This window comes from Pseudonocardia sp. GCM10023141 (assembly GCF_042653605.1).
Window position 1 is genome coordinate 535,617 of sequence record NZ_JBHSIR010000055.1, and the last position, 48,690, is coordinate 584,306.

A 48,690-nucleotide genomic window follows, 5' to 3' on the forward strand; every position below is an offset into this window, starting at 1 on the left:
GTGCGCCCCGGCGACCCGGACCGCACCCCGCTGCTGCTCCTCAACGGGATCGGCGCCAGCTTCGAGGCCTTCGACCCGCTCGTCGACGCGCTCGACCCCGCGCTCGGCGTGATCCGCTTCGACGCACCCGGCGTCGGCGGCTCCCCGCTGCCGGCGCTGCCCTACCGGTTCCCCGGGCTGGCGCGCCGCATCGCGGCGCTGCTCGACGAGCTCGGGTACGACCGGGTCGACGTGCTGGGCATCTCGTGGGGCGGCGGGCTCGCCCAGCAGTTCGCGTTCACGCAGCGCTCCCGGTGCCGTCGGCTGGTGCTGGTGGCCACGGGCACCGGCTCGATCATGGTGCCGGCCGGGCCCCGGGTGCTCGCCCGGATGATCACGCCGCGGCGCTACCTCGATGCCGGCTACCTGCGCAGCGTCGCGGCCGAGCTCTACGGCGGCAGCGCCCGCACCGACGCCGACCTGGTGCGCCGCGTGCTGCACGCCCACACTCGCGTCGGCCCCCCGCTGGGCTACCTCTACCAGCTCCTCGCGGGAGCCGGCTGGACGAGCGTGGCGTTCCTGCCGTTCCTGCACCAGGAGGTGCTCGTGCTCGCCGGTGACGACGACCCGATCATCCCGCCCGTCAACGGGCGGATCCTCGCCGCGCTGATCCCGCATGCCACGCTGCACCGCTATCCCGGTGGCCACCTCGAGCTCGCCGCCGACCCGCAGCTGCTCGTCCCCGCCATCCAGCAGTTCCTCACGAAGGAGCCCCAGCCATGACCGACCCCGGTGACTTCTACGACATCGAGGAGCTCCTCGACGCCCGCGAGCGCGCCGTCCTGCACGAGGTGCGCGCCACGCTCCGCAGGGAGGTGACGCCGGTGATCAACCACTACTGGACACGCGCCGAGTTCCCGCACGAGATCATCCCGATCCTGCGCGGGCTGGGCATCGCCGGCCTGCCCTACCCCGGCACCGGCCGCGCCACCGGCCGGCCGCTGCTCGACGGGCTGGTGTTCGCCGAGATCGCCGCCGTCGACCCGTCGATCGCGACCTTCCACGGCGTCCACTCCGGACTCGCCATGGGCTCCATCCACCTGTGCGGCTCAGCCGAGCAGCAGGAACGCTGGCTCCCGGCGATGGCGAACCTCGATCTGATCGGCGCGTTCGGGCTGACCGAGCCCGAGGTCGGCTCCGGCGTGGCGGGCGGGCTCACCACGTCGGCGCGACGCGACGGCGACACGTGGATCCTCAACGGGCGCAAGACCTGGATCGGCAACGCCACCTTCGCCGACCTCGTCATCATCTGGGCCCGTGACGAGGCCGACGGTCAGGTCAAGGGCTTCGTCGTCGAGAAGGACATGCCCGGCTTCAGCACCCGCAAGCTGGAGGACAAGATCGCGCTGCGGGTGGTGCAGAACGCCGAGATCACCCTCACCGACGTCGCGGTCCCCGAGGCCAATCGCCTCACACGCGCCAACTCGTTCAAGGACACCGCCGCCGTCCTGCGCCTGACCCGCGCCGGGGTGGCGTGGATGGCGGTCGGGTGCGCCCGCGGCGCGTTCGAGCACGCGCTGGCCTACGCCAAGGAACGCGAGCAGTTCGGACGTCCGATCGCCGGCTTCCAGCTCGTGCAGGACCTGCTCGTCCGCATGATCGGCAACATCACCGCGTCCGCGGCGCTGTGCTCCCAGCTGGCCCGGATGCAGGAGAGCGGCACGTCCGCCGACGAGCACTCCGCGCTGGCCAAGGCGTTCTGCACGGTGCGCATGCGCGAGACCGTCGGCTACGCCCGGGAGCTGATGGGTGGCAACGGCATCCTCCTCGAACACCACGTCGGCCGGTTCGTCGCCGACGCCGAGGCCATCTACTCCTACGAGGGGACGCGCGAGATGAACACCCTCATCGTGGGACGGGCGATCACGGGGCACAGCGCGTTCGTGTAGGCAGGGCGCGGGTGGGGGCAGGTCGCTGCAGGTCAGCGCGCGAGTCGCGGTGAATGGGCCCGCGAGTTGCGACGGATGGGCCCGCGAGTTGCGACGGATGGGTATGGCATGGGAGACCATCCCCAACGCGCACATCGGTGATGTCGTCGCGGCGCGGGCTCGGCAGCGCGCCCATGACGACGCTGAGCTGTTGGTCGGGATGGTGCACCTCGCCCGATCCACACCGCTCGACGAGCTCGACGGAGCCGAGATCGGGCCGCCACGTCGTATGCGTGGGCGTCCTCGGAGATCGCCGCCCTACTGACGCTGACCCCGACCTTCCCGATCCGCAACCCGCCGCCCCACCACAGCGGCCACCACCGGCCCAGCCATTGACCGACACCGACACCGAGCCCCGCCCCTGTGAACGGGCAAGGGGTCGGCCGGTCAGCGCTGGGTCGTCCGATTTGCGACGATCGGGCCCGTCCCGCACTGTGTGCCATGGCCGATCGTGACACCGCTGATCCGGACGTCCCGCAGGAGGACGAGGAGCGCACCTTCGACCGGCTCGTCGAGGAGGGTGAGCAGCGGCTGGGCCGCTCCTGGCCGGGGCTGCTGTCCACCGGGTTACTCGGCGGCCTCGACGTCGGGGCCGGGGTGCTCGCGCTGCTGCTGGTGGAGCAGGCCACCGGCAGCAAGCTGCTCGGCGGGATCGCGTTCGCCATCGGGCTGATCGCCGTGACGCTGGCTCGCAGCGAGCTGTTCACCGAGGACTTCCTCGTGCCGGTCGCCGCGGTGGTCGCCCGGCGCGGCACCGTGCTGGGGCTCGCGCGGCTGTGGATCTCGACGCTCGTCACCAACCTCGCGGGCGGGTGGATCATCGTCGCGATCCTGATGATCGGCTTCCCCGGGCTGCACGAGATGGCGATCGAGGCGGGCACGTTCTACGCCGACCTCGGGTTCACGTGGAAGGCGTTCGCGCTGGCCGTGGTCGGCGGCATGCTGATCACGCTGATGACCCACATGCAGCACTCGACCGAGTCCGACGGGGTGCGGCTCGTGCCCGCGGTGGTGATCGGGTTCCTGCTCGGCGCCGGCCAGGTCAACCACGCCATCGTGGCCTCACTCGTCAGCTTCGCCGCCATCCTTGCGGGCGCGCCGTTCGGCTACCTCAACTGGCTCGGCGCGTTCGCGCTGGCCGTGGCCGGCAACATGGTGGGAGGGCTCGGGCTGGTGACGGTGCTGCGGTTGCTGCAGGTGCCCAACAAGGTGCTCGACGAGCGCGATGCCGAACTCTCCGAGGATCCTCCGAGCGAGCGGGCGTGAACGCGCAGAGCCGTTACCGTCGACCCATGACCGAGCCGGGTACGAACGCGACCGTCGAGGGCCGCGACATCGGGTCCAGCATCTCGATCATCCACGAGAGCACCGACGTCGTCGGGTCCGGCCCCCGGCTGCACCGCCACCCCTACACCGAGACGTTCGTGATCGTCCGCGGCCGTGCGCTGTTCACCATCGGTGACCAGCAGCGCGAGGGTGGCGCGGGCGACGTGCTGGTGGTGGCGGCCGACACGCCGCACCGGTTCGCCGTGCTCGGCCCCGGCGCCTACGAGGCCGTGCACATCCACGAGAACGACCACTTCATCACGGAGTGGCTCGACTAGAACTCGTCGGGATCGGGCACCTGGCCCAGGTGCGAGCGGATCAGGACGCTGGGCCACGACGACTTCGGGGCCTTGCCCGGCTGCCTCAGCGCCTGGGCGACGACGGCGGCCTTGAGCTCGCGCTCGATCTCCAGCCTGGGGTAGCGCCGCTCGAACTCCCGCCGCTGGTCGTGCTCGTCGAGACCGGGGTCGCCGAAGTCGCGCAGGACGCCCAGCCGCGTCAGCATCGTGATCGGGCCGCGGCGCTCGGCGATCTGCGGCGAGGTGTGCAGGGCGATCGCCTCCCACACCTGGTCGATGCCGGCCGCGCCGATCCCCGCCGCGCTCAGCAGCGCCGCGGCGGCGTCGGCGCCCTCCACCTCGAAGCGCGACGGTCCGTCGAACGCCTCGGCGGTGCCGAGGTCGTGCAGTGCGCAGGCGTAGAACAGCAGGGCCGGGTCGTAGTCGGCGCCGGGCGCGAGTCCGCGCCGCTCGCCGATGATGCGAGCGTGCAGGTAGGTGCGCAGGCTGTGGTGCTGCATCGCGGGGTGTTCGTGCCGGCGGAGGGTCTGCAGCACCGTGTCGGCCACGGGTCCGTCGGGAAGGTCCATGGCCGACACGCTAGATGCTGCGGTCGCTGCTACCGGCTCGGATCCGGACTATCCGGCCACAGGTGCGGCCACGCCCGCTCGCAGGTACGCGAGGTTGCCGGCCGTGCGCTCCGCCAGCGGCAGCGTGGTCGAGAAGTCCTCCGAGGTCACCCAGCCGTCGTAGCCCAGCTCCTGCAGCAGGCGCAGGTAGCCGTGCACGTCGGCCTGCCCGGAGGCGAAGGGCTCCCACCGGTGCGACCAGGTGACGGTGCCGTCGGCCGCGGGCTCGCCCGGTCGCCACGCGCAGTTCTTGACGTGGACGTGCGCCAGGTAGTCGCCCAGCATCTCCAGCCCGGCCCGGTGCTCCTCACCGCCCTCGATGACGAGGTTGCCGAGGTCGTGGATGACGCCGACGGCAGCCGGGTCCAGCCCGTCGAGCAGGCGCAGGGCCGCCGACGGGCTCGAGACGATCGACTGGTGGTGCAGCTCCACCAGTGCCTTGACGCCGTGGTGCGCGGCGCGTGCGGCGACGTGCGCGTAGTCGCGCCGGGCCCGGTCGAACAACTGCGGGTAGGGCGCCCCGCCGAGGTTGGGCACCCGCACCCGCACCCGCTCGGCGCCGAGCGCGGCCGTCGCAGCCAGCAGCGTCTCGACGTCGTCATGCTGGTCGCAGGTGGCGTACCCGCCGATGCCCGAGATCTCCAGCCCGGCGGCCGCGGTCAGCTCGCGGATCCGCGGCACCGACTCGGTGAGGGTGCTCAGGGCCACCGTGGCCCGGTTGCCGGCCCAGAAGCCGGGCTCGGGCGCGTCCTGCTGGTCCAGGACGCGCCATTCGACGCCGTCCCAGCCCTGCTCGGCCAGCTGCGCCACCGCCTCTTCCGGCGTCCAGTCGGGTGTGGAAGCGGTGAAGACCGAGAACTTCATGCGGTCACTCCGTCGGTGTCTGCTTCGATCTTGTCGGCCAGCACGTCGTCGATCAGCACGGGTACGCCCCGTTGCGCGGACAGGTAGACCGCCCGGATGGTGGCCAGCGCGAGCGTCGCCTGCTCGACGTCCACCAGCGGTGACGTACCGGCCGCGAACGACCTCAGGATGTCGACGTACTGGCGCGACTGGCCCGAGAACAGGTCCCCACCACCCGCAGCGGCGCCGCCCAGCTCCGCCTCGACCTGGTTGCCCGAACCGGTGACGCCGTGCGCGGCCAGCACGTCGCCCTCGGCCGCGGCGTGGAAGTAGGTCAGCTCGTCGTTGTCGATGATCGCCGAGCCGCGGCTGCCGTGCACCTGCACCCGCGCCGACACGCCCGGGTACGCGGCGGTGGTGGCGTGGACGGTGGCCAGCGCACCGTTGGCGAACCGGACGGTCGCGACCGCGGTGTCCTCCACCTCGACGCGCTCGTGGGCCAGCAGCGCCGTGTGGGCGTACACCTCGACGGGCCTGCCGAGGAACCACAGCAACAGGTCGACGGTGTGCACGCCCTGGTTCATCAGCGCGCCACCGCCGTCGAGCGCCCAGGTGCCCCGCCAGTCGCCGGAGTCGTAGTACGCCTGGCCGCGCCACCACGACAAGGACGCGACGGCGGAGGTGATGCGGCCCAGCCGACCGTCCTCGATGGCGCGGTGCACGATCTGGCTGGCCAGGTCGTAGCGGTGCTGGCTGATCACCGCGGCCAGCGCGCCGTTGGGGGCGGACGCGGCCGCGTCGGCCACCCGCCGCGCCGCCGCCACCGTCACATCCACCGGCTTCTCGATGATCGTGTACCGGCCCGCCTCGAGCGCCGCGACCGCGAGGTCGGCGTGCAGCCCGCTGGGTACGCAGATCGCCACCGCGTCCACATCGGAGCGCGCCAGTGCCTCGTCGACGGAGCGCAGCACCGCGGGCCGCGGGCCGCCGTGCCTGGCCACCACGGCGTCGGCGAGCGCCTCGGCCCTGTCGAGCACCACGTCGGCGACGGCACTGAGCGTCATACCGGTGCCCGCGCTGATGACATCGGCGTGCTGGCTGCCGATCACGCCGCAGCCGATCACGGCGAAGCGCAGATCCCCGGTCGGGTTGTCACCGGTCATCGATAGTTCACTCCCAGTCGGTCGAGCAGTGTGGTGAAGGCGCGGGTGGCGATCCCGAACGCGCCGGGGCCGGAGAACCCGCCCGTCGCGTGGGCCCGGGCCAGGTGCGGTTCCATCGAGGCGAAGCCGGTGTAGCCGTCGTCGCGCAGTGCCGTGAGTGTCTGCTCCCACTGGCCCTCGCCCGCGCCGGCCGGGACGACGCGGCCGCCGTCGCTCACCGCGTCCTTGACCTGCACGTACTCCAGGTACGGGCGCAGCATCGCGAAGCCCTCGTCGAACGGGCGGGTGACGCCGACCTGCACGAAGTTGGCGGCGTCCCACGCCGCGCGCAGCGCGGGCGAGCCGACGGACTCGAACAGGTCGACGCAGCGCTGCGGGGTGTCGCCGTAGATGTCCTTCTCGTTCTCGTGCAGCAGGATCACGTTCTCCTGCTCCGCCACCTTCGCCAGCGCCGCCATCCGGTGCAGCACGTCATCGCGCACGGCGTCGGCACCGCTGCCGGCAGGCGGGTAGAAGGAGAAGATCCGTACGTAACGGGCCTCGAACGCGTGCGCGGCCGCGATCACCCGGCGCAGCCGGGCGACCTCGGAGTCGGGATCGACGTCCGAGGCGACCTTGCCGATGGGGGACGCGACAGCCGAGACGCCGACGCCGCGCGCGCGGAACAGCTCCGCCAGGGTGGCCACCTGCTCCGGGGCCAGCTCCACGACGTTGACGTCCCAGGCGCTGCGGACCTCGATGTGCGCAATCCCCAGCGCCTCGAGCACGGCCAGCTGCACCAGCGGATCGGGGTCGATCTCGTCGGCGAATCCCGACAGTAGCCAGCTCACTACTTGACTCCTCCTGCGGTCAGTCCACCGATGAGATAGCGCTGGAAGACGAGGTAGAGCAGCACCACCGGCAGCGCGCACACCAGCGACGATGCCATCAGCTGCCCGTAGAGCGGCAGCGCGCCGCCCTCCTGCGCCGACCCGAACACCTGCAGCACCACGGCCGCCGTCGCCGTGTCGGGACGGGTCATCACCGAGGCGAACAGCACGTCGTTCCAGCCGAGCAGGAACGCGAACACCCCGGCCACGATGATGCCGGGCCAGCTCAGCGGGATCACGATCCGGCGCAGCACGCCGACGGCTGAGCAGCCGTCGAGCATGGCCGCCTCCTCCAGCTCGCGCGGCAACCCGCGCAGGTAGGTGACCATCACCCACGTGGAGAACGGCAGCGCGAACGTCAGGTACGTGATGATCAACCCGGTGCTCGTGCCCACCACCGTGATGTTGAGGTAGGTGCGCGCCGAGGAGAACAGCACGAACAGCGGCAGCAGCAGCAGGGTGCCCGGCACGCTCTGCAGGGCAACGAGGCCGCGCAGGATCGTCAGCCTGCCCTTGAAGGCGAAGCGCACCAGGCAGTACGCCGTGATCACGGCCAGCAGCGCCGAGACCACCGCGACGACGCCGGAGACCAGCAGGCTGTTGCCCAGGCCCTTGGCGAGATCGACCGTGCTCCACATGCGGATGTAGTTCTCGACCGTGACGGTGTCGGGAACCAGCTTCCCCGCGGCGACATCGAGGTCGGGCATGAAGGATGCGACCACGATGTAGGCGACCGGCACGAGCACCATCGCGAGGATCACGACCAGCACCACGACGCGCAGCCAGCGCGGCAGCACATCGGCGACGTCGCCGCGGGAGCGCCGGGCCGGGAGCGGCGGCGCGGCCGCGGCGGCGCGGACCCGCTCCGGCGCGCTCACGACGGTCATCGCTCACCCGCCGTGGTGCCCGTGTCGAGCCGCACCGCGCGCAGGTAGACGAACAGCGGTATCGCGATGAGGACCACCGACAGGATCGCCATCGCCGAGCCCAGCCCGAAGCGGAACGTCTCGAACGACGTGGTGTACGTCAGCATCGGCAGCACCTCCACCGGTCGCGGCGCCGGGCTGCCGAACAGGACGTACGGCAGCGTGAAGTTGTTGATGTGGCTCAGCGTCGCGATGATCACCGCGAGCGACAGCGGTCCCCGCAGCGCGGGCAGGACGATGAACCGCAGCTTCTGGCGCCAGCTCGCACCGTCGAGCGCGGCAGCCTCGTGGGTCTCGCGGTCGATCACCTGCAGCCCCGCCAGCGCCAGCAGGTAGACGAACGGCCACGCCGTCCAGGTGTCCACCAGCACCAGCGTCCAGAAGCTGCGGTCCCCGACCAGCCACTGCCCGCCGTCGATGCCGAGCCGGTCGAGCAGCCCGTTGACCGCGCCGCTGGGCTGCAGCAGCGTGCGCCAGATCGTGGCCGTCACGAACGAGGGCAGCACGTACGGGATGAGGAAGGCCGAGCGCACCAGGCCGCGGCCGCGGAAGCGGGTGTGGACGGCCAGCGCGGCCGCGACCCCGATCGGGATCGTGAGCGCGGTGGTGAGCACGCCGAACGCGACGCTGACCCACACGCCGTGCAGCAGCCGGCTGCTGACGAACGTCTCGACGTAGTTCGCGATCCCGATGAAGGGAGCCGAGAGCCACTGCCGCAGGCTGTACTGGTCGAGCGCCAGCAACGACATCCACAGCGCCAGCACGGCCGGGATGATGATGACCAGCGCGATGAGCACGCCGCCGGGCAGCAGCAACCACAGTGGCCGTCCCCGGTTGTCCGTGCGGCCCGGCCGACGGGTGCCCGGCCGGTCGGTCACGGCCTGCTCCACCACCGCTACTGCCCGCCGGCCCGGTCGACGGCCGTCTGCGCCGCCTTCTGCGCCTCCGCCAGCCGCCCGGCCAGCGCCGCCTCCGACACCCCGCCCGCGCTGAGGTCGGGCCGGGACTGCACGGCGATGTTCGTCAGCGCGAGCTGGACCTCCGACCAGGCACCGGTGAACGGCGTCGGGATGGCGGCCTTGCCGGCCTCGATGATGGGTGCGAGCTGCTTGGTCGTGTCGGTGATCTGCTTGGCCGCCGCGACGTTGGTGGGCAGGTCGCCGAACGTCTTCGTGTAGTTGACCTGCTCGGCCTCGCTCGTGATCAGCTCCACGAACTTCAGCGCGAGGTCCTTGTTCTTGGTGTAGCTCGCCACCGCGATGTTGTCACCGGAGACGATCGTGGTGGCCGGTCGGCCACCGGCCGGCAGCGCCGTGGCGCCCGGCGGCACCTCGGGCATCTTCGCGAAGGCGTAGTCGCTCTTCACCGCGGACGTGTCCAGTGTCGGGATCGCACCCGGCCCCGACATGAGGATCATGGCCGACTTGCCGGTGGCGAACGAGGCCAGCGACTGCGCCGCGTTCCACCCGGCCGCCTCGGGGTTGACGATGTGGTCCTTGGTCAGGAACCCGAAGTAGGCGTCGTAGGCCTTCTGCAGCGTCGGGTCGTCCAGCCGCGCCTTCTTGCCGTCCACCAGCGGGTTGCCGTACTGGTTGGCGAACATCCAGACGAACTTCCACGGGTCGAAGTTGTCGGCGTAGGCCGCGGCCATGCCGAACTGGTCGCCCTTGGTGAGCTTCTTGCCGTCCGCCACGAGCTCGTCCCACGTGGTGGGCGGGCCGGCGATGCCCGCCTCGGCGAACAGCTTCGTGTTGTAGGCCATCACGAACGGCCTGCTCAGGAACGGGATGCCGACCTGGTGGGCGTCATCGGGACCGGAGATGGCCAGCGTCGCCGGGATGAACCGGTCCTTCCCGCCGACCGCCTTCCAGTCCGCGTCGCCCATCTGCAGGAACGCGCCCGTCGCGAACGCGACCGGGGTGAACGTGGTGCCCAGCGAGTAGATGTCGGGGCCCTCACCGGACACGACCGAGGTCTGGATCCGCTTCTGCTCATCGGCCGCCGACGCGAAGGTCTCGAAGTGCACCTCGGCACCGGTGCTCTTGCGGAACGTGTCGGAGATCTGGGTGAACCAGGCCTTCTGCTTGTCGGGGTACTGCCCGTTCGCGGCCACCAGCACGCTCAGCGTGCCGCCGCCCCCGCCGCCGCTCGCACCGGGGCCGGACCCGCAGGCCTGCAGCGCCAGCGCGGCCACTGCCGCGATCACCGTCATGGCGGCTCGTCGTCGGTTCCTGACCATCACAGGCGATCTCCTCCTCGACGTCCGCACCGCTGCGGACGGGTGGCCCAGTCAGGACGCGGCCCGACTTGGGCTGGAACGGTAGACCGGCTGCCAGCAGGCGACAACCCTTTGCCAAAGTTGCCAGATATGCCATCCTGGCGTCGGTCCTCCGGGTTGCGAGGGGCCACCGGAAGCGGAGGAACCCATGGCGGCCGAAGGCAGCACCGAGCGGGAGGAGACGGTCGCTCGCCGGTCGCGCGGAGCCACGATCAGCGACGTCGCCGCCCACTGCGGCGTCGCGATCTCCACCGTCTCCCGCGCGTTGACCCGCCCCGGCCGCGTCAACGAGATCACCCGGCTGCGGATCGTCGCGGCCGCTGACGAGCTCGGCTACCACCCCAACCCGCGGGCCCGGTCGCTGCTGTCGGGCCGCACCGACACCCTCGCGCTGCTGATCCCCGACATCACCAACCCGTTCTTCTTCGACGTCATCCGCGGCACCCAGGGCCAGAGCGCCGCGGCGGGGTACTCGCTGCTGCTCGTGGACACCGAGGAGTCCAGCGAGGTGGAGGCACGCCACATCGCGCGCCTGCAGAAGTCGGTGGACGGGCTGATCCTCGCGGCCGCGCGGCTCTCCGACAGCGAGCTCGCCCGGGCCGCGGAGGTGCCGATGGTGGCGCTCAACCGCAACACCCCCGGGGTGCCCACGGTCGTGATCGACAGCGCCGAGGGCACGGTGCAGGCGGTGGAGCACCTGGCCTCGCTCGGGCATCGGACGCTGGCCTACGCCGCCGGCCCGACGGGGTCCTGGTCCAACGTCCAGCGCTGGCGGGCCGTGCGCGCCGCCGCGCAGCGCCTCGGCGTCACCGCGCGGCGGGTCGGACCGTTCACCCCCACCGTCCACGCCGGCGCCGCCGCCGCGGACGCGGCGTTCAACGTGGGTGCCACCGGCGTGCTGGCCTTCAACGACCTCATGGCCATCGGCATCCTGCAGCGGCTCAAGGAGCGCGGGATCCGGGTGCCGGCCGACATGAGCGTGGTCGGCTGCGACGACATCTTCGGCGCCGACTTCTGCCATCCGGCGCTCACGACGCTCACCGCGCCCATCGAGCGCGCCGGGCGGGTGGCCACCGACATGCTGCTCGACCAGCTGGGCCGCGGCACCGGACGTTCGGCACCCCGCAAGCGCGAGCGGCTGCCCACCAACCTGACGGTCCGGGAGTCGACGGGGCCGGCGCCGGTTCGCTGAGCAGGCGACCCCGAGCAGGTGTGCTGAGCAGGCGCCACCCGGCGGGTGCTCCCCGCCGCTTGGCGGCACCGCGCACGGCTCGACCGCTCCTACGCTGCGACCACGGCGCGCCGGTCGAAGCAAGTCGGTCGAAATCGGGAAGCGGTGAACGATGCGGTACAGCGTTTCTGTCGACGTGCCCGTGCCCATGCGGGACGGCACGAAGCTCGCCACCAACATCTGGCGTCCGGACGCGGACGGCCCGGTGCCCACGCTGCTGGTCCGCAATCCCTACAGCAAGCAGCAGGTCACCACGTACGGCTACACCTCCCCCAACATCTTCGTGCTGGTCGAGGCGGGCTATGCGGTGGCGGTGCAGGACACCCGTGGCACGTTCTGCTCGGAGGGCACGTTCGTGCCCCACGTCGACGACGCCGGCGACGGCGCCGACACGGTGGCGTGGCTGACCGAGCAGGACTGGTGCGACGGCAACGTCGGTTCCTGGGGCGCGTCCTACCTCGGGTTCGTGCAGTGGCAGACCGCCGCCACCGGGGTCGCGGGGCTGCGGGCCATGGCGCCCGCGGTCACGTCGGCCGACCTGTACCGGGCCCCCTGGCACTCCCCCGGCGGCGCGCTGTCGCTGGACTGCCTGCTCGCCTGGACCACGTTGATGAGCGCCAACGAGCTGCAGCGCCGCCTCGCGACCGGCGAGGGCGACCCGTCCGACATGGTCGGGCTGGGTGCCGCGATGGCCGACCTCACCGTGTTGAGCGACCGCACGCCGGTGGCCGAGCAGCCGCTGCTGGGCACCTACCTGCCGTGGGTGGTGGATCAGGTGATCGGGCACCCGGACCGCGACGCGACGTGGGAGGCGCTGTCCTCGATCGACCGGGTCGGCTTGCTGCTGCCGCTGGGCACCCACCTGCTCGTCGGGCTGGGGGACACCCCGGACCGCGCCGCCGGATCGGTCGCGGCAGCGCTGGCCGCCCACCTGCAGGACGAACAGCGCTCGGCCGGCCCCCGGACGCCACCCCCGCCCACGGCGCCAACCCCGTAGCCACCGCGCCAACGCCCCGACATCGGCGCCGAGGCCAACCGGTTGGCGCCCTCAGATCGGGAGCGTCAGGCGGAAGGCGGCCCCGGTCGGCACGGGGAGGCAGGTGAGGTCGCCGCCGTGCGCTCGCGCGAGGCCCCGGGCGATCGCGAGTCCCAGTCCCGCTCCCCCGGTGTCGCGGCTGCGGGCGTCCTGCAGCCGGACGAGCCGGTCGAAGATCCGCTCGCGGTCGGCGGCGGCGATCGGGGGGCCGTCGTTGGTGATCGTGACGACGGCGCGGCCGGGCATGCTCGCGACGTCGATGCCGAGGTGCCCCGCGGGTGGGGTGTGGCGGCGGGCGTTGTCGAGCAGGTTCGCGAGGATCTGGGACACCCGCCCGGGATCCGCGACGGCGGGCAGGACGCGCGGCCCCGTCACCGTGACGTGCAGGGCTGGCGCGAACGTCCGCACGCGGTCGGCCTCGGCCGCGACGAGTTCCGCGAGGTCGGTGCGGGTGCGCTGCAGCGCGACCCCGTCGTCGATGCGGGCCAGGTCGAGCATGTCGGTGACGAGCCGGGTCGCCTGGCCGGTCTCGTGCAGCAGCAGGCGTGCGCGCCGTTGCCGGCGCTGCCCGGCCTCCCCGGATGCGACGTCCGCGGCGAGGTCCGAGCGGGTGATCGTCTCGGCGAGCGCCTGGATGCCTGCGAGTGGGGTGCGCAGCTCGTGGGCGGCGTCGGACAGGAACCGGTGGGTGCGATCCGCCGCGCCGCGCGCCCGGCTCTCGGCGCGCTCGAGCGCGTCGAGCATGTCGTCGAACGCGGCGGCGGCCAGGCCGAGGTCGGTGCCCGGACGGTCGGGGACCAGCCGCGAGCCGCGGTCGCCCGCGGTGATCCGGCGGGCCAGCGCGGTCATCCGGTCCAGCGGGCGCAGCGCCGTTCCGACCGTCACCGCCAGTGCGACGCCCGCCAGCAGCAGCGCGACGAGTGCCGACACACCCAGCACGGCCCGCAGCTGCTCGCGCACCTGCGTGATGGCGGTCGTGTCACCGACGAGCAGCAGCTGCGTGCCGTCGGGCAGCGCCCGCTCGACGGTCGTGCTCGTGGCCGCCGGACGCATCGCCGGGCTCGCCACCGCCGTGGTGGACCCGCTCGACCCCAGCTGCGCGACGACGTCCGGCGGGCCGCCCGGGATCGCAGCGCCCGCAGCCGGACCCAGCCCGGGGTCGCCGTAGCCCTGCCCGTCAGTGGTGACGACCCGGACGCGGATGTCCTGTCCCTGCAACTGGGCCACGAGATCCGACGGCGTCGCGCCCTGCTCGATGAGCCGCTGGGCCTGCGCGACGCGGTCGGCGAGGCGGGTGTCGAGGTCGCGGCGCAGCTGCCCACCCAGCGCGAGGTCGACGAGCACCACCACGAGCACCAGCAGCACCGCGAACAGGACCAGGACGGTGGCCGTCACCCGCCGCCGCAGCGAGGGGGTCGCCGTGCTCATGCGGAGACCCGCAGGGTGTAGCCCAGCCCCCGTGACGTGTGCAGCATCCGCGGCCCGTGCGCCTCGAGCTTGCGCCGCAGCGAGGAGATGTAGACCTCGACGAGGTTGTGGTCGTAGGAGTCGTAGCCCCACACGGCGTCGAGGATCTGGGTCTTGCTGACGATCCGGTTGCGCTGGGCCACGAGGTAGGCGAGCAGCCGCAGCTCGGTGGCCGAGAGGTCCAGCACCGTCCCGGCCCTGCTGACCCGGCCCGCGTCCACGTCGAGGACGAGGTCACCGACCTGCACGGCCGAGGGCAGCCGGCCACGGCGACGCAGGACCGCCCCGACCCGCGCCACGAGCTCGGCGAGCAGGAACGGCTTGATGACGTAGTCGTCGGCACCGCCGTCGAGCCCGCGCAGCCGGTCGGGCAGGCCGTCGCGGGCGGTGAGCATCACGATCCCGGCGTCGCCGTGCGCGCGCACGACCGGGATCAGCTCGAACCCGTCCCGCCCGCCGGGCAGCATGACGTCGAGCAGCACCAGGTCGGGACGGAACCCGGCGAGCACGTCCTCGAACGCCGATCCGTCACCGCGCCCGCCCGCGACGTAACCGGCGTCGACCAGCGCGTCGAGCACCGATTCGCGGATGGCGTCGGAGTCCTCCACGACCAGGATCCGCGGTGCTGCGTCCGTGCTGGGGTGACCGGCCATGGCACCGACGATCCGCGACGTTCCTGAGCCGAAGCTGAGCGATCCCCGCCCGGCGGCCGTCGTTCAGGCCCGGCTCAGCATCGATGCGGATCCTCGGGGGCGTGACAGTCCTCGACGTGATCATCGTGCTGATCGTCCTGGCCGCCGCGGTGGCCGGGTTCCGCAGCCTCGGCGGCTCCGCCCGCGCAGGAACGCTGCTGGGGCTGCTGGTCGGCGCCGGCCTGTGTGCGGCGTTCGGCGCCCGGCTCGCGGCGCTCGGCCAGTCCCCGACGGCGCAGTACGCGCTCGGGCTGGTCGGGATCATCGGCGGGCTGCTCCTGGGTGCCGCGATCGGCGGCTGGCTGGGCCGGCTGCTGAGCCGGGTGCTGATCAGCGGGCGGCTCGCCGTGCTCGACCGCGCGGTCGGCGCGGTGGCCGGGGCGGCGTCCGCCGTGCTGGTGATGTGGCTGGTGGCGTGGGTCGTACCGGCCGTCGTCGGTGCTGCGGCGCTCGAACCCGTCGCCGCGGTCCTCGCCCCGTTGGGCGGCCACAGCAGCCTGCTGGCGTCCGTCGGCCGGGTACTGCCGGACACGACCAGCACCGTCACGCAGATCCTCGACGGGCTGCACCCGCCGGGCCTCGCCGCGGGCTGAGACATACGCTCCGGGCAGACCACCACGGAGGGGACGCCCGATGCGCTTCGCGATCAAGACCCGGCCCGAGCACACGACGTGGGAGCGCATCCGCGACGTCTGGGTCGCCGCCGACGAGTTCGAGACCTTCGAGTCGGCCTGGAACTGGGATCACTTCTACCCGCTCAGCGGCGACATGGCCGGTCCCAACCTCGAGGGCTGGACGATGCTCGCCGCGCTGGCGCAGGCAACCCGCCGGATCCGGCTGGGCTGCCAGGTCAGCGGCATGATCTACCGCCACCCGGCGGTGCTGGCCAACATGGCCGCCACGGTCGACGTCATCTCCGGTGGCCGCCTGGAGCTGGGTGTCGGAGCGGGCTGGAACCAGATGGAGTGCGACGCGTACGGCATCGCGCTGCCGCCGTTGAAGGAGCGCTTCGACCGGTTCGACGAGGGCGTCGAGGCCATGGTCGCGCTGCTCACCGAACCGGTGGCCACGTTCGACGGACGGTACGTCCAGCTCGTCGACGCGTACTGCGAGCCCAAGGCCGTGCAGCGTCCGCACCCGCCCATCACGATCGGTGGCAAGGGCCCGAAGCGCACCCTGCGCGCGGTCGCGCGGTGGGCCCAGCAGTGGAACGTGATCGTCGCGAGCCCGCAGGAGTGGCTCCCGCTCAAGGAGGTGCTCGACGGGCACTGCGCCGAGCTGGGCCGCGACCCGGGCGAGATCACCTGCTCGGTCAACGTCCGGATCTCCCCGGACGAACCGCTCGAGCAGGCCGTCGAGGTGGCGGTCGGGCAGGCCGCCGCGTTCGGTGCGGTCGGGGTCGACCTGGTCGTCATCAACCTGCCGCTCGACGCCGAGCCGAGCGTCCTCGACCCGATAGCGACAGCGTTCCGGTCACTCACCTGAGGTGATATGACGCGGAGTAGTCGATCTGATCACGCCTGTCACCCTTCTGACGGCAGCACTGGGATCATCCATTGGGGATGATCAGATATGGCCTCTTTGGATGAACTCCGCATCCCCGGCCTCGACGCGCTCCGGGCCGCCATCCCCCTGCCCCGCGATCCGGTGGAACACCGGCGCATCGCTGCCGACGACGATCTGATCGAGTCGCTGCGCCGCGGCGACGAACCCGGCGACGACGACGATCCGCTGATGCGCATGCTGGCCGCCTGGCGCACCGACACCCTCGACGGCACCTGAGCCCGCAGCTCTGACGCCCAGCACCGACCCACGGCACCACCCTGCGTCACCACGGACGGTTACGTGGAGGCGCGCACCACGAGCTCGGCCCGGATCCGGGTCTCCTCGGTGCTCGCGGGGCCGGTGAGCATGTCGACGGCCCGGGCGGCGATGGCGTCGAGCCGGTGGTGCAGGGCGGTGATCGGCGGGTCCACCAGCTCCAGCAGGTCGGTGCCGTCGAAGGCGGTGACGGCGACGTCGCGCGGCACCCGCACGCCCCTGCGCTGCAGCGTGCTCAGCAGCCCCACGGCCAGCACGTCCGCCGCGCACAGCACGGCATCGGGCAGCTCCGGTGCCGCCAGCAGCACATGGGCGGCGTCGCGCCCGGCCGTGGTGGAGAAGTGCGGCAGCAGCATCTCGGCGTCACCCGGCCCGGCCAGCTCCCGGAAGGCCGCGAGCCGCTCCGCGCTGGCCGAGGCCTCCTGCTCGGCGCCGACGTAGCGGATCCGGGTGCGTCCGGCGGCGCGCAGGTGCGCGACGAGCGCCGCCACCCCCGCAGCGTTGTCGACGCCCACGAAACCGCAGCCCGCGCCGGTGGCCCAGCGGTCGACCTGCACCACCCGCGTGCGCTCGGCGGCCTGCCGGATCGCCGGGCCGCTGCGCGTCATCGACGTCGGCACGACCACGATGCCGTCGACGAACGAGTCACGCAGCATCTCCAGCCGCTCGGCCTCGACATCCGGGTCGTCGAGGGAGTCGGCCAGGATCACGCCCATCCCGGACCGGCTCGCCACCTGCGAGAACGCGTCGACGAGGTGCACGAAGTAGGGGTTGCGGATCGAGGGCACCAGCACGCCGAAGGAGCCGGTGGTCTGGCGTCGCAGCGCGCGTGCCACGGCATTGACCCGGTAGCCCAGCCGCTCCCCGGCCTGCAGCACCCGCTCGGCCAGCTCGGCGTCGACGTTGCGGTCGACGCCGCTGAGCACGCGGGACGCCGTGGACTTCGACACGCCCGCCGCCCTGGCCACGTCGAGCAGCGTCGTGCGCGTCGCCATCCCGCTCCCAAAAATAATCAGCCTTCGGACAAGTTTTCCCTTGACGTGATCCTACGCCGGGGACCACCATTCGGAAACCGATTTCCCACCCTGCTCTTCCCAACGTCGGGGACACCGCGGAGGCCGCTGGCATGACCACACACGACACGGATCTGAGCACGCCTGCATCGACGCCCACCGCGCCGGCTCCCCCGCCCTCGGGAATCGAGCGCAACGGCATCAACCCCGTACCCGACGCCGAGCGGCGCGGGACACCGCGGGAGCTGTTCGCCATCTGGTTCTCCTGGAACGTCTCCATCCTCGGCATCAGCTACGGGATCTACGTCTTCGGCCTCGGGCTCAGCGTCTGGCAGGCGATCGTCGCGGGCGTGCTCGGCTACGCCGTCTCCGCCGCGCTCGTCGGCGTGCTGGCCGTCGGCGGACCCCGCACCGGGCTGCCGACGCTGACCCAGACCCGCTTCGCCTTCGGCTTCCAGGCCAACAAGTTCCCGACCCTGTTCGCCTACATCTCCAACGTGGGCTGGAAGATCACCATCATCACGCTGGCCTCCACCACCGGCGCGTCGCTGTTCGCGCGGCTGTGGCCCGGCGCGTTCGCCGAGGCCGACGGCGGCCCGACCACCACGGGCATCGTCGTGTGGTTCGTGGCCGTGCTCGCCGTGACGCTGACGGTGGCCGTGTTCGGCCACCAGCTGATCCTCAAGGTCGAGAAGTGGATCGCCTGGGTGACCGCCGCGATGACGCTGGTCTTCCTCATCATGATCCTTCCGCACATCCACTGGTCGGCGCTGGGCACCGCGCCCGACGGCACGCTCCTGCAGTTCGTCGGCGGCATGATCATGGCGATGACGATGGTCGGGCTGGGCTTCCTCAACTACGGCGGCGACTTCGCGCGCTACCTCCCCCGCTCCACCCGCGCCCGCGGCGTGATCGGCTGGACCGCGGGGGGCATCACGCTGCCCGTCGCCGTGCTGCTGGTGGTGGGCGTGCTGCTGGTGGGCAGCAACCCCGAGCTCGGTGCCGCCGCCGCGAAGTACCCGATCGCCGCGCTCACCACGCTGCTGCCGCTGTGGTTCTTCCTCCCGTTCTCACTGGTCATCGTCGTCTCGCTGGTCGCAGCGGCGATCACCGGCATCTACTCGTCCGGGCTCGCCCTCCTCGCGCTCGGTGCCCCGTTCTCCCGCGCCGGCACCACCGCCATCAACACCGTGGTCATCTCGGCGGGCGCCTTCTACCTGCTGTTCGTCTCGGACTCGTTCCTGGCGACGTTCCAGGCCTTCCTCGCGCTCGTCGCGGTGCTGATGGGCACGATGGGTGGCATCCAGCTGCTCGACTTCATCCGCCAGCGCCGCCTGGGGTGGAACGTCACGATGGCGCTGCCGCCCTCGGGTGGCGGGCGCAACGTGCGCTGGACCGCGCTGGTGTCGCTCGTGGCCGCGTCGATCGTCGGGCTGGGTACCGTGACCTCGGGTGACCCGAACATCGCCAGGGTCGTGGGCTTCCTGCTCACCGACGAGGCCGCGAAGGGCGTCATCGGGCAGGCCAACCTCGGGGTCGTCATCGCGATGGTCACCGGCGCCGCGATCTACGCCGTCCTCACGTTCGTCCTGAAGATCGACGATGGCCGCCGGGTCGCGGCATGACGGCTGTCGAAGGCGTGCTGGCCGTCAACGAGCCCGACGCCTGGCACGCCCCGGCCACCTACTGGTTCTGGCACCGGCTCCCGACCGACACCGAGATCAAGGACCAGGTGGCCCAGATGTCCGCCGCGGGCTACCGCGCGTTCCAGATCCAGGCCCGGCTCTCGTTCCCGCGCACGGAGTACCTCGGCCCGGCCTACCTCGCCGCCTGCCGCACCGCGGCCGACGCCGCGGCCGCCCACGAGATGCTCATCGGGATCTACGACGAGTACAACTGGCTCTCCGGCCACGCCGGCGGCCGGACGGTCGAGGGCCGCGACGAGCTGCGCGAGCGGCACCTGTTCTGGGCGACGACCACCGGTACCGGTGGAGTCTGCGACATCGACGAGATCCGCCCGACCGACGTCGAGTACCTCCTCGACCCGGGGATGAACTGGGTGTTCGAGGACGCCCGCGTCGAGTGGGCGGACTGGGAGATCGTGGCCGCGCTGGCCCACCCGGCCCAGGTCGGCGACGAGGCGGGCATCGTCGACGTCACCGCGAGCGCCCGGTTCACCGCCACGTCGGCCACCGGGTGTGCCGTGACGGCCGACCTGCCGCCCGGCACAGGCACGTTGACGGTCTTCGTCGCCGCCCGCTGCGCCACCAGCCGAATGATCAACTACTTGATGCCGGAGGCGGCGCAGCGCTTCCTCGAGGTCTGCTACGAGCCCTACCGCGCGGCGTTCGGCGAGCACTTCGGCACCACCGTCGCGTACGCGTTCTTCGACCAGCCGCACGGCTGCTTCTTCCGCTGGCGCCAGCACGAGGGACACCTGGGCAGCTCGCTCATGTACGACGCGGCGCTGGTGGGCGACGATCCGGAGGCGTTCCGGCGCTCGCTGCTGGCGCTGGTGCGCGACGTCGGCCCGGCCACCGCCGCCCGGCGCTGCGACTTCTTCGAGCGCTAAGCGGCGCTCGGGATCGATGCCTTCTTCGGGACGCTGTCGCGGTGGTGTCGCGAGCACGGCATCGGCCTGTCCGGGCACGAGGTGCTGGGCCACGTCTCGTCGTGGGACTTCACCAGCACGATCATCACCGACGACCCGCGCACCAACTTCGGCACCGACTACTTCGCGCTCGACCGCTGGCGCGACCACACCGCGGTCGACGCCCGCAACTCCGATCCCCAGCTGTCGGCGAAGCTCGGCGACTCGGTGGCGCGCTCGCACGGGCGCAGCGGCTGCCTCGTGGAGCAGTACTTCGGGCGCGTCGTCACCGGTTCGCACTTCGCGGGCGGTCGGTGGGAGGTGACGCTGCGGGAGCTGCGGTCCCAGACCATCCGCCACCACCTGCTGGGCGCGCGGCAGCTGCTCATGCACGCGTTCTGGCAGACCGACGGCGACGAGCGCGAGCAGATGTTCGTCAACCCGCGGTTCGACTTCGCGCCCGGGCTGAACTTCGAGCCGTGGTTCGACCACCACCGCGCGTTCGCCGCGGAGTCCGGCAGGCTCTCGGCGTTCCTCGACGGTGTCGCGCCGGACTGCGCGATCGCCGTGCTCTACCCGTTGCGCACGAGCTGGGCCTGCGGGCCGTCGCACCCCTACGGCGCGCATGCGGCGCGCTGGACCGAGCACCTCTCGCGCACCGGGCACGGCTACCACCTCATCGACGAGCGCGACCTGCGGGCCGCGGGCGTCGGCGTCGACGGATCGCTCGTGGTCGGTGACCGCTCCTACTCCGCCGTGGTGCTGCCCGGTGTCGAGGTGGTGCGTGACAGCGTGACGATCGGCGTGCTGGAGCGCTTCGCCGCAGCGGGCGGCACGGTGCTCGCGTCGGGCCCGCTGCCCGCGGCCAGCCAGCAGCGCGGCGCGGACCCGGAGCTGACCGCCCGGACCGCCGCGCTCGCGACGGCGCACTGGACGCACGTGCCCGACGTCGCCGAGCTGGACCCGGTGCTGGCGCCCCTGCGCCGCGGGCACGTCGTCGTCGCCGGTGACGACGCGACCGCCACCGTCTGGAGCAGCGCCGGGGCGGATGCCACCGGCACCCGGCTGGCCCTGTTCCACGACGCCGCCGGCACGCAGACGGTCACCGTGACACCCCCGTCGCTGCCCACCCGGATGCAGCGCTTCGATGCGGCCACCGGCGCCGTCACCGATCTCGGTGTCGTCGACGGGGCGCTGCGCCTGCGGTGCGGACCCGACGAGCTGGTCTGCCTGCACCTGGGCACCGGCGAGCGCACGGTGCCCGGCCCCACCGTCCTCACGGCGGGCTGGAGCCTCACCATCGACGGCACCACCCGGCCGGTACGGGTCGACCGCGGCTGGGAGCAGCAGGGGTGGGAGCGCTTCTCCGGCGTCGGCGAGTACAGGACCGCGTTCGACCTCCCCGCAGGCGATCCGGGCTGGCCGGACTGGGAGCTCGAACTGCCGATCGTGCACACCACGGCCGAGGTCGAGCTCAACGGCACGGTGATCGGGAGCCTCGGCTGGGCACCGTACGTCTGCGCGGTGCCGGCGGGCCTGCTGCGCGGGGAGGGCAACGACCTGCGCGTCCGCGTGGCCTCGACGGCGGCCAACCACTACTACGCCGGCACCGCGCTGCAGGGCGACGGCCTGGACCCGAGCGGCCTGGGTGCCGCACCGGTGCTGCGGCCCCGGCTGGGCGGATAGGAAGCTCGCACACACCCCCGCGTGCCCGCACACACCGTGCACGGTGTGCGCGGCGCCCCGCCGTTGTGTGCGAGCTAGTCGAGCAGCACGGTGCGGAGGTCGAGCCGGTTGAGGACGCGGTCGACGGCCTCCGGGTCGATGCCGGGTTCCTTGCGGGCCGCCAGCACCTCGGCGCGGGCGGCGGCCAGCGCCTCGGACTGGATGCGGTTCATGATCACGCGGCCCTTGAGGAACTTCTCCAGGCGCGCGCGGTCCTCCTCGCTCGGGGACTCGCCGCGCAGCACCGCGTCGAGGCGCCCGAACTTGTCGTCGAGCACCGCCAGCAGCTCGGGCGGCAGGTCGTCGCGGTGCTCGGCGACCGCGGCCGTGGCCGCAGCCCGGGCCCGGCGGGCGACCTCGCGCTCGGCGGTCTGCTCCGACTCGGCGCTGCCGGCCATGCCGAACATCCGGACCAGCGCCGGCAGCGTGAACCCGGGCAGCAGCAACGTCACGACGAGCACCGAGCAGGCGATGACCACGATCTCGGAGCGGGCCGGGAACGCGCCGCCCGACGCCGAGAGCGGTAGCGACAGCGCGAGGGCGAGCGTGGCCAGGCCGCGCATCCCGCACCAGGCGAGCACCACCCCCTCGCGCACGTTGCGCGGTGCCGCCGACGCGTCGTCGGACCGCATCCGCACGGAGACGACGGCGCCGGCCATCCACACCACCCGCACGCCCAGCACGACCGCGCACACCACGGCGGCGTGCAGCAGCATCGTCGCGAGCTCGGCCCCCGCGTCCAACACGACGGCCCGCAGTTCCAACCCGATCAGCCCGAACGCGATGCCCGTGACCAGCAGCTCCACCACGCCCCAGAACGAGCGCTGCACCAGCCGCTCCGCCGACTCGTCGGCGGCCCCCTCCGACCGCAGCTCCAGTGCCACGACCACCACCGCGACGACGCCGGACGCGTGCACCTGCTCCGCGGCGAGGTAGACGGCGAACGGGAGCACGAGCGTCAGCGCGCTGCGGCCGGTGGTGTCGGTGACCCGGTTCATGAGCAGGCGGGCGGCGCGGGCGACGACGATCCCGATCACCACGGCACCCGCGGCGCCCAGCACGAACCCGAGCACCAGCCCGCCCGCGGTGAGGTCCCCACCCTCGACGGTGGCCAGCACCGCGGCCTGGAAGATCACCAGCGCCGTCGCGTCGTTGAACAGACCCTCGCTCTGCAGCACCGAGAGCAGCCTGCGCGGCATCCCGACCGACCCGGCGACCGCCTCGACGGCCACCGGGTCGGGCGGCGCGACCATCGCGCCCAGCCCGACCGCGGCCGTCAGCCCGATGCCCGGTACGAGCGCCGCCGCCGTGCCCGCGACCACGGCGACCGTGGCCACCACGAGCCCGATCGCGAGCAGCGCGATGCTGCGCCAGCGCGCCCGGAACACCGACCACGACATCCGCTGTGCCGTGGCGAACAGCAACGGCGGCAGGAACAACGGCAGGATGAGATCGGGTTCGATCTCGATCGCGTCCGGCAGCCCCGGGGTGAACGCCACCCCAGCGCCCAGTATGACCATGAGCGCCGGCCACGGCAGTCGCAGCCGGTTGCCGACGCCGACGAGGAGCACAGCGCCGAGCATGAGCCCGACGACGAGGAGCAGGCTCTGCATGGGCACACGTTCCCACACCGATGAGCACCGGCCGGAGGAGCATGCGTACGGACCGCGACACCGTACTGATCAAGGCCGCCCAGACTTCATGATGCACCTCGAGCGCGGACCCGACCCCAAGCGGGATCGGGTCCGCGTGTCGATGAGCGGCAAGTTCCTGCCCTACAAGGAGTACTGAGGCCGGTGCTAGAACACGATCATGCCGCGCATGATCGTGCCGTTGAGCAGGTCGTCGTAGCCCTCGTTGACCTGTTCCAACGAGTAGGTCTTCGTGACGAGCTCGGCGAGCTTCAGCTCACCCGACTTGTAGAGCGACAGCAGCCGCGGCAGGTCGGCATGCGGGTTGCAGCCGCCGAACACGTTGCCGACGATCTCCTTCTGGCTCAGGATCAGGTCCACGAGCACGACGTCGGCGCTGGTGATGTTCGGGTTCGCCACCGACGTCAGGCAGGCGCGGCCGCCCTTGCGGGTCAGCGCCATCAACGGCATCAGCATGTCGCCGGTCATCAGGCTGGCAGTCATGATCGTCTTATCGGCCATGACCCCCCTGGTCAGCTCCGTGACCAGCGGCATCGCCTCCGCCATCGACGCCACGGAGTGCGTGGCGCCGAGCATCTCGGCCTGCTCGCGCCGGAACGCGATGGGGTCGACGGCGATGATGTTCTCGGCGCCCGCGATCCGGGAGCCCTGCACGGCGCTGGAACCCAGCCCGCCGGTACCGACGACAACGACGGTGTCACCCGGCCCGACCTGTGCCCGGTTGACCGCCGCGCCGAACCCGGTGGTCACGCCGCAACCGACGAGCGAGGCCAGCTCCAGCGGGATGTCGTCGTCGATCTGCACGCACGAGTCCTGGTGCACCACGGTGTACGGGCTGAACGTGCCCAGCAGCGACATCCGCTTGAGGCCCTCGCCACGCGCGTGCGTGCGCGGCTTGCCGTCGCTGATCGGCAGCCCGCTCATGATCACGGCGCCGTAGTCGCAGAGGACCGAGTTGCCACTGGCGCACCAGCGGCAGTGCCCGCACGCCGGGATGAACGCCATCACGACGTGGTCACCGGGCCGGAGCCGCGTGACGCCTGCCCCCACCTCCTCCACGATGCCGGCGCCCTCGTGCCCGCCGATGATCGGCATCGCGGTGGGCAGGTCGCCCTTCACCGCGTGGTCGTCGGAGTGGCACAGCCCGCTGGAGGCCAGCTTGACCCGCACCTCACCCGGCTGCGGATCGTCGAGCTCGACCTCCTCGACGCTCCACTGCTTCTCGCCTTCCCAGAGGATCGCGGCTTCGGTCTTCATGCCTGGAGCGCTCCTTCGCGAGCGGGGCTGGTTGCGGGGGTGGTCACGCGGTCGAACTGCAGGTGCAGCTCCTCGGGCGCGCGGTTGGAGATCCCCACGGCCTCGCGCACGACCGTGCCGGGCTTGACCCGGAAGTTCGTGACGCGGGCGAGCAGCCGGTCGAACGCGATCTCGAGCTGCAACCGGGCGAAGTGCTGGCCGAGGCAGCGATGGATCCCGAAGCCGAAGGCGGCGTGCGGGTTCTTCTCCCGGTCGAACACCAGCTCGTCGGGCCGCTCGAACTTCGACTCGTCACGGCTGCCGGAGCGCCAGTGCACCGCCAGGCGCTCCCCCGCCTTCATCGGGCAGCCCAGCAGCTCGGTGTCCTCGGTCAGGACCCGGCCCATCACCGAGACGGTGGAGGTGAAGCGCAGGAACTCGTCGATGTCCTTGCGCTTCCACTCCGGGCGGCGCATCCGCTCCTCGACCCCGTCGACCTCGGCGAGGAACCGTCCGATGTAGGCGATGGCACCGCGGGTGGTGTCGAGCCCGCCCAGCATCAGGACCGTGACGACGCCGAGCATCTCGGCCTGGGTCAGCGACCGGCCACCCTCGACGGTGGCGCTCACGATGCCCTGCAGGAAGTCGTCGCGCTCGTCGCCGCCCTCGGCCCGCTCGGCCAGCAGCTCCATGGCGATCGCCGCGACGCCGCCGTAGGACTCCGGGTTCTGCGTCACCGCGACGGCCGTGACGGCGTCGATGGCGCGCGCCATCCGCTCCTCGTTCTTGTCGTCCAGCACGATCCGCGCCAGCGATCCGGCGGAGAACGGGATGGCGAACTCGGAGACGAACTCGAACTCACCGCGGTCGACGAACCCGTCGACCAGCTCGTCGACGAGGTTCTCCATGACAGCGGTGTACTTGCTGAGGAACGCGCGGGAGAAGTACTTGTTGAGGAACGCCCGGAAGTCGCGGTGCAGCGGCGGGTCCAGGTCGAGCGGCGGCAGTGCGACGGGCACCGGGACGACGCCGGGCATGGCGGAGCTGAACACCTCCGGGTGCTCGGCCACGGTGCGCAGGTCGTCGTAGCGGGTGATCACGTACATCCCGCCGTCGAACTCGGTGTGCACGATCGGGCACTCCTGGCGGGCCCAGGCGAGCTCGGCGTCGAGCTGCTCGCAGTCCTTCTCGTCGAACCAGTTGAGCGTGTCGAAGAACGACTGGTGGGGGTCGACCATGACCTCGTAGCTCCTTCAGCGTCGGTTGTTCAGGCTCGGGCGGTGTGCACTACCTGGGGTTCGGTGAAGGCCAGCAGCCCGTCCACGCCGTTCTCGACGCCGACGCCGCTCCACTTTGAGCCACCGAACGGCACCGTGGGCAGCAGCGCCGCGTGGGTGTTGACGAACGTGGTGCCGCATTCGAGGCGCTCGGCCACGGCGCCCGCGGCCCCGATGTCGGTGCCCCACACCGATCCGCACAGCCCGAACATCGTCGAGTTGGCACGCTCGACGGCGTCGTCGATCGCGGAGTAGCGCAGGATCGGGAGCACCGGGCCGAACTGCTCCTCGGCAACGACCCGAGCGGTGTCGGGCACGTCGGCGAGGATCGTGGGACGGAAGAAGAAGCCCTCCCCGTCGACCGGGCCGCCCCCGGCCGCCACCCGCGCGCCGCCTGCGATGGCCTCGGCGGCCAGCGCCGTGACGCGCTCGAACTGCGGGCGGGTCGAGAGCGGGCCCATCTGCGTCGTGGCGTTCTCGGGCGGTCCGACCTCGATCGCCGAGGCGCCCGCGGCGAACGCGTCGACGGCCTCGTCGTACAGCGCGTCCGGCACGAAGATCCGTTTGGGCAGCGCGCAGGCCTGGCCGGTGTTGAAGAACGCGGTGCCGAGGATCTTCGGGACGGCGGCCGCGAGGTCGGCGTCGGCCATGAGGATCACCGCGTCGTTGCCGCCCAGCTCCAGCGTGACGCGCTTGAGGTCGGCGCCCGCGGCCGCGGCCACGCTCTTGCCCCCCGCGACAGAGCCGGTGAACGTGATCTTGCGCGGCGTCGGGTGCGCGGAGAGGGCGCGTCCCAGGTCGTCGCCGCCGGTGACGACGTTGACCACCCCCGGCGGCAGCACCTCTCCCATGATCTGGCCCATCCGCAGCGTGGCCAGCGGGGTGAACGGCGACGGCTTGAGGACGATCGTGTTGCCGGCCAGCAGTGCCGGGGCGATCTTCCACATGGCCAGGCCGATCGGGAAGTTCCAGGGCGTGATGGCCGCGACCACACCCAACGGCCGGTACGCGACCTCGATCAGCGCGCTCGCGTCGTCCTGCAGGACCCGGCGCGGGATCTCCATGTCGGCGAAGACCTGCAGCCACATGCCGCAGATCGGCACCTCGCTCGCCGCGACCGGGGCCGGCTTGCCCGTCTCGAGGATCAGGTCGGCCGTGATCGCGTCGCCCGCCGCCGTGAGGGCCTCGGCGAGGCGCAGCATGGCTTTGCGGCGCTCGTCGACGTCGCTGCGCCACGCAGGTCCGGCCGCCGCGGCCGCGGCGAGCGCGGCATCGAGCTGCTCGGGCGAGCAGTCCGGGGCCTGCGCCGCCACCCGGCCGGTGGCCGGGTTCACCACGTCGAACGTCGTCGCGCCCCCGACCGCCGCACCGTTGATCGTCATCGTGAGCATGTCTTCGCCGTCCTTCTCGTTCGGTCGACTGTGACCGGCGCCACCGGAGTCGCAATAAACTAACACTGTTTGGCTCAGGTGACTATCGTCTCCTGGGGTCGCATCCGCGGTAACGTCGTGACCTGCGGCGACGGCCGGACGGGCGGGGTCGTCGCGGGCCGAGCGGGGTCACTGCGCCAAACAACGATTGGTGGTCGGGGCATGCTGGACGTCGCAGTGCAGGCGTGGGTGGAGGACGTCACGGGTGGCCGCGTCGTCGGCGCCCGACAGCTGGATCGCTGGCGTCCCAACTTCTTCGTCGACGTCGACGGCCCGACAGGCGAGCTGTCGCTGTTCCTGAAGGGGCCGCGCGTGCCGCCGCACGTCGAGGTGCGGTCCCGGATGCTCTCGGGCTACGGGACCCGCCGCGAGTCCGTCGCGCTCGCCGCGCTGCAGGACACCGCGGTGCCGGTGCCCCGGCTGCACGGGTTCCTGCCCGCGGCCGGTGCGCTGCTGATCGGCCGGATCCCGGGCTCGGGCGTGCTGCAACCGGCACCCCCCGAGGTCCGCGCCACCCTGATGCGTGAGTACGGCGAGCAGCTCGCGGCCACCCACCGACTCGACCCGCAGCGACTCGGCGTGCGGCCGGGCCTCGACGTGGCCGCCGACCCGGCGGGCCCCGACCGCCCCGGCCCGCTCGCCGCCGTCATGGCCGACTACGACGTGCTGCGCCCGAAGCTGGAGCGCCCGGACCCCCTGATCGAGCTGGCACTGTGGTGGCTGGCCCACCACGCGCCCGCCACCGTCGAGGCCTGCCTGCTGCACGGCGACGCCGGTCCGAACCAGTTCATGCACGACGGCGGGCACATCACGGCGCTGCTGGACTGGGAGCTCGCCCACCTGGGCCACCCCATGTCGGACCTCGGGTACAGCCGGTTCCGGGAGTCGCTCTACCCGAGCGGTGGCTTCGCCGGCTTCGTCGAGGCCTACGCGGCGGCGTCGGACCGGCCGGTCGAGCGCGCGGCGGTCGACTACTTCACGGTGGCGGCCGGGCTCGTCATGCTCGCCGGGATCAGCAGCGACGTGCAGCGGCCGAAGGCGCACAATCCCGAGGCGCTGCAACGGTTCTGGTGGGACGCGCTGGCCCGGGTGGCCATCTGCCAGGTGCTGGCCGAGTCGCGCGGCCACCCGCCGCTCGTGCCGCAGCCGGGTGAGCAGCGCACCGGGGAGCTGACGGCGTTGGCCGGACTGCTGACCGACATGCAGGAGGGCCCGGCACACCTGCTGGCGAGCACCCTGCTGCGGGCGAGCCGGCTGCAGCTCGACGTGACCGACACGTCCGCGCTGCTGGGCCGCCACGTCGACGACCCCCACGCGGAGGTCACCGCGCTGGTCCGCGACCACGCGGCCGAACGCCTCGACGACCTGGTGCGCTACTTCGGCGAGCAGTCACTGCGCCGCCTGGACGCGATGGCTCCGCTGGCACAGACGGACACGTGGGACGGCGCACCGACCCCACCGCAGCGAACCGGGCCACTCCTGCCCGACTTCTAGCTGACGCATACCGCGAGGGGCTCGCGCACACCGTCGACGGTGTGCGCGAGCCCCTCAGGGTGTGCGTCAGCTAGATCGCGGCGGCCGCGTCCGCCAGCTTCTCCGCGTCCCGCCGCGCCTTCGCGTGCGGGGACCTGTGCTGCACGCCCTCGTACTCCGGCACCTGGGCGGGGCTGTCGTCGGCGAGCAGTTCGAGCGCTTCGCGCTCGTCCTCCTCGGTCAGCGGCTGGGTGTCGAAGGTGAACTCGACGAGCGTGCCGTCGGGGTCGCGGGTGTAGATGGAGTGGATGAACTCGTGCTTGACCTCGACGGCGTTGTAGCCCCTGTCGAGCCAGCGCTGCTTGTGCTCCTCGAGCCCGCCGATGTCGTGGCAGTCGAACGCGATGTGGTTGATCCAGTACGGCAGGCCGTTGGCCATGCCGCCCTGCCACGCGTCGGCGTCGACGACGACCCCTTCGATGCCGCGCAGGTCCCAGATCGCGAAGAGCTGACCGTCGCCGGTGTCGTAGAAGATGTGCTTGGTCCAGCCGCCCTCCGGCGTCTGGCGCTTCACCACCTTCTTCAGGGTGAAGCCCATGACCTCCGTGTAGAACGCGTGCGACTTCGCGACGTTCTTCGACGCGATGGCCACGTGGTGAAACGCCATGCCTATCTCCCTCTCGATCCGTTGTGCGAGCTGCCGACCGGCCGGGTGACCGCGCCCGGAGCCGCCACCGGCAGCAGCGCGGTCTCCTGTGACACGGACGCGACGAGCCGTCCCATCGACGAGTAGAACTGCCCCGTCGAGTACGCGCGGTAGCCCGCGATCGACGGCGAGCGGTGCTCGTGCAGCACCCAGTCGTCGGCCCGGAAGCCGCGATGGAACCGCACCGACAGGTCGAGCGCGACGGCGTGCAGGCCGCGTCCGGTGTCGAGGTCGGTCCACTCCCCCGTCAGGGGCGGGGCCACCGGCTCCACCAGCAGCAGGTCCGCCACGAACACGATCGCCGCCGCGTGCAGCAGCACCTGGTCGGGGATCTCCTCGGTGACGCGCACCCACATGCGGTTGGCGGCCTCCGGACCCGGCGCGGGCTCCCACGGGGCACGGTCGAGGTAGCGGACGTCGATCGGCACCCCGACCGCGACGTCGCGCGCCGGGAGCGAGTGCGGATCGGGCGGCTCGCCCATGCCGTCGAGCTGGTGGGTCGGGCCGACCCCGCGCCGGGGCGCCTGGAAGGCGACGGTGACCGTGGCCAGCGCGCGGTCGCCCTGCACGGCGCGGACCAGCCGCGTTGCCGTGTGGTCGGTGTCCTGGAGGCGATCCACCCGGTACTCGACGGGCGCCGGCGCCGGGTCACCGTCGGTGAGGTACGTGGCGTGGACCGCATGCACCCACCGCCAGTCGGTGTCGACCGTGCGACCCGCGGCGACCACCGCCTGGGCGACGAGCAGCCCGTGCGGGATGCGGTCGCCCGCATCGTCGCCCAGCGGACCGCGCCAGCTGGCCGGGCCGGCCTCGTCGAGCTGCATGAGCGGCAGGAAACCCCTGGTCAACCTCGGCCTCCCTCGTCGGTGAATTTAACCTAACAACATTTGGCTGGACCGGCAACCGGCGGGTCACAATCTCGCCAATCGATGTTAGGTTCTGGCGCGGGATCCGACGAAGGGGCGTGTCGTGGGCGATGTGGCCGTGGGCGATGTGGCCAAGGACTGGGTGCGGACGAACGCGGGCCGGTTCGGCGCCGCGATCGCGCTGGAGAACGCCGAGACCGGCGAGCGGCACACCTGGCGCGAGCTGGACGCGCGGGTCGGGGCGCTGGCCGGGGTGCTGCGCGACCGGTACGGCGTCGGCGTCGGGGACCGCGTGCTGCTGCTCGCCGAGGGCGACACCCGCACGTTCGAGGTCCAGTTCGCCTGCATCCGCCTCGGCGCGATCATGGTGCCGCTCAACTGGCGACTCGCCCCGCTGGAGCTCCTCGAACTGGCCCGCGACGTCGAGCCGAAGGTGCTGATCAGCGACGGCGTCTGGCAGCCGACCGTGCGGGAGATCGCGGCGAAGCTGGGCACCGACGCGCGCCTGGGCTGGCGCTGCGATCCCGGCAGCGCCACCGCCGACTACGACGAGGCACTGGCCGCGGCGACGCCCGCCGAGCCGCGCACCGACCTGTCGATGGACCTGCCGACCCACATCCTGCACACCTCGGGCACGACGGGGGCACCCAAGGGCGCCATCACCACCGTCAAGACGCTGTCCTGGCAGACGCTCAACATCGCCGCCGAGTGCCTGCTCACCGGGCCGGGGGTCAAGCAGCTCAACCCGATGCCGCTGTTCCACGCCGGCGGGCTGACCACGATCGGCACCCCGATGCTGATCACCGGTGGCGCCGTCACCACCATGCGCCGCTTCGATCCCGCCGCCATCGTCGCGCTGCTCGGAGACCCGGCGCACGCGATCACGCACTTCACCGCGCCGCCGGTGATGTGGGCGTCGCTCACCGAGCAGCCCGGGTTCGCCGCAGCCGACTTCACCGCGCTGCGCTTCGCCCAGGTAGCGGGCGGGGTGCCGAGCCTGACGCTGCTGCAGACCTGGCGCTCCCGCGGCGTGGTGCTGCAGCAGGCCTACGGCGGCACCGAGCTCGGGCCGGCCGTCACCGGGATGCCGCGCGACGCCGTGGCCGGACGTCCGGCGTCGTGCGGGCGCGCCGTGCCGTACACCCACGTCCGGCTGGCCGGGCCCGACGGCACGGAGGTCCCGACCGGCGAGGTGGGCGAGGTGTGGCTGAAGGGCCCGAGCGTCTCCCCCGGGTACTGGCGCAAGGACGGCACCGTCGACGTCGCCCGCACCGAGGAGGGCTGGTTCCGCACGGGCGACGCCGCCTGGCGCGACGAGGACGGCTTCCACCACCTCGTCGACCGGGTGAAGGACATGTACAAGTCGGGCGGTGAGAACGTGGCACCGGCGGAGGTCGAGCGAGTCCTCGTCACCCACCCCGACGTCCTCGACGTGGCGGTGATCGGCATCCCGGACGAGAAGTGGGGCGAGATCGGCCGCGCGTTCGTCGTCGTGCGCCCCGGCGCGACACTGACGCTGGACGCGCTGCGCGAGCACTGCGCCGAGCGGATCGCGCGGTACAAGGCGCCGCGGAGCCTGGTGGTGGTGGCGGAGCTGCCGCGCAACACGACGGGGAAGATCTCGAAGGCGGCGTTGCGGGCGTACGTCGCGCCGTGACGGCGCCAACCCCGTAGCCACCGCGCCGACGTCTGGACGTCGGCGCCGTGGCCAACCGGTTGGCGCGGCGAGACACCACCCCCGCCGGCCGGTCCAGCAGGACCGACCGCGCCAATCCAATAGCCACCGCGCCAACGTCAGGACATTGGCGCGGTGGCCAACTGGTTGGCGCCGTCAGCCGGGCAGCTCCGGGGCGCGTTCCGTCGTCACCGCCCCGCGCAGCACCACCCCCGCCAGCTCGCGGATGATCGTGTCGCGCCCGAATCCGGTGTCGGCCGGCACGAACCACGAGCCGTACAACGCGATCGCGACGATCATCGCGAAGGCCGTGCGTACCCGCAGGTCGAGGCGCGGGATGTCGCGGCCGGTGGCATCCGCCCACTCCCGCGCGACGCCGGTCAGGTCGGCCAGCAGCCCGTGGAAGCGCTGCTGCGCCGCCGCCACCAGCACGTCGGAGTCGGGGTCGTGGCTCAGCGCCAGCAGCGTGCGGATGGCGTCGCGGTTGGCCACGACGTGGTCGTACAGGTCGCGGATGTAGCGCAGCACGACGTCCTCGTCGCGGTCCACGAGATCGCGGTCAACGACGTCGCGACGCGCGGCGGTGAGGCGCTCCATCCCGGTGGCGAACGCGACGAACGGCTCCAGCGTGGCCGCCGCGAAGAGGTCGGCCTTCGTCGGGAAGTGCGCGAACAGCGTGGACTCCGACGCGCCCGCGCTCGCCGCGATCTCCGCGGTGCGCGATCCCCCGAAGCCCTTCGCCGCGAACGAGCGCGCCGCCTCCTCGAGCAGCGCCGCACGCACCTGTTCCGGACGGCGGCGGCGGGCGGTGGTTGCGGTCATGCCACGAGTATCCACAGTGATCGCTCCGTTGCCCACGCTGGGGTTTTGTGCCGTATCGAAGTGAACACTATGTTGACGCCTCCCCAACAGCGTGCCAGACTCCAAAACCTAACGACGTTAGTCCCAGGCACGTACCTGCAGGACGACGAGGAGGTCAGATGCAGGAGGTCGAGCTCGCATCGTGGGTGGACAGCGTGATCCACGGCGGCGCCACCCGGCTCGACCGGCTCGCGCTGGGTCGCAGCCGGGTCACCTACAGCGCCCGCACCGCGACGGCGGGCAGCTACATCCTCCGGGTCGACACCGGCGAGGGCCCGATGAGCGACACCGACCTCACGCTGCGCCGGGAGGCCGCGGTCTACGCGGCGATGCAGGGTCGCGGGGTGCCACGGCGCCACCGGACGGTGCTCCCACGGTGGGGCTCCTCGGGTCGTGCGGCCGTCCCGAGGGCGCCGCAGGTCGGCGGTCCGGCAGGGGGCGCGAGACCGTGGCAGGTGTGGTGCGGGTCGCCGATCAGGGATGCGCGCCCGCGGGGGTGCGGCGGGTGAGCAGCGGGTGCGGGGCGGCCATGGCCTTGGGCCGGGTCTGCGGCCACAGCTGGGCCGCGCGCGCCACAGCAGCTCGAGGGTGGCCCGCTCGTCGTCGGCGTTGTCCCGGATCGCGGTGGCGAGCGCCTGGTGTCCTTCGTGGCGGCTGGGACCGGCCGCGCGGGAGGCCGTCGCGCAGTTCGGGCTCGCGGACGTGCTCGACGCGCTGCCCGACGCGCTGTCGCTCGGGCAGCGCAAGGCCGTCGCGATCGCGCGCGGTGGCGGCCGCACCGGCCACCCTGCTGCTGGACGAGCCGGCCGCCGGGCTCGACGAGCACGAGTCCGGCGAGCTCGCCGCCCTGATCCGGACCGTCGCCAGCACCTGGGGCATCGGGGTGCTGCTGGTCGAGCACAAGATCGACATGGTGATGTCGATCAGTGACCGGGTCACCGTCCTGCAATCGGGTCGGGTGTTGACGACCGGCACGCCCGCGGCGGTGCGCACGGACCCGCGGGTGGTGGACGCCTACCTGGGCGCCCCGGATCCCGTGCCGGCCTGACGCCGGACCTCAGGCGGGGTTCAGCTGGACGCGGTCGAGCTGAAGCTGAAGCCCGCACCCATGCCGCCGTCGATGACGAACTCCGACCCGGTGCAGTAGGAGCTCTCGTCCGAGGCGAGGAACAGCACCATCGCGGCGGCCTCGTCGGGGTGGCCCATGCGCGGGATCGGCAGCGCCGCGTAGGCGGCGCCGGCGTCGGGCCTGCGGTTGACCATCGGGGTGTCGATGCCGCCGGGATGGATCGAGTTGACGCGGATGCCGAGCCCGCCCAGTTCCATGGCCGCGCACCGGGTGAGGCCGCGCACGGCGAACTTGGTGCTGGAGTACGTGGAGAGCCCGGCCATCCCGGACATGCCGGCGCCGGAGGAGAAGTTGATGATCGAGCCGCCCCCGGCGGCGGTCATCGGCGCGATCACCGCCTGCATGCCCAGGAACGGGCCGAGCTGGTTGACCTCGAAGCTGCTGCGCAGGTCGTCCTCGGTCGCGGCCTGCAGCGGGGCGGGGCGGAAGAGCCCCGCGTTGTTGACCAGCACGTCGAGCCGTCCGAACTCCTGCAACGCCAGCGCGACGGTGGCGGCCCATTCGGTCGCCGAGCGCACGTCCATCGTGGTCGCGACCGTGCCGGGACCGGCGGCGGCCGGCAGGACGTCGGCCACCCGGGCCCCCTCGGCGACGAACCGCCGGGTGATCGCGGTGCCGATCCCGCCTGCTCCGCCCGTGCCGATGGCGACCTTGCCGTCGATGCGTCCCATCGGATGCACTCCTCCTCGTCTCCTAGCGGTGCCTACCCGGCGAACCGTGGCGCCGGCGCCGCGACCCCGCCGACCAGGTTCTTCCGCGCCGCCATGTGCGGGTGGTGCGGCGCCTCGGCGAGGCTCAGCACCGGCGCCACGCACGCGTCGGTGCCATCGAAGACCTTCTCCCAGTGCTCCCGGTCCGCCGTGGCGAACCGGGCGGCGATGCGCTCGCGCAGGCCCGGCCACGACGCGGGGTCGGTGCGGTCGGACTCCACGGTGGACAGCCCCAGCAGGGCGATGAACGCCGCGTAGAACTTGTCCTCGAGCGCACCCACCGACATCCAGCGCCCGTCGGCCGTCTCGTACACGTCGTACCAGGGACGGCCGGAGTCGAGCATGTTCGCGCCGCGCTCGTCGACCCAGTGACCGCCCGCCGCCATCTCGTGGATCGGCAGCATCAGCGCGGTGGCACCGTCGACGATCGCGGCGTCCACGACCCGGCCCACGCCGGTGCGGGTGGCCTCGTGCAGCGCGGCGAGCACGCCGGTCACCAGGAACATCGCACCGCCGCCCAGGTCGCCGACCAGGCACAGCGGGATCGAGGGCGGCCCCCCTGCGCGGCCGATCGCGTGCAGCGCACCGGTCAGGCCGATGTAGTTGATGTCGTGCCCGGCGGTGCTCGACCACGGCCCGGACTGGCCCCACCCCGTCATCCGGCCGTAGACCAGCGCCGGGTTGCGGGCTTGGCAGTCGGCCGGGCCCAGGCCCAGCCGCTCGGCCACCCCCGGCCGGAAGCCCTCGATGAGGATCGCGGCCTCCGCGGCGAGGTCGAGCACCTGCGCCACGCCCGCCGTCGAGCGCAGGTCGACCTCGACGAGGCGCTTGCCCCGCGTCATCGACACCGGGCTGCCGGCGGCGTCCGGGCGCTCGATCCGCACGACGTCGGCGCCCATGTCGGCCAGCTGCAGGCCGGCGAACGGGCCCGGGCCGATGCCACCGAGCTCGACGACCCGCACGCCGGCCAGCGGGCCGCTCATGCGGGCACGCCGGCACCGAGGAACGCCTCGCGGATCGCGGCCCGGGAGATCTTCGCGGTCGCGGAGCGGGGCAGCACGTCCAGCACCAGCAGGTGCGACGGTTGCTTGAACCGGGCGAGCCGGCCCGCCGCGAACGCCTGCACGTCGGCCAGCGTGAGCGCCGCGCCGGGCTCGAGCACGACAGCGAGCAGGCCCGTCTCACCCCACCGCTCGTCGGGCACGCCCACCACGGTCAGCTCGGCCACCCCCGGCAGGTCGGCGAGCACGTTCTCGACCTCGGCCGGGTAGACGTTCTCCCCGCCCGAGCGGTACATCTCCTTGACCCGGCCGACGATGTAGACATGCCCCGCCGCGTCCATCCGGCCGGCGTCGCCGGTGCGGAACCACAGCCCGTGGAACGTGTCGTCGCGGGGCTGGCGCCAGTAGCCGGGCGTCACGGCACCACCGCGCACCCACAGCTCGCCGACCCCACCGGGCTCGACGTCGGTGCCGTCGGGCGCCACGATCCGCAGCCGGGTGTGCGGCACCACCGTGCCCGACGAGCCGGCGTCGGCCGCCGCGTCGTCGGGACGCGAGAGCACCGTGACGAGCGGCCCGAGCTCGCTCGCTCCCCACGACAGCTGCACCGGCACGCCGCGGGCACGCAGCGCCAGCACGATCTCCTGCGTCGACGGGCCCCAGCCGCCGAACAGCGCGGTGTGCAGTGCCGGGAAGGCCGCCACCGCGGCGAAACCGTCCTGGCGCACCAGCCACTCGAACGTCTGCAGCACCCCGCACAGGTGCGTGATCGCCAGCCCCGGGTCGGTGAGCAGCCCCAGCGCCACCGCGGGGTCGTAGCGGCGCACGGTGGTCACCCGCCCGCCCCAGAACAGCATCGCGTTGGTGAACACGTTGAGCCCGCCCGCGTGGAACCACGGCACGACGTTGAGGTGGTGCTGGTCGCGCTCCGCCATCCGGCTGGTGTGGGCGAGGTTCTGGGCGTGCGTCACGAGCGTGCGGTTGGTGCACAGCACGCCCTTGGGCAGCCCGGTCGTCCCGGACGTGTAGAGCAGGTGGGTCACGGCATCGGGGTCGAGGTCCCCGCCCGCCACCGGGTCCGCCGCCGCCAACAGCGCGTCGTAGGACGGCTCGTCCCAGCACGCCCGCGGTACGGCGAGAGCCAGCTCGTCGACCAGTGCACGCCAGTCCGCGTCGTGGATCATCGCGACGGGCTCGGCGTCGGCCAGCTGCGCGCCCAGCTCCGTGGCGGTCAGCCGCCAGTTCAGCGGCATGAACACCGCGCCGATGCGCATGCAGGCGAACTGCACCTCCAGCAGCCGCGGGTCGTTCTCCGCCACCAGCGCCACCCGGTCACCGGGCCGGGCCCCCCAGGTGTCGCGCAGCACCCCGGCGAGCGCCGCCACCCGCCGCTCCAGCTCGGCCCAGGTGACGGTGGCACCGGTCTCGTGCAGCGCCAGCGCGATCGCATCGGGCCGTTGCCGCGCATGCTGGGCGACCCAGTCGGTGATGATCAGGTCGCTCATGGCGGGCCCTCCGGGCGGGGGTCGTGCAGCACCGCGACCTCCTGCGCGACGGACGCGACGAGCGTCCCGTCCGGGGTGCGGTACTGCCCGGTGGTGAGGCCACGGGACTCCGCGGCGACGGTCGAGACGTGCTCGTGCAGCAGCCATTCGTCCACCCGGAACGGGCGGTGGAACCAGATCGTGTGGTCGAGGCTGCCCCCGCGCACCTCGCCGTGGATCATGGCCTCCCACGACAGCGGGCGGGCGTCGTGCTCGTGCGGGTAGATGACGGGCTCGAACATCGTGAGGTCGCTGGCGTAGGCGAACACGCAGGCCTGCAGCAACGGGTCGGCGGGCAGCGCTGCCGCGGCCCGCACCCACATCCGGTTGCGTGGCTCGGTCGACCCGCCGATCGTCCACGGGGCCCGGTCGATGTGGCGGATGTCGATCGGCCACACCGCGCGGGCGTTGGGGGGCAGCGCGTCGCCGAACCGCGCCTGCAGCGACGCCGTGCGGGTGGGCAGCTCCTCGGGGTCGGGCGCCGAGAGCGTGGTCCGCCCGTGCTCGATGCCCGGCTGCGGCACCTGGAACGCGGCTGTCGCGAGTGCCACCAGCCTGCCATCCTGCTCGGCGCGCACCAGCCGGGTGGCCCCGCGCCGGGTGTCGCGCACGCGTTCGACGCTCAGCAGCAGCTCCGCATCGGGCGAACCCAGCCGCAGGAAGTGGACGTGCAACGACTGCGGCACCATCGGCGCCACGACCGTGCCGCCTGCGGCCCGCAGCGCCTGCGCGGCGATCAGGCCGCCGTAGAGCCGGTCGAACGCCGCGGGCCCGGCACCGCCGGAGAACGTGTCGGGGGCGCGTTCGGTGAGCACCAGTGCCTTCTCCACCAGCGTCTGCAGCGCGCCGGCCGCTTCGAGCGCCGCATCCGCGGCGGTACGGCTCACCGGGAACCGGGCGGTGAGAGCGACGGCGCGTGCGCGGTCAACCCACCGTCGACCGCGATGACCTGCCCGGTGAGGAACGCGGCGTCGTCGGAGGCGAGGAACACCACCATGGCCGCGATGTCCGCGGCCCGCCCGAGCCGCGGCACCAGGTGCGCGTCCTGCAGCTCCGCGATGCGCTCGGGCCCCACGGTGTGCCGCAGCCCGGGCGTCTCGACGATGCCGGGAGCCACGGCGTTGCAGCGGATGTTGCGCTTCCCGTAGGACGTGGCGACCATCCGCGTCAGCGCGTCGATCCCGCCCTTCGCCGTGGCGTAGGCCGTGCGGTAGCTGCTGCCGGTGCTGCCCTTCACCGACGAGGTGTTGACGATGCTGCCGCCGCCTGCCGCGAGCATCCCGGGGACGACGTGCTTGCAGCCGAGCATGGTGCCCCGCAGCGCCACCGCGAGCACCGCGTCCCAGGTGTCCACGTCGATCCGGACGACGTCGAGGTCGCCCGCCATCGCCGGGCCGCCGGTGATGGCGGCGTTGTTGTGCAGCACCGTGATCGGGACGTCGAACGCGGCGTTGCCGACCACCGCGACCCACTGCGCCTCGTCGGCGACGTCGAGGCGTTCGGCGACGGCACGGCCACCCCCGGCGTTGATCTTCGCGGCCACCCGGGCCGCCGCGTCCCCGTCGATGTCGGTGACGAGCACCGCGGCACCGGCCGCGGCCAGGCCCGTCGCGCACGCCGCACCGATCCCCGAGCCCGCGCCGGTGACCAACGCCGCCCTGCCGGTCAGGTCGGGCACCGCTCAGCCCCCGCTCGGGGTGAACCGCACCGGCAGCGACCGCAGGCCGTGCTGGTTGGTGCCGCCGCCCCATCGGGGCTCGCCGTCGAGCTCGACGTCGGGCAGGTGGTCGAGCACGTACTCCAGCGCGAGGCGCAGCTCCAGCTTCGCCAGCGGCTCGCCCAGGCAGCGGTGGCGCCCGATGCCGAACGTCAGGTGGCGGCCGTTGCCGGGCCGGTCGATGTCGAACGTGTCGGGCTCGGCGAACTTCTCCGGGTCCCGGTTGGCCGCGCCGTAGACGAGCATGACCTTCTCGCCGGGGCACAGCGACTCCCCGCGCATCTCGGTCTCCTCGGCCACGGTGCGGCCCATGTTCCAGACCGGCGGGTGCAGCCGCAGCGTCTCGTCGATGACGGCGCCGATCAGCGACCGGTCGGCGAGCACGCGCTCGCGCAGGCCCGGCTCGACGATCAGCCGGTAGATCATCGAGCCCATGCCGTTGACGGTGGTCTCGTGCCCGGCCACCACCATCAGCTGAACGAGCCCGAGCATCTCGCGCGCCGGGATCTCCTCGTCGTCGATGCGGGCGTTGACGTACTGGCCCAGCAGGTCCTCGACCGGCTTGCCTCGCCGCGCCTCGATCTCCTCCTCGAGGTAGGCCTCCAGCTCGTGCGCGCGCTGCCGGGCCAGCGCCGGTTGCCCGGTGGCCGCGAGGAAGTTGGTGGCGAGCTCCCGGATCCGGCGCCAGTCGGAGTCGATGCCGAGGATCAGGCAGATCGCCAGCACGGGGACGGGGTGGGCGATGTCGACCACCAGGTCGGCCCGGCCTGCGGGCAGCAGCGGCCGGAACGCCTCGTCGATGATCTGCTCGAGGCCCGGTCGCCACTGCTGCAGCGCCTTGTCGGTGAAGTTGGGCAGCACGAGCTTGCGCAGCCTGGTGTGGCGCGGCGGGTCGAGCTCGGCGGGGATCACCGGCATCGACGCACCCGTCGGCGGGATCATGATGCCCCGGGTCACCGTGAACGTCTCCCAGTCGTTGGACGCCGTGACGACGTCGTCGTACTTGGTCAGGGCCCAGAACCCGCCCGACGCCGAGCTCCAGGCCACCGGGCAGGTGCCCTGCATCTCGCCGAGTGTCTCGTGCAGGTGCTGCAGGAGCTCGGGGTCGGTGTTGTCCAGGTCGAAGGACGCGCGCTCGGCGGGTTTCGTCAACGGAATGCTCCTGTAGGAGATCGGAGTGGGGTCGATCAACGGGACGTGCCGAACGGGCGCTGCGCCATCCAGCGCCGGACGAGGAGCGAGGCCTCGTCCAGGTACGAGAGCTGCTCGCCCTTGCCGCTGAAGTAGTGGTTGGCGCCGACGATCTCGTGGAACTCCTTGTCGCCGTCGGGGAGCGCGGCGAAGAAGTCACGCGGGTGCGCGGCGGGCACGGCGTCGTCGGCGGAGTTGGCCACCACGAGCGTCGGCACGCTGATGCGCGGCGCGGCGTCCACGGCGTCGACCTGCGCGTGGTCCAGGCTCCACTGCGAGAGCCAGCCGCGGGTGGTGCAGAACCGGGCGAGCCCCGCCGGACCGTCGTTGGCCACCCGCGGGTCACCCAGGTAGGACCAGCCGGGGCGCCGGTCGTTGGGGTCGACGCTCGGGTCGACCCAGCGCGGGTCGGCCATCGTCCCGTGCACGACGAAGCAGCTCTCGTCCTGGTCGCGGCCGGCGCGACGCATCCCGTCGAGCGCGGCCAGCGCGCGCTCGGTGATCCGCGCGTTGCGCTCGCGCTGCGCGGCCCGGAAGCGCGTGACGTACTCCGGCGAGTACGGGGCCCGGTTCGGGTTCTCGGGGTCGTAGAGGTCCAGCTCGGGGTCGCGGTCGTGCGGCCGGTCCTCGTCCCGGATCGACGGGTCGAGGAAGTCCGTGAGCAGCCGGTGGCGGCTGCGGTGCGCGGCCATCAGCATCAGGCCGTCGGCCGGGATCAGCTCCGTGTCGGCCAGCGGGGTCGGCTCCCCCGCCGCAGTCGCCGTGATCGTCCGGTGTTCGGCCTCGGCCTGGTACCCGGCCATCAGCGAGCCGCCACCGCTCCACCCCGCCAGCACGATCCGCCGGTAGCCCAGCCGCTCCTTGGCGTCGCGCACGCAGGCGGCGAGGTCGAGCAGCGCGTTCTCCATCTGCAGGCCGGCGTCGCCGGTGGTGTAGCGCGTGCCGCACGCGACCACGTGGAAGCCGCTGCGCGCGAGCTGCGAGAACGCCGGCAGGTACCCGGGCGAGCCGATCGGGTGCATCGCGACGAAGGCGGTGTCGGAGTCCTCGGTGCCGCGCAGCAGCTGCGCCTGCCGGACGACGGCATCGTCGATCGACCCGTAGACGTCCTTGCGCTGGTGCTGCTCCTTGGTGACGACGAGGTAGGGCGTGCGCGTGTAGCGCACCCGGACGGCATCGGTACTGGTCATGAGCTGGCCCCCTGCGGTCTGCTGAGCGGTCTGCTGAGCGTCGCGAAGTCGATGACCCGGCCGCCGGGTACCACGACCCGGTCGATCGCGGCGTCGGGCGGCAGCCCGCCGGTGTGGTCGAGCACGCCGAGCGAGTCGGCCAGGTGGTCGAGGGTGCGCGGCCCGATCACGACGCCCGCCACGCCGTCGCGGGCGAGCGTCCAGGCCAGCCCGAGCTGCGCCACCGACAGGCCGACCTCGGCGGCCAGCGCCGCCAGCGCGGCCACGACGGCGAGGTTCTCGCGCGTCAGCCGCTCGGTGAAGCCGGGCACCACGCTGGCCCGGGAGTCCGGCGGCGGCGCGGTCCCGTGGGCGTAGCGCCCCGACAGCATCCCGCTCGCCGTCGGCGACCACGTCAGCAGCGCGACGTCGTGCAGCCGGCAGAACGGCAGCGTCTCGTTCTCGATCCGGCGGTCGAGCAGGTTGTAGGGCGACTGCTGCGACACCATCGCCGGCAGCCCGCCCGCCGCCGCGGCACGCAGGTGGTCCTGCAGCACCCAGGACGGGAAGTTGGAGGCACCGACCCGCGCCACCTTGCCCTGCTCGACGAGCCGGCCAAGCGCCTGCAGCACCGGCTCGGGCTCGACGTCGAACCACGGGCGGTGCATCTGCAGCAGGTCGACCCGGTCGGTGCCCAGCCGCCGCAGCGAGCCCTCGACCTCGTCGATCACGAACGCCCGCACGTCGACCCCGGGTCCGGGTGGGGTGAGGCCGAACTTCGTGGCCAGCACGACGTCGTCGCGGCAGCCCAGCTCGTCGAGGACCTTGCCCACGGCGATCTCCGTGGCGCCGTCGCCGTACGCGGCCGCGGTGTCGATCCACCGGCCGCCGCGGGCGAGGAATCCCTCGACGATGGCGGTGGCGGCCGCGGGTTCGGCCGTGGTCCCGAACGCGACGGTACCCAGCACGAGCCGCAGCGGAACGTCGACGGGAGCCACAGTCGGGCAACTTACCTGGCAGTGTTTGGTTAATCAACGCCTTCAGTAATCAAACGTCGTTGTGTTAGCGTCCTGGCCCCGCACCTTCGGAGGTGGACCGTGAAAGCCGGCGCGTACGTCAGCACCACCCTCGACGCCGACGTCGACACGGCGTGGTCGGTCGTGCATGACTTCCACGGCATGCCGGCCTGGACACCGCGCGTCCGCGCCTCGCTCGCCGAGTGCGGCTCCGGGGCGGCGGCGGTGGGGTCAATCCGGTGCCTCACCCTCGCACCCGACGGGCGGCAGGTGCGCGAGCGCCTGGTGGACCACGACACCACCGACCGCCGGTACTCCTACGAGTTCGTTGGCACCATCCCGTACCCGGTGACGTCCTACCGCGGCACGATCCACCTGCTGCCGATCACCGAGACCGGTGCCACCTTCCTCGAGTGGTCCGGCGCGTTCGACGCGGAGCCCGCGCAGGTGGAGTCGCTGCGCGTCCGGTTCGCCGCCGTCTACACGGCGTTCATCGCCGACCTCCGCGCGCACCTGGCCACCCGGTGACCCCGCCGACCGGGCTCTCGGCGGCCGACCGCGCCGTGATCGACGACCTGCTCGCAAGCTACGCCTTCGCCATCGACCTGCAGGCCTGGGACGAGCTGCGGGAGGTCTTCGCGACCGGCGCGGAGATCGACTACTCCGGCGGGACGCAGCGCCACGCGGGGATCGAGGCGATCGTCGCGTTCTTCCGCGACACCGCGGGCCGGGTTGCCGCCACGCAACACCTGCTGCACACCTCGCGGGTGTGGTCGACCGGGCCCGACACCGCGGCGGGGCTCACCCACGTCACCGCGCACCACGTGGCCCGGGGAAGTGCGCAGCCCGCGCCCGAGCAGGCGACCTTCACGGTCACCGGCACCTACACCGATCGCTTCATCCGCACGCCTGCCGGCTGGCGCATCGCGGCCCGTCGACTCGACCTGCTCACCAGCGCGGGCGACCCGGCGATGCTGCACCCCACACAACCTAACGATGATTGATACAGTGCTCGCGAGACGTCCACGACAGGGGCCCGCATGACCACACCGACCGGCGGAGCGCTGCACGGCGTCCGGGTGCTGGACATGAGCGCGCTGGGCCCGGGACCGTTCTGCTCCATGCTGCTGTCGGACTTCGGCGCCGACGTGATCGCCGTCGAACGTCCCGAGACCCAGTCGTTCGACCCGGCGAAGTTCTTCTCCCGCGGCAAGCGCTCCGCCGTCGTGGACCTGCGCGCGCCCGGCGGCCCCGACGTCATCGCGCGCCTGGCCGACCACGCCGACGTGTTCCTCGAGAGCTTCCGCCCCGGCGCGATGGAGCGCCGCGGACTCGGCCCCGACGTCCTGTGCGAGCGCAACCCGCGCCTGGTCTACGCCCGGCTCACCGGGTGGGGCCAGGACGGCCCCTACCGCAACCGCGCCGGTCACGACATCAACTACATCGGCGTCGCCGGCACCCTCGGTGTGATCGGCGCCGCCGGCAGCCCCGCTCCGGTCCCCCCGCTCGCGACACTGGGCGACATCGCGGGTGGCTCGATGGTCTGCGCGCTGGGCATCGTGATGGCGCTGTTCGCCCGTGCCACCACGGGCCGCGGCCAGGTCGTCGACGCGGCGATCGTCGACGGGGCGGCGCTGCTCAACACGCCGCAGCTCGGCGAGCTCAACGCCGGCATCTGGGCCGGCCGCGGCGCGCACCTGCTCTCAGGTGCGGCCCCGTTCTACGGCGTGTACCGCTGCTCCGACGACCGGTGGTTCGCGGTCGGGGCGATCGAGGCGAAGTTCTACGCCGCGTTCCTGGCCGCGCTCGAGCTCGCCCCTCCCGGCGCGGCCCAGCTGGACCCGTCGGGCTGGGACGCACTGCGCGAGCAGGTGGCGCAGACCATCGCCACGAAGCCGCGGGCCCACTGGAGCGCCGTGTTCGCCGACATCGACGGCTGCGGAACCCCCGTGCTCGACCTCGACGAGCTGGTCGACGATCCACACCTGCGGGCCCGCGCCACGATCGTCGAGGAGGACGGCCTCCTCCACGCCGCGCCCGCGCCACGCCTGTCGCGCACCCCCGCACGTCGACGCCCGGCGCCCGCGGTCCGCGGTGGCGACACCCGCGCCGTGCTGATCGAGGCGGGGTTCGACGACGACGAGGTCACCCGGCTGGTGGCCGACGGCACCGTCATGCCGGGAGACGCCTGAATTCTCGTGTGTCCTGGGCCACATCGACCCAACGCCGGGTACCTGCCGATCGTCGTCCGGGGTGGTGATCCACCCAGACGGTTGACGGAGGTTCGGCGTGACGCAGCGGCGGGGTGTTCGGACGGCGCTCGCCGCTGCGGTCGTGGCCCTGCTCGTCGCCGGCGGGCTGGTGCTGCTCACCGGGGCTGCCGCCCCGGCGCGGTTCACCACGGCAGCCGAGGTACTCGCCGCGATCAACGCCCGCAACACCCAGGTCGGGACGGCGCGGATGCACATCGAGACCGCGTCGGGCACCGACATCATCGCGACGACCGACGGCGTCACCCGCTTCGGCCCGCCGCAGGCCTACGACACCACGATCACCGCGCGCCCGGTCGCCGGGCAGTCGGCGAAGCCGCTGCGCACGGTCGTCGTCGACGGCGTCGGGTACCGGATGACCGTGGGCGTCGAGGCGGCGCCGGGGAAGCCGTGGTCGCGCAGCGGGCCCGCCGTCCTGTTCGGACCGGCGGCCCCCACGTCGGCACCGGCTGCGCCCCAACTGCTCGGGGTGGTCGAGGGCGACACCGTCGACGGTCGGCCACTGGTCGGTTACCGCATCCGCTCGGGCACGGGCGCTGCGCCCTTCGACGCCGTCTACTTCCTCGATGCGGCCGGCACGCTGCGCAAGCAGGTGGACCGGTTCGACCAGGACAACAGCGCCACCACCACCTACTCCGACTTCGGGTTGCCCGTCGACATCCAGGCGCCGCCCGCCGACCTGATCGGCCCCTGAAGCAACGCGATCGCACTCTCCGGGCAGTTGAGCACCGCCTCGCGCACGTCGGGTTCGGCCGTGGCGGGAACGGGGTCGACGAGGACGGTGCCCCACCCGTCGTCGTCGATGTCGAAGACGTCCGGAGCGAGCATCGCGCACCGCCCGTGACCCTGGCACCTCGCAGCGTCGATCGTCGCGCGCATCATCTCGCTCCACCTCCGACAGCCCGTTGCGCCGTCACCCGGCACCGCACTAACCTAACGTCATTTGGTGACGGCGACAACCGGAGGGCAGCCCGTGATCCACGAGGATGTGGACGAGAACGGCGTCGCCGAGCTCGTGATCGACAACCCACCGGTCAACGCGTTCAACGTCGCCGACATCGGCACGCTGATCGGGCACCTGCGCAAGTACGCCCATGACGAGCGGATCCGCGCGGTGGTGCTGCGCGCGAACGGGCGCGGCTTCTGCGGCGGCGGCGACGTCAAGGAGGTGCAGCGCAAACCCGGCTTCGCGGGCATCCTCGGCCAGACCTGGGGCTCGCTCGAGCTGACACTGGCGATCGCCGAGTGCCCGGTGCCGGTGGTGGGCGCGATCCACGGCTACTGCATCGGGCTGGGAGTGCTGGTCGCCGGGGTCTGCGACATCCTGCTCGCCGCACCCGACACCCCGTTCGTGCTTGCCGAGGCCGACAACGGCGCCACCAGCGGGATCGTGCAGGCGATCGGGCTGATGCCCGACAAGCGCCTGCGCGCGGCGATGTTCACCTGCGAGCCGGTCGACTCCGCCGAGCTGCTCCGCTTCGGCAGCGTGCTGCGCCTCGTCCCCGCCCACGAGCTCGCCGCCGACGCGCGCGCCGTGGCCACCACGATCGCCCGCAAGCGCACCAACGTCATCCGCGGGCTCAAGTCAGCCATGGCCGGCACGATCGGGCGCGACATCCGCACGCACTACCGCCAGGAGCTGAGCTACACCTTCGAGCTCAACATGTCCGGCGAGGCCCGCGACGCCCGCGGCGACTTCGTCGACGGCCGCAGGACGGGGTACCTCGATGACTGACGCGACCACCACCGGGCCGATCACGGGTGCGGGCCTCGACCACGTGCTCAGCCCGTTCCGGATCTCCGGCGTCGAGCTGCGCAACCGCGTCGTGCGCACGTCGCAGGGCACCGGTCTGGGTGCCGACCGCCAGGTCAGCGATGACATGATCGCGTTCCACGTGGCGCGGGCGCGCGGTGGCGTCGCGCTGGCGTTCGCCGATCCCGCGCAGGTGCACTGGAGCTCCCCGGGCCTGCTCGACCTGAGCACCGACGCCGCGGTCCCCGGGCTGGCGCGGCTCACCGATGCCGTGCACGCCGAGGGCATGAAGCTGTTCCAGCAGATCTGGCACGGCGGCCCGACGCAGATGACGTGGGACAGCTCGGCCCCGTGGGCCGCGTCGCACGTGCCCGACCCCGGACTCGGCATGCTCCCGGTTCCCATGACCCAGTCCATGATCGACGAGCTGACCGGCGCCTTCGTCGCGGCGTCGCTGCGGGCGCGGGCGGGCGGGATCGACGGCATCCAGTTCCACGCGGGCCACGGGTACCTGTTCTCCAGCTTCCTGTCCCCCGCCACCAACCACCGCACCGACGCCTACGGCGGCTCGACCGAGAACCGCAGCCGGTTCCTGTTCGAGGTGCTCGCGGCCGTGCGCGACGCGGTCGGCCCCGGCTATCCGATCGGCGTGCGGATCTCCCCGGACGGTCCGCCCGACCAGACCACGGCGTCGGACCTCACCGACCTGACCGCCCGGCTGGAGCGCAGCGGCCTGATCGACTTCGTCGACGTCTCGCTCGGCTCGCACTACGGCCGCGACCTGCTGATGGGCGGTGCCCACGAGCCACCCGGCTACCAGCTCCCGACCAGCGAGAAGGTCACCCGCCAGACCGCGCTGCCGACGATCGTCGCGGGCCGGTTCACCACGCTGCGCCAGGCCGAGGAGGTGATCGCCGCCGGCGCCGCCGACCTCGTGTCGATGGTCCGGGCGACGCTGGCCGAACCGGCACTGGTGGCCAAGACGATCGGCCTGCGCAGCGCCGAGATCCGGCCGTGCATCGCGTGCCTGCAGAGCTGCGCGGGCGGCCTCAACACCCGTGGTCGCGCCCTGTGCGCCGTCAACCCGGCGGCGGGGCGCGAGCGCACCCATGGCGACGCGGTGATCGCGCCGGTGGTGCCCGGGCGCCACGTCGTCGTGGTCGGTGGCGGGCCGGCCGGGATGGAGGCCGCGCGGGCGGCCACCGTCGCCGGGCACCGCGTCACGCTGTTGGAGGCCGCCGACGCGCTGGGCGGCCAGCTGCGGCTGGTGTCGCCCGCGCGGCGCGAGGTGGCCGACCTGGTGGCGTTCTTCGCCCACCAGATGGAGCTGCGCGGCGTGGACGTCCGGCTGGGCCGGGCCGCCGACGCCGCGACGGTGCGCGCGCTGGAGCCGGACGCGGTGATCGTCGCGACCGGGGTGACGCCGCGCCGCGACGGGTTCCAGGCGCTGCGCCCCGCCGTCCCGCTGTCGGGACTGGACACCGTCACCGTCCACACCGGATGGGACGTCCTGCGGGGTGCGCGGCTCGGCCACACCGTGTTGCTGCTCGACGAGATCGGCCACTACGAGTCGGTCGACGTCGCCCAGCGCCTCGTCGACGACGGGCACCGGGTGCTGCAGGTGAGCCGCTTCGCCCTCGTCGCCGCCAACCTGGAGATGCGGTGGGAGATGATGGGCGCCCCGCTCGCCGCGCGGCTGCAGCGCGGCGACTTCACGCTGTTCCCGCGCACGGTCCTGCTCGGCCTGGAGCCGGGAAGCGCCCGGATCGCACCGTCGGAGGCGCCGCAGCGGGGGCAGGAACTCGCGTTCGACGACGTCGTGCTGATGTCGGGCGGGGTCCCCGACCGCGCACTGCAGGACGAGCTCAGCGCCACCGCACCCGTCGTGCGGGTGATCGGCGACGCCGACTCGCCCCGGCGGCTGGAGGTGGCGCTCGTCGAGGCCCGGCAGTCGGTGGGAGCGCTGGATCCGGCCTGGGTGCGCCCGCTGGCACGGTACGGCTGGGGCGGGAGCGCCACCTGACGACGCCAACCAGTTCGCCACCGCGCCGATGTCGAGACGTCGGCGCCGTGGCCACCCGGTTGGCGCCGTCGAGCCCGACCCGACCACGCCAACCAATTCGCCACCGCGCCGATGACGAGACGTCGGCGCCGTGGCCA

50 protein-coding genes (1 of these 50 cut by a window edge) are annotated in these 48,690 nt (G+C 72.6%); 24 read left to right on the forward strand and 26 right to left on the reverse strand.

Annotated elements, in window-relative coordinates:
* The 5 genes from phaZ to ACFPFQ_RS31595 all read left to right on the forward strand — a co-directional run.
* Positions 1-762 carry the 3' portion of a poly(3-hydroxyalkanoate) depolymerase gene (gene phaZ, locus ACFPFQ_RS31575; protein WP_379625368.1) on the forward strand. Its footprint begins 42 nt before the window's first position, so 762 of the gene's 804 nt are visible here — the last part of the coding sequence; its start codon lies beyond the left edge, outside the window; the stop codon is at positions 760-762.
* Positions 759-1,928 (forward strand): acyl-CoA dehydrogenase family protein, encoded by a 1,170-nt coding sequence (locus ACFPFQ_RS31580; RefSeq protein ID WP_379625370.1) that lies wholly within the window; start codon positions 759-761, stop codon positions 1,926-1,928. Before phaZ ends, ACFPFQ_RS31580 begins: the two co-directional genes overlap by 4 nt.
* Before the next feature lie 103 nt (positions 1,929-2,031).
* Positions 2,032-2,232 carry a hypothetical protein gene (locus ACFPFQ_RS31585; RefSeq protein ID WP_379625372.1) on the forward strand — a complete coding sequence of 67 codons (201 nt, stop codon included), beginning with the start codon at positions 2,032-2,034 and terminating at the stop codon, positions 2,230-2,232.
* A 176-nt stretch (positions 2,233-2,408) separates the two neighbouring features.
* Positions 2,409-3,233 carry a formate/nitrite transporter family protein gene (locus ACFPFQ_RS31590; protein WP_379625374.1) on the forward strand — a complete coding sequence of 275 codons (825 nt, stop codon included), beginning with the start codon at positions 2,409-2,411 and terminating at the stop codon, positions 3,231-3,233.
* Between the two features lie 26 nt (positions 3,234-3,259).
* A complete protein-coding gene (locus ACFPFQ_RS31595) occupies positions 3,260-3,571 on the forward strand; it encodes a cupin domain-containing protein (RefSeq protein WP_379625376.1) in 312 nt (103 codons plus the stop codon).
* Here the strand turns inward: ACFPFQ_RS31595 and ACFPFQ_RS31600 are convergent.
* The 7 genes from ACFPFQ_RS31600 to ACFPFQ_RS31630 are packed head-to-tail and all read right to left on the reverse strand — an operon-like array spanning position 3,568 to position 10,213.
* Positions 3,568-4,161: an HD domain-containing protein gene (locus ACFPFQ_RS31600; RefSeq protein ID WP_379625378.1), complete on the reverse strand. Its 594-nt coding sequence runs from the start codon at positions 4,159-4,161 to the stop codon at positions 3,568-3,570. The two genes, ACFPFQ_RS31595 and ACFPFQ_RS31600, sit on opposite strands and share 4 nt — an antisense overlap.
* Before the next feature lie 48 nt (positions 4,162-4,209).
* Positions 4,210-5,064 (reverse strand): sugar phosphate isomerase/epimerase family protein, encoded by an 855-nt coding sequence (locus ACFPFQ_RS31605; protein ID WP_379625380.1) that lies wholly within the window; start codon positions 5,062-5,064, stop codon positions 4,210-4,212.
* Positions 5,061-6,206: a Gfo/Idh/MocA family protein gene (locus tag ACFPFQ_RS31610; protein WP_379625382.1), complete on the reverse strand. Its 1,146-nt coding sequence runs from the start codon at positions 6,204-6,206 to the stop codon at positions 5,061-5,063. Before ACFPFQ_RS31610 ends, ACFPFQ_RS31605 begins: the two co-directional genes overlap by 4 nt.
* Positions 6,203-7,036 carry a sugar phosphate isomerase/epimerase family protein gene (locus ACFPFQ_RS31615; protein WP_379625384.1) on the reverse strand — a complete coding sequence of 278 codons (834 nt, stop codon included), beginning with the start codon at positions 7,034-7,036 and terminating at the stop codon, positions 6,203-6,205. Before ACFPFQ_RS31615 ends, ACFPFQ_RS31610 begins: the two co-directional genes overlap by 4 nt.
* Complete coding sequence (locus ACFPFQ_RS31620) at positions 7,036-7,962, reverse strand: carbohydrate ABC transporter permease (RefSeq protein ID WP_379625386.1); 927 nt, start codon at positions 7,960-7,962, stop codon at positions 7,036-7,038. Before ACFPFQ_RS31620 ends, ACFPFQ_RS31615 begins: the two co-directional genes overlap by 1 nt.
* Positions 7,959-8,879: a carbohydrate ABC transporter permease gene (locus tag ACFPFQ_RS31625; protein ID WP_379625388.1), complete on the reverse strand. Its 921-nt coding sequence runs from the start codon at positions 8,877-8,879 to the stop codon at positions 7,959-7,961. Before ACFPFQ_RS31625 ends, ACFPFQ_RS31620 begins: the two co-directional genes overlap by 4 nt.
* Before the next feature lie 17 nt (positions 8,880-8,896).
* Positions 8,897-10,213 (reverse strand): ABC transporter substrate-binding protein, encoded by a 1,317-nt coding sequence (locus ACFPFQ_RS31630; RefSeq protein WP_379625390.1) that lies wholly within the window; start codon positions 10,211-10,213, stop codon positions 8,897-8,899.
* A 214-nt stretch (positions 10,214-10,427) separates the two neighbouring features.
* On the opposite strand from ACFPFQ_RS31630, the gene ACFPFQ_RS31635 reads away from it, so the two are divergent.
* Positions 10,428-11,471, forward strand: coding sequence for a LacI family DNA-binding transcriptional regulator (locus ACFPFQ_RS31635; RefSeq protein WP_379625392.1), 1,044 nt, complete (start codon positions 10,428-10,430; stop codon positions 11,469-11,471).
* A gap of 175 nt (positions 11,472-11,646) precedes the next feature.
* Positions 11,647-12,507 carry a CocE/NonD family hydrolase gene (locus tag ACFPFQ_RS31640; protein ID WP_379625394.1) on the forward strand — a complete coding sequence of 287 codons (861 nt, stop codon included), beginning with the start codon at positions 11,647-11,649 and terminating at the stop codon, positions 12,505-12,507.
* Positions 12,508-12,558: 51 nt separating this feature from the next.
* Here the strand turns inward: ACFPFQ_RS31640 and ACFPFQ_RS31645 are convergent, their stop codons facing one another.
* Both ACFPFQ_RS31645 and ACFPFQ_RS31650 read right to left on the reverse strand, forming a co-directional pair.
* Entirely contained in the window at positions 12,559-13,974 is a 1,416-nt protein-coding gene (locus ACFPFQ_RS31645) for a HAMP domain-containing sensor histidine kinase (RefSeq protein ID WP_379625396.1), read from the reverse strand.
* Positions 13,971-14,666, reverse strand: a complete 696-nt coding sequence (locus ACFPFQ_RS31650) for a response regulator transcription factor (RefSeq protein ID WP_379625398.1) — start codon at positions 14,664-14,666, stop codon at positions 13,971-13,973. The genes ACFPFQ_RS31645 and ACFPFQ_RS31650 overlap by 4 nt, the downstream gene beginning before the upstream one ends.
* Positions 14,667-14,767: 101 nt before the next feature.
* Between ACFPFQ_RS31650 and ACFPFQ_RS31655 the strand changes: the two genes are divergently transcribed.
* The 3 genes from ACFPFQ_RS31655 to ACFPFQ_RS31665 all read left to right on the forward strand — a co-directional run bounded on the left by ACFPFQ_RS31655 (position 14,768) and on the right by ACFPFQ_RS31665 (position 16,487).
* Positions 14,768-15,298, forward strand: a complete 531-nt coding sequence (locus tag ACFPFQ_RS31655) for a hypothetical protein (RefSeq protein ID WP_379625400.1) — start codon at positions 14,768-14,770, stop codon at positions 15,296-15,298.
* Positions 15,299-15,338: 40 nt separating this feature from the next.
* The gene (locus ACFPFQ_RS31660) at positions 15,339-16,190 is read left to right on the forward strand and encodes a TIGR03560 family F420-dependent LLM class oxidoreductase (protein WP_379625402.1); all 852 of its coding nucleotides are present in this window, start codon (positions 15,339-15,341) and stop codon (positions 16,188-16,190) included.
* Positions 16,191-16,277: 87 nt separating this feature from the next.
* On the forward strand, positions 16,278-16,487 hold the full coding sequence (locus tag ACFPFQ_RS31665; RefSeq protein WP_379625404.1) for a hypothetical protein: 210 nt from the start codon (positions 16,278-16,280) through the stop codon (positions 16,485-16,487).
* A gap of 59 nt (positions 16,488-16,546) precedes the next feature.
* Here ACFPFQ_RS31665 and ACFPFQ_RS31670 read toward each other — a convergent pair whose 3' ends face one another.
* Positions 16,547-17,521, reverse strand: coding sequence for a LacI family DNA-binding transcriptional regulator (locus tag ACFPFQ_RS31670; RefSeq protein WP_379625406.1), 975 nt, complete (start codon positions 17,519-17,521; stop codon positions 16,547-16,549).
* A 131-nt stretch (positions 17,522-17,652) separates the two neighbouring features.
* On the opposite strand from ACFPFQ_RS31670, the gene ACFPFQ_RS31675 reads away from it, so the two are divergent.
* From ACFPFQ_RS31675 to ACFPFQ_RS31685, 3 genes are all read left to right on the forward strand, one after another.
* The gene (locus ACFPFQ_RS31675) at positions 17,653-19,164 is read left to right on the forward strand and encodes a purine-cytosine permease family protein (RefSeq protein ID WP_379625408.1); all 1,512 of its coding nucleotides are present in this window, start codon (positions 17,653-17,655) and stop codon (positions 19,162-19,164) included.
* Positions 19,161-20,111 (forward strand): hypothetical protein, encoded by a 951-nt coding sequence (locus tag ACFPFQ_RS31680; RefSeq protein WP_379625410.1) that lies wholly within the window; start codon positions 19,161-19,163, stop codon positions 20,109-20,111. The genes ACFPFQ_RS31675 and ACFPFQ_RS31680 overlap by 4 nt, the downstream gene beginning before the upstream one ends.
* An 81-nt stretch (positions 20,112-20,192) precedes the next feature.
* Positions 20,193-21,815: a hypothetical protein gene (locus ACFPFQ_RS31685; RefSeq protein ID WP_379625412.1), complete on the forward strand. Its 1,623-nt coding sequence runs from the start codon at positions 20,193-20,195 to the stop codon at positions 21,813-21,815.
* 74 nt (positions 21,816-21,889) lie between these two features.
* On the opposite strand, the gene ACFPFQ_RS31690 is transcribed toward ACFPFQ_RS31685, so the two are convergent.
* A complete protein-coding gene (locus ACFPFQ_RS31690) occupies positions 21,890-23,467 on the reverse strand; it encodes a Na+/H+ antiporter (protein WP_379625414.1) in 1,578 nt (525 codons plus the stop codon).
* Between the two features lie 88 nt (positions 23,468-23,555).
* Here ACFPFQ_RS31690 and ACFPFQ_RS31695 point away from each other — a divergent pair, with 88 nt between their 5' ends.
* Entirely contained in the window at positions 23,556-23,645 is a 90-nt protein-coding gene (locus ACFPFQ_RS31695) for a hypothetical protein (RefSeq protein ID WP_379625416.1), read from the forward strand.
* 8 nt (positions 23,646-23,653) lie between these two features.
* On the opposite strand, the gene ACFPFQ_RS31700 is transcribed toward ACFPFQ_RS31695, so the two are convergent.
* Genes ACFPFQ_RS31700 through ACFPFQ_RS31710 form a run of 3 tightly spaced genes read right to left on the reverse strand, consistent with a single transcriptional unit; the run spans position 23,654 to position 27,410 of the window.
* Positions 23,654-24,763, reverse strand: a complete 1,110-nt coding sequence (locus tag ACFPFQ_RS31700) for an NDMA-dependent alcohol dehydrogenase (protein WP_379625417.1) — start codon at positions 24,761-24,763, stop codon at positions 23,654-23,656.
* Positions 24,760-25,980 carry a cytochrome P450 gene (locus ACFPFQ_RS31705; protein ID WP_379625418.1) on the reverse strand — a complete coding sequence of 407 codons (1,221 nt, stop codon included), beginning with the start codon at positions 25,978-25,980 and terminating at the stop codon, positions 24,760-24,762. The genes ACFPFQ_RS31700 and ACFPFQ_RS31705 overlap by 4 nt, the downstream gene beginning before the upstream one ends.
* A 29-nt stretch (positions 25,981-26,009) precedes the next feature.
* On the reverse strand, positions 26,010-27,410 hold the full coding sequence (locus ACFPFQ_RS31710; protein ID WP_379625420.1) for an aldehyde dehydrogenase family protein: 1,401 nt from the start codon (positions 27,408-27,410) through the stop codon (positions 26,010-26,012).
* A 201-nt stretch (positions 27,411-27,611) separates the two neighbouring features.
* On the opposite strand from ACFPFQ_RS31710, the gene ACFPFQ_RS31715 reads away from it, so the two are divergent.
* Positions 27,612-28,943, forward strand: a complete 1,332-nt coding sequence (locus ACFPFQ_RS31715) for a phosphotransferase family protein (RefSeq protein ID WP_379625422.1) — start codon at positions 27,612-27,614, stop codon at positions 28,941-28,943.
* Between the two features lie 70 nt (positions 28,944-29,013).
* Here the strand turns inward: ACFPFQ_RS31715 and ACFPFQ_RS31720 are convergent, their stop codons facing one another.
* On the reverse strand, positions 29,014-29,589 hold the full coding sequence (locus ACFPFQ_RS31720; protein WP_379625424.1) for a VOC family protein: 576 nt from the start codon (positions 29,587-29,589) through the stop codon (positions 29,014-29,016).
* Positions 29,590-29,591: 2 nt separating this feature from the next.
* Positions 29,592-30,476 (reverse strand): acyl-CoA thioesterase, encoded by an 885-nt coding sequence (locus tag ACFPFQ_RS31725; RefSeq protein ID WP_379625426.1) that lies wholly within the window; start codon positions 30,474-30,476, stop codon positions 29,592-29,594.
* Between the two features lie 121 nt (positions 30,477-30,597).
* Between ACFPFQ_RS31725 and ACFPFQ_RS31730 the strand changes: the two genes are divergently transcribed.
* Complete coding sequence (locus tag ACFPFQ_RS31730) at positions 30,598-32,151, forward strand: AMP-binding protein (RefSeq protein ID WP_379625428.1); 1,554 nt, start codon at positions 30,598-30,600, stop codon at positions 32,149-32,151.
* A 174-nt stretch (positions 32,152-32,325) separates the two neighbouring features.
* Here ACFPFQ_RS31730 and ACFPFQ_RS31735 read toward each other — a convergent pair whose 3' ends face one another.
* Positions 32,326-32,991, reverse strand: coding sequence for a TetR/AcrR family transcriptional regulator (locus ACFPFQ_RS31735; protein ID WP_379625430.1), 666 nt, complete (start codon positions 32,989-32,991; stop codon positions 32,326-32,328).
* 158 nt (positions 32,992-33,149) lie between these two features.
* On the opposite strand from ACFPFQ_RS31735, the gene ACFPFQ_RS31740 reads away from it, so the two are divergent.
* Together ACFPFQ_RS31740 and ACFPFQ_RS31745 are read left to right on the forward strand one after the other, a co-directional pair.
* Positions 33,150-33,539, forward strand: coding sequence for a hypothetical protein (locus ACFPFQ_RS31740; RefSeq protein WP_379625432.1), 390 nt, complete (start codon positions 33,150-33,152; stop codon positions 33,537-33,539).
* A gap of 257 nt (positions 33,540-33,796) precedes the next feature.
* A complete protein-coding gene (locus tag ACFPFQ_RS31745) occupies positions 33,797-34,078 on the forward strand; it encodes a hypothetical protein (protein ID WP_379625434.1) in 282 nt (93 codons plus the stop codon).
* 20 nt (positions 34,079-34,098) lie between these two features.
* Here the strand turns inward: ACFPFQ_RS31745 and ACFPFQ_RS31750 are convergent, their stop codons facing one another.
* Genes ACFPFQ_RS31750 through ACFPFQ_RS31785 form a run of 8 tightly spaced genes read right to left on the reverse strand, consistent with a single transcriptional unit; the run spans position 34,099 to position 42,489 of the window.
* Positions 34,099-34,830 (reverse strand): SDR family NAD(P)-dependent oxidoreductase, encoded by a 732-nt coding sequence (locus ACFPFQ_RS31750; protein ID WP_379625436.1) that lies wholly within the window; start codon positions 34,828-34,830, stop codon positions 34,099-34,101.
* 32 nt (positions 34,831-34,862) lie between these two features.
* Positions 34,863-35,852: a CaiB/BaiF CoA transferase family protein gene (locus ACFPFQ_RS31755; RefSeq protein WP_379625438.1), complete on the reverse strand. Its 990-nt coding sequence runs from the start codon at positions 35,850-35,852 to the stop codon at positions 34,863-34,865.
* A complete protein-coding gene (locus ACFPFQ_RS31760) occupies positions 35,849-37,375 on the reverse strand; it encodes a class I adenylate-forming enzyme family protein (RefSeq protein WP_379625439.1) in 1,527 nt (508 codons plus the stop codon). The genes ACFPFQ_RS31755 and ACFPFQ_RS31760 overlap by 4 nt, the downstream gene beginning before the upstream one ends.
* A complete protein-coding gene (locus ACFPFQ_RS31765; RefSeq protein WP_379625441.1) occupies positions 37,372-38,301 on the reverse strand; it encodes an acyl-CoA thioesterase in 930 nt (309 codons plus the stop codon). Before ACFPFQ_RS31765 ends, ACFPFQ_RS31760 begins: the two co-directional genes overlap by 4 nt.
* Positions 38,298-39,092, reverse strand: a complete 795-nt coding sequence (locus ACFPFQ_RS31770) for an SDR family NAD(P)-dependent oxidoreductase (RefSeq protein WP_379625443.1) — start codon at positions 39,090-39,092, stop codon at positions 38,298-38,300. The genes ACFPFQ_RS31765 and ACFPFQ_RS31770 overlap by 4 nt, the downstream gene beginning before the upstream one ends.
* Before the next feature lie 3 nt (positions 39,093-39,095).
* Entirely contained in the window at positions 39,096-40,283 is a 1,188-nt protein-coding gene (locus tag ACFPFQ_RS31775) for a cytochrome P450 (protein ID WP_379625445.1), read from the reverse strand.
* A 35-nt stretch (positions 40,284-40,318) separates the two neighbouring features.
* A complete protein-coding gene (locus tag ACFPFQ_RS31780) occupies positions 40,319-41,512 on the reverse strand; it encodes a hypothetical protein (RefSeq protein WP_379625447.1) in 1,194 nt (397 codons plus the stop codon).
* Positions 41,509-42,489, reverse strand: a complete 981-nt coding sequence (locus tag ACFPFQ_RS31785) for an aldo/keto reductase (protein ID WP_379625449.1) — start codon at positions 42,487-42,489, stop codon at positions 41,509-41,511. The genes ACFPFQ_RS31780 and ACFPFQ_RS31785 overlap by 4 nt, the downstream gene beginning before the upstream one ends.
* A 99-nt stretch (positions 42,490-42,588) precedes the next feature.
* On the opposite strand from ACFPFQ_RS31785, the gene ACFPFQ_RS31790 reads away from it, so the two are divergent.
* The 4 genes from ACFPFQ_RS31790 (at position 42,589) to ACFPFQ_RS31805 (ending at position 45,471) form a co-directional block, all read left to right on the forward strand.
* Positions 42,589-43,035, forward strand: coding sequence for an SRPBCC family protein (locus ACFPFQ_RS31790; protein WP_379625451.1), 447 nt, complete (start codon positions 42,589-42,591; stop codon positions 43,033-43,035).
* Positions 43,032-43,511, forward strand: coding sequence for a nuclear transport factor 2 family protein (locus ACFPFQ_RS31795; protein ID WP_379625453.1), 480 nt, complete (start codon positions 43,032-43,034; stop codon positions 43,509-43,511). The genes ACFPFQ_RS31790 and ACFPFQ_RS31795 overlap by 4 nt, the downstream gene beginning before the upstream one ends.
* Before the next feature lie 36 nt (positions 43,512-43,547).
* On the forward strand, positions 43,548-44,699 hold the full coding sequence (locus tag ACFPFQ_RS31800) for a CaiB/BaiF CoA transferase family protein (protein WP_379625455.1): 1,152 nt from the start codon (positions 43,548-43,550) through the stop codon (positions 44,697-44,699).
* Positions 44,700-44,796: 97 nt separating this feature from the next.
* Positions 44,797-45,471: a hypothetical protein gene (locus tag ACFPFQ_RS31805; RefSeq protein WP_379625457.1), complete on the forward strand. Its 675-nt coding sequence runs from the start codon at positions 44,797-44,799 to the stop codon at positions 45,469-45,471.
* Here the strand turns inward: ACFPFQ_RS31805 and ACFPFQ_RS31810 are convergent.
* Positions 45,408-45,659, reverse strand: coding sequence for a ferredoxin (locus ACFPFQ_RS31810; RefSeq protein ID WP_379625459.1), 252 nt, complete (start codon positions 45,657-45,659; stop codon positions 45,408-45,410). The two genes, ACFPFQ_RS31805 and ACFPFQ_RS31810, sit on opposite strands and share 64 nt — an antisense overlap.
* 64 nt (positions 45,660-45,723) lie before the next feature.
* Between ACFPFQ_RS31810 and ACFPFQ_RS31815 the strand changes: the two genes are divergently transcribed.
* Both ACFPFQ_RS31815 and ACFPFQ_RS31820 read left to right on the forward strand, forming a co-directional pair.
* Entirely contained in the window at positions 45,724-46,512 is a 789-nt protein-coding gene (locus ACFPFQ_RS31815) for an enoyl-CoA hydratase-related protein (protein WP_379625461.1), read from the forward strand.
* Positions 46,505-48,553: an FAD-dependent oxidoreductase gene (locus ACFPFQ_RS31820; RefSeq protein ID WP_379625463.1), complete on the forward strand. Its 2,049-nt coding sequence runs from the start codon at positions 46,505-46,507 to the stop codon at positions 48,551-48,553. The genes ACFPFQ_RS31815 and ACFPFQ_RS31820 overlap by 8 nt, the downstream gene beginning before the upstream one ends.
* Positions 48,554-48,690: the final 137 nt, after the last annotated feature.

Coding starts and splice junctions, on each gene's coding strand:
- ACFPFQ_RS31680 (WP_379625410.1), top strand. CDS start 19,161: ATGACGGCTGTCGAAGGCGTGCTGGCCGTCAACGAGCCCGACGCCTGG.
- ACFPFQ_RS31710 (WP_379625420.1), bottom strand. CDS start 27,410: ATGCTCACGATGACGATCAACGGTGCGGCGGTCGGGGGCGCGACGACG.
- ACFPFQ_RS31665 (WP_379625404.1), top strand. CDS start 16,278: ATGGCCTCTTTGGATGAACTCCGCATCCCCGGCCTCGACGCGCTCCGG.
- ACFPFQ_RS31690 (WP_379625414.1), bottom strand. CDS start 23,467: ATGCAGAGCCTGCTCCTCGTCGTCGGGCTCATGCTCGGCGCTGTGCTC.
- ACFPFQ_RS31780 (WP_379625447.1), bottom strand. CDS start 41,512: ATGACCAGTACCGATGCCGTCCGGGTGCGCTACACGCGCACGCCCTAC.
- ACFPFQ_RS31580 (WP_379625370.1), top strand. CDS start 759: ATGACCGACCCCGGTGACTTCTACGACATCGAGGAGCTCCTCGACGCC.
- ACFPFQ_RS31705 (WP_379625418.1), bottom strand. CDS start 25,980: ATGGTCGACCCCCACCAGTCGTTCTTCGACACGCTCAACTGGTTCGAC.
- ACFPFQ_RS31595 (WP_379625376.1), top strand. CDS start 3,260: ATGACCGAGCCGGGTACGAACGCGACCGTCGAGGGCCGCGACATCGGG.
- ACFPFQ_RS31820 (WP_379625463.1), top strand. CDS start 46,505: ATGACTGACGCGACCACCACCGGGCCGATCACGGGTGCGGGCCTCGAC.
- ACFPFQ_RS31635 (WP_379625392.1), top strand. CDS start 10,428: ATGGCGGCCGAAGGCAGCACCGAGCGGGAGGAGACGGTCGCTCGCCGG.
- ACFPFQ_RS31610 (WP_379625382.1), bottom strand. CDS start 6,206: ATGACCGGTGACAACCCGACCGGGGATCTGCGCTTCGCCGTGATCGGC.
- ACFPFQ_RS31695 (WP_379625416.1), top strand. CDS start 23,556: ATGATGCACCTCGAGCGCGGACCCGACCCCAAGCGGGATCGGGTCCGC.
- ACFPFQ_RS31760 (WP_379625439.1), bottom strand. CDS start 37,375: ATGAGCGACCTGATCATCACCGACTGGGTCGCCCAGCATGCGCGGCAA.
- ACFPFQ_RS31740 (WP_379625432.1), top strand. CDS start 33,150: ATGCAGGAGGTCGAGCTCGCATCGTGGGTGGACAGCGTGATCCACGGC.
- ACFPFQ_RS31600 (WP_379625378.1), bottom strand. CDS start 4,161: ATGGACCTTCCCGACGGACCCGTGGCCGACACGGTGCTGCAGACCCTC.
- ACFPFQ_RS31645 (WP_379625396.1), bottom strand. CDS start 13,974: ATGAGCACGGCGACCCCCTCGCTGCGGCGGCGGGTGACGGCCACCGTC.
- ACFPFQ_RS31660 (WP_379625402.1), top strand. CDS start 15,339: ATGCGCTTCGCGATCAAGACCCGGCCCGAGCACACGACGTGGGAGCGC.
- ACFPFQ_RS31585 (WP_379625372.1), top strand. CDS start 2,032: ATGGCATGGGAGACCATCCCCAACGCGCACATCGGTGATGTCGTCGCG.
- ACFPFQ_RS31700 (WP_379625417.1), bottom strand. CDS start 24,763: ATGAAGACCGAAGCCGCGATCCTCTGGGAAGGCGAGAAGCAGTGGAGC.
- ACFPFQ_RS31715 (WP_379625422.1), top strand. CDS start 27,612: ATGCTGGACGTCGCAGTGCAGGCGTGGGTGGAGGACGTCACGGGTGGC.
- ACFPFQ_RS31605 (WP_379625380.1), bottom strand. CDS start 5,064: ATGAAGTTCTCGGTCTTCACCGCTTCCACACCCGACTGGACGCCGGAA.
- ACFPFQ_RS31675 (WP_379625408.1), top strand. CDS start 17,653: ATGACCACACACGACACGGATCTGAGCACGCCTGCATCGACGCCCACC.
- ACFPFQ_RS31750 (WP_379625436.1), bottom strand. CDS start 34,830: ATGGGACGCATCGACGGCAAGGTCGCCATCGGCACGGGCGGAGCAGGC.
- ACFPFQ_RS31590 (WP_379625374.1), top strand. CDS start 2,409: ATGGCCGATCGTGACACCGCTGATCCGGACGTCCCGCAGGAGGACGAG.
- ACFPFQ_RS31810 (WP_379625459.1), bottom strand. CDS start 45,659: ATGATGCGCGCGACGATCGACGCTGCGAGGTGCCAGGGTCACGGGCGG.
- ACFPFQ_RS31670 (WP_379625406.1), bottom strand. CDS start 17,521: ATGGCGACGCGCACGACGCTGCTCGACGTGGCCAGGGCGGCGGGCGTG.
- ACFPFQ_RS31650 (WP_379625398.1), bottom strand. CDS start 14,666: ATGGCCGGTCACCCCAGCACGGACGCAGCACCGCGGATCCTGGTCGTG.
- ACFPFQ_RS31620 (WP_379625386.1), bottom strand. CDS start 7,962: ATGACCGTCGTGAGCGCGCCGGAGCGGGTCCGCGCCGCCGCGGCCGCG.
- ACFPFQ_RS31755 (WP_379625438.1), bottom strand. CDS start 35,852: ATGAGCGGCCCGCTGGCCGGCGTGCGGGTCGTCGAGCTCGGTGGCATC.
- ACFPFQ_RS31800 (WP_379625455.1), top strand. CDS start 43,548: ATGACCACACCGACCGGCGGAGCGCTGCACGGCGTCCGGGTGCTGGAC.
- ACFPFQ_RS31720 (WP_379625424.1), bottom strand. CDS start 29,589: ATGGCGTTTCACCACGTGGCCATCGCGTCGAAGAACGTCGCGAAGTCG.
- ACFPFQ_RS31630 (WP_379625390.1), bottom strand. CDS start 10,213: ATGACGGTGATCGCGGCAGTGGCCGCGCTGGCGCTGCAGGCCTGCGGG.
- ACFPFQ_RS31735 (WP_379625430.1), bottom strand. CDS start 32,991: ATGACCGCAACCACCGCCCGCCGCCGCCGTCCGGAACAGGTGCGTGCG.